Consider the following 57,671-nt stretch of genomic DNA (forward strand, 5'->3'; position numbering starts at 1 on the left):
CTCGCCACCCCGACGTCCTTGCCGCCCAACGCCGCGAACGCGCCCGCGTCCGCAGCGAACGCCAACAACGCTGGGGGCGTCCCCGAGCCGCCTGAACTCGGTGAACGTTCATGGTCAACGCACTAGCAACTAGACTTGCTCCCGCGGCCCCAGCAGGTTGCCGACCCGGCCTACTCGGTGACTCGGGCCGGCAGCTTGCCGGGTCGCGAGGGCGGTGACTCGATCATAGAGCTGTCAAGGGTCATGGCCAAGAATGAGGACCACGATCAGCCACCGGCCGGCGACCGCCCGGGAACACGGGGGAACGTGCTGCTGACATAGTTTGCAAGTCTCCGACACCCCCCGGCACGAACGCGCGGCTTAAGGGCAACGTGGCGGTACCCGGCGGCGGTCGATTGCACGGCCGGGGCAGGCTTCCCACCAGAGTGCTCCTGTCGGCGGACGCATGATCGATAGACTGTGGAGGTCTCGCTGCACCACCCTTCCCGCCATCGTGCTCTTCCGCACTTGGCTCGCCCTCCGTCGCGACGGCCGCCGGCTCCGCCTCTGGGCGGTTGCTCGCGGCTCGTCCTGAGATCGAGTGCCCGGGCACGCTGGGGGCACGGGAGCCTTCAACGGGCCCGGAGGGACCGAGACGGCAGAAGGTCGAAAGGCAGGTCGAGACCAGGACGAGCCGTGACGCCCCTGGTCGCTCCGGCCCCTGAAGACGCTCCGGCTTGCAGGCCGTCCGATGGGGTCGTGCCCTGCCGCGGCCACATGATCAACTCGATGACTGCGAATCTGGTGCGAGTCAGACGCGGCTGTGGACAGCACGAGCAGCATCGCCGTCGCGTAGGTCGGCGTGAGCAGCGACGACAACCGCAGTTGCCGGGGAGCCGCGCTCTCTAATCCATTGGTTGTGGGTTCGAGTCCCACGGGGCTCACTTGAGGAGCAGGTCCGGTGATCAGCCTGTACCCAGCTGCGCGGCTCGCGATGGTCAGCCCCGGCAGCCCTGTCTACCGTTGGGCGCAGCCCGAGCCGGGACCAGCCAGACAACGAGCGCCCCAACCTGCCGGGGAGCCTCAGGGCAACATTCGGTGCGGGAAGATGGGGCCACGACGGCGGAGGAGCGGACGTGGCTGACCGTATCGCGATCCTAGGAGCCGGTGCGGTTGGCGGCATGCTCGGCGTGCTGCTGGCACAGGCCGGCCATGACGTCGAATTGCTGGCCTCTGAACGCACCAGCACAGCAATCAACGTCGAGGGGTTGGCCCTGCGCAGCGCGCGCTACGGCGAGCTTCGTGTTCGGGTTCCAACGCGCCCTTGGCTCACCTCGCCTGTCGATGTCCTCTTCGTCGCGGTCAAGGCGCCGGACCTGCTGGCCGCTCTGACAAGGGTTCCGGCGCCGCTGCTGCACGGTGCTGTCGTCGTTCCGTTGCTCAACGGTGTCGATCACGTTCCGCTCCTGCGCGCATCTCTCCCACAAGCCCCGGTCGTCCCGATGACGGTCGCAGTGGAGGCGACCCGGATCGAGCCGGGCGTGATCGAGCACGTGTCGCCGTTCGCCGACTACGCGATGTCGTCGCAGCACCTGGGGATGGCCGTCGATCCAGGGGTGCTTCTGCGTAGCGCCGGGCTCGACGTCGACTCGTCCGCACCCGATGATGCCGTCCTGCTGTGGCGCAAGCTGTCCTTTCTTGCCCCTCTCGCATTGCTGACGACGCGAGCGCGCGCCGCGCTGGGTCCCGCGCGCGACGCCCGGCCCGACCTGCTGGAGGCTCTGGTCGAGGAGTCCGTTGCGGCCGCGGCGGCGCAGCAGGCCGCGATCGACCCGGCGTCGGTCCGGGAACGGCTGCTCAGCTTGCCGACTGGGATGCAGTCCTCGATGCTCAAGGACGCGCTGGCCGGCGTCACCCTCGAGCTCGAGGCCATCGCCGGCCCCGTCATGCGCGGTGCGCCGAACGGGGCGCCCGTCACTCGCGCAGTCGTCGCCGAGATCGCCGATGCATCCACATCGCGGTCCTGACCCACGCTCGCCGACACGCGATGCGCCGGTGTGTTCGAAGCGGGCCCGATAACCGGCTTCTATGTCGGCGTAGGCCCGGTCGGTGCGAGGGCTGGCACCCTCGCCGCAGTCCCCGGAGCGATATCCGCCTCGTTGAGACTCAGGAGATTGCGGCCGCAGCGCGTCGGCCAACAGGTCCCCCAGCCTGCAGCTCAGTTGAGCAGCAGGTTCAATCTAGGTTTCTCGCGGGGCAGTGGGCGACTCGTTGTCGAATAGGTGGTAAGCCCTTCGGTACGCGGCGCCTTCACGGCACAAATGCGCGCTCCAAAGGATCGCGGCGAGGCCGAGTACTACGTTGACCGCTAGAGCGCTCATCAGAAGTGTCGGGTTTGCCCACGGACTGCTAAGGAGTCGAACGTAGCCAGCAACTGTGAAGCCTAGAGCCAGCAAGCCGAAGACGGCGAGGATTGCCCAGCGGTTGTGCCGATCGACATCTCGCATACCGCTCCGAATGTCCCAGTGTTCCCAGGTCAGCATTACGCCTGCGTCTTGATTCACGCGGCATTCCAACCTATCGAGAAAGAGCCCCGCCCGCATTTGCCGAACTTGCTCACCGAGATAGACGGCAAGAGAGAGAAAGCAAACCACCGGGACGATCAGTATCAGGAGTGACGCCGCTAGGAAGTCGCTAGTGCTCCATAGCGTTGCGGCGGCTGCAACAAGGAGGCCGACTGTGGCCGTGCCGAAGCTGAGGATGGCCACCTGGTTCGCGAGCGCTACTTGAATGTCGCCCCTCACGCCGCTGTACTCCTGCTCGACTAAAGGTGTCAATTCTTTGGTAGTCAGTGGGAACCGAGACCTAGGTGGGGGCAGCCTTGTGGGGCCATCGTCGGAGCGATCTCTGTCGGTGTGCGCCGTGTGGCCATGAGCCCCCCCTACTGATATCTCGCGCTGCTTAAGCCAGTGTCGTGAGACCGTGCGCAGATCGCCACGATATTCACTCGCTCGGCCGAGCATGTCGACACGAGGCCGCGACCGCCTCGTCGACCTCCGCGCCGAACTCTGGCTCGGGTTCCGTCATCTCGCCCTCCTCAAGAGCGGCCAGCGCATCACTGTTTGTCGACCGTGGCAACGGTGTGAAGCGCGCCATCAGCGAGGCGCTCAGCCGCCACGTCAGCGGCCACCGGGACGTGAAAAGACCTCACCATCTGTGATAAGTCTACGTCGAGGCGAGTCGGTAGCTGGACCGCGATCGGTTGCTGCGCACCGACTCGATTCCAGGCGTGCGCCCAATACCCGGCTTGTATGTCGCCTGCTACAACTCGCCACGCTGGGTGCTGCGCAGGTGCGAGCTGGCCGCACGGCGCGGCCGCCCAAGATCAGCAGACCTCGCAGCCATCCGGAGGCAAGGCCGCTCGGGTGAGAAGCGCCGTTTGGTGTGTTGACGTAAACATCTTGGATGCATCTCGAAGGGGCAATGACCGCATGCCCTTTTAGAGGCCTCCGTACCTTACCCTGCAATATTCGTCGTGCATGCAGAGAAAGCGCACGAAGCCCGCCTTACGGCGGTAGCCTTCGATATCCTGTGCGCGCACTGTCGCCTCCAGCGTAGGTACGCGTCGAGCGAAACTAGCCTCGCAGGCGCAGAACGGACACCGCTGGATGGGTGACCCACCAGCTGACGGCAGGTCTGTACAGACCTAGGGCGTGTCTCTCAACTAGGTGAGCGCGGCCGGTCCACGATCATCGGGTGGGTCGTGGACCGGTGCTCTCCGAAGAGATGTGGGCTCAGGTTGAGCCGTTGCTGCCGGCGCAGTACGGCAAGGGCCGTCCATTTCGTGATCACCGGCAGGTGATCGAAGGAGTCGTCTACCACGCGCGCGAACGAAGAACCTGCAAGTTCGCGTCTTGAACAAGTCTACGCAAGGTAATCGAAGCGACGCCGACCGTCAAGTTGATCGCTTTCTCGGAATCCAAGCTTCGGCCATACGGGTGGCCGCCTTTGAAGATTAGGAGCTTGTACGCCAGCTATATGCTAGAACGGCCTTCCGCCACAACGGTTACTGTCGATCGGGGGAAGACATGGGTCATGGCGCACTCAAAGGCGGCCTTAACGCACCGAGGTCGACGTTCTATGACGAAGGCAAGTTCGGACGTCTCTTCCCCGCGTTGCCACCGTTCGCATCCGATACCGCAACCGTACGGGACGCCCTTATGGAGATTGGCGCACCAGAGGGGCCGATGGACCCTCGCGACGACCTTAGCGATCCGGTCCGCTTAGTCACAGAGGCGGAAGAGAGCGTCAACAATCCCGACAACCCGAGGCTCGCGGCGGGCTTTACCTTTCTTGGGCAGTTTCTCGACCACGACATGACGTTCGATCCAACCTCCAGCCTTGCGCGACGGCAGGACCCGGAGTCGATCCGCAACTTCCGGATCCCCGTGCTGGACCTGGACAGTGTCTACGGGAGCGGGCCCGGCAACGCGCCTCATCTCTACGACCAGTTGGTCGACGAGGGGCGCACTACAATGCTCATCGAGGAGATCCCTGCATCGGCTGCCAGGTCCATAGATGGCTCCAGCCGCTACGACCATCCTCGCAACTGGCAGTGCGTCAGTCTGATCGGCGACCCACGCAACGACGAGAACCTGATCGTCTCGCAACTGCACCTCGCGATGTTGCGTTTTCACAACAAGGTAGTGGCCGACGTGCGGGCCGACCTCGGAGCTGGCGCCGATGCCGATGACGTTTTCGCTGAGGCCCAGCGTATCGTGCGATGGCACTATCAATGGATAGTTCTTCACGAGTTCCTCCCCGCGACCGTCGGGACAGCAGTCGTCGAGGATGTACTGAACAATGGCCGCAGATACTATCGGTGGCGTAATAGCCCGTACATTCCTGTTGAGTTTGCCGTGGCCGCTTACCGCTTTGGCCACTCCCAAGTCAGGCCGAGCTACCGCGCCAACTTCGGGACCGACGCTACAGACCCTGCCAAGCAGTTTTTCCCGTTGATTTTCAAGCCAGGGCCTCATCCGGACCCGGCAGACCCCGATGACCTTCGCGGCGGAGTTCGAGCGGCACGCCGTTTCATTGATTGGCAAACGTTCTTCGATTTTGGAGACGGCCGAAGCCGAAGGAACAAAAAGATCGATACAAAACTGTCTACGGTGCTCTTCGATCTCCTGGGTCAGCCACAGGGAACACCGACTTCGCTTGCGACTCGCAACCTGCTACGCGGTCTCACTATGGGCGTCCCGTCCGGCCAACGCGTCGCCTCGGCCATGGGGCTGACGCGCCTGGCCACCGCGGACCTCCAGGACATGCAGGAGTACGGGCTGCACCACCGAACACCGCTATGGTTCTACATTCTACGAGAGGCCGATGTTCAAACTAACGGAGAACACCTTGGCGCAGTCGGTGGACGAATCGTCACCGAAGTCCTCGTCGGGCTCATGGAAGGCGACAACCACTCCTATCTGCGCCAAGATCCCGACTGGACCCCAACATACGGCACCAACGACGACTTCCGTATCACCGACCTTCTTAGCGCAGCAGGCGTCGTCGCAGAGATCCCATAGTGGCGACCACCTGAAAAGCGGGCCGCGGGTCGAGTCAGATGCCCAGCCTGCAATTCTGTTGATGGGTTGGCGCGTAGCTTTGCTGGTGAACGTTCCTGCGCAACGACGTGCCGACTGACGAGCGATGCGGCGGCCAGGGTCTCGCGAAACGCTTCGACGGCACCGCCGCCGATGCTGCTCTGGCTTCGTGCTGGGCGCGCCGACGGGTGTCGCGATCGCCCGCGCGCGGACCTCGAGCACGTGCGGGTCGATCTCGTCCGGCATCAGCCGGAGGGTGAGGTCGAGAGCGTCCGTGGCCTGCGAGTAGACGGTGAGCGGCGCGTCATCCATCCCGCCGACGCTAGAGCAGGGGGCCGACATCACCGGTCGACGTTCTCGGGCCCGAGCAACTCGGACGGCTCGCCGGGCGACGGGGGCAGGCCCGTGAGGTCGGACGCGAACGGCGGCTCGAGCACTCCCGTCGCCGGTCGCGGGCCGCGGTACCGGTTGCAGAACTCACCAACGGGGGAGAGGAAGCGGTGACCTTCCCCCGGTTCCGCGGACACCTACCCTGAGGCGACGGTGGTCGCCGGGAAGGATGTCCTCGTGCCTCCTGCGTACCCGCCGGAGTTCCGGCGCCGTGCTGTGGACCTGTTTCGCGAGCGCGAGAAGCCCGTCGCCCAGCTTGCCGCCGAGCTAGGCATCTCCGAGTCGTGCTTGCGTCGCTGGGCCTCCCAGGACGACGTCGATGCCAGGCTGGCTGTATTGCGCGGTCGTCCTCGACGTGTACTCGCGACGCGTCGTGGGCTGGTCGATCGCTGATCACCTGCGCGCCGAGATCGTCGTCGACGCCCTGGACATGGCCTGCTGGCGACGCAAACCCGCAGGCCAGAGCACCGTGGTGCACGCCGATCACGGCAGCCAGTACACCTCGTGGGCCTTCGGGCAACGCCTGCGCACCGCCGGGCTGCTGGGCTCGATGGGCAGCATCGGGGATTGCTTCGATAACGCCCTGGCCGAGAGCTTCTTCTCCAGCCTGCAGGTCGAACTGCTCGACCGACAGAGCTGGGCCACTCGCCAGCAGCTCGCGAACGCGATCTTCGGATGGATCGAAGCCTGGTACAACCCCCGACGCCGGCACTCCGCGCTGGGCTACCGCAGCCCGGTCGACTACGAGAACCTCCAACCCACCACTACCGCAGCGGCCTGACCCCCAACCGCACCCGTCCGCGGAACCGGGGGACGGTCAACCCGAATTTCGCTCGATCAGCAAAGTGATTGCCTCAGTGGGCGTTCGAGACGCCCGACCGCCGAGACGGATCATCTCCTAAGCCATGAGGCAGCTCGTGACACACGCGCTGGTCCGATTTGTTACCACTCGACCTGTCAACCGTTGTGCAAGTATTGATAGGCGCAGCTACGTTCATTGTGGTGATACTCGTTGCGTTACTTGTCGACGCCCGAGAGTAACGTGTGACCATCACGATTCGTGATCTATGGATCGAGTCGTTGTCAGGACAGTGCGCTGCGCCCCACCCGACCGCGGTCCGGTCGACCCGCGCACACCGACTGGGTTCGCCGTCAGCGGTTCGGTCGCCGCGGGGTGCAGCTGGGCGGACGTGTTGGTTTTAAAGGGCGCGGACGACGTCGTCAGTGGAGCAGCGTCGGGTCGGGGTCGTAGGAACGCTCCCGGTGCGGTTCCTCGGACGCTGAGTCCTCGCCGTCAGCTCAGACCCATCTCGATCGCGACCCGCGCGCCTCAACCGCGCTGGCGTCGACACGAGAATTTTCTCGTGTGGCGTTGGCTGAATCCCCGGCGGCGGCCGGCCTCTTGTGGTCGACCGAGCACGCAGCGGCGTCTGCCGTCCCTCGGTTGGCGGCACCGGTCGCCTCGCCTGGAGACGACGATTGCAGGCGTGAGGCCATTGGTCCAGGGGTTACGCCCTCTGGTGGTGGAGGGAAGGTGTCGCAGTGAACCAGCCTGTCCGTGGTCTTCTTACTAAGGGTCTCGTCCAGGACGCTGCTCAACTGCCATCAGATGGTCACGGAGACGACTACTCGTCGTCAAGCGGAGCGGGCCGACGTAGGCTCTGGCGGTGGGCCTGTGCTCGGCTTGGCCAAGATGATGCGCCTGCGGCGCTGATTGATGTCATAGCCGCCTACAAGCCACCTCGCACCCGCTCGCAGTTCGCCAATGTCAGGAAGGCCTACGCGAAGGACCAGCGCGGTCACATCTTGGACTCGTATATCGCTAAGGATACTGACGCCGCAGTGATACTGCTCGATATCTATGATCGCCGCCTTGGCCGGGGACCACGCAACCGCCTTGAGTACGAAGCCGGCAGGCTGCCGCCGTCTTTTGATAAAGCCATTCGTCGATGCCGCTCAGTCGAGAGGCGAGCGATGCCTCGTCTCGGTCGTCTGTCGCAGCTGGTCGTCGCTCAGGAGATGTTCACTGTCTTGGTCTACCTTCTGCGTATTGCTGACCACTGCCAGCAGGATCTGCAAAGGAGAGATAGCCGCCGCAAGGTGGAGGACGCGGCATGCGAGGCCGAACGTGAGGCGGAACAGATCGAGAAGTACGCGAGGGATGCGGCCGACCAGGAGCTTGTTGCTCGCTATCTGGTGGGGCTTCTGCCAGGCCTGCTGGCCACCGTAGCTTTGGTCGTGCTTACACGATGGCTTCCCGCCAACAGCCTCGTGATCGAGTCTCCTGGTTCATTGGTGCTGCAGTGCTGTCTAGTTGCGGGGGCCCTCGGCTCCGTGGTTAGTGTGCTCGCGCGGATGAGTAGTGACCGGACAACGATATCGGTCAAGGAACGCAGCAAGAAGATGGCTCTGGCCGCCGGCTCATTCAGGCCAATTGTGGGTGCCGTATTCGGGGTTGCGCTCTATCTCGTGTTCGCGGCTGGGCTGCTCCCGGTCCAACCGCTGACCGCGGCTCAGCCAGACGTGGGCGGCAATGTGCTCGCCTTCTACACGATCACCGCCTTCCTTGCGGGGTTCAACGAACGATGGGCCCAAGACACGCTGGTAAAGACCGTGCCGACAAGAGTGTCTGATGGCGATGGAATCGATAGCTACGGCGGATCGGCACCCGATGGCGCAACCACTCAACGGGAGACCAACCGGGGCCGGGGACGGACGTCACTCGAGCGCAGGTCCGCGTTGCCGAACGTCGCTTCGAAAGACGGGATGAGGGGGATCGCGGGCGACGTACGTCGTTGGCTCAGCCACCATTGACGCTAGTGCTACAGCTCATCGTGGTCGCTAACTCCGCGTTCGGAAGGCTTTGCGCCACCGAGTTTGTGTTGATGCACTTGAGGGGTGGCGTCCGCATCCCATCTAGCTCACTAGCGGTCTCTTCCATGAAGGGAGTGCCGGTGAGGGCGTGACCGTCCCGGGAGCTGGGGTCGTATCGCTGCGCTGAGGCGGGCCCCAGGCCGCCGATGAGGAAGGTTCCTACGCCAAGATCACTGAGCTCCCGGGACCCGATGTCGCACTTGGCCGACCATCTGGCCGAGTCTTGTGGATGGGTGCATGCTGCTCAATAATTATGCGAAGAGCGAACGAGGAGGCAGCATGAATGTGGATGATCGCTGCTACAGTGTGCAGCTGCACTTTGCAGAAGCACGATTGGTAGCCTCACTCACAATGATACCCGCTCAGAGCAAAGCTGGCCAGGGTAAAGACGGCCTAGTCGCATTGCTGAAGGAAACGGCTGGGCCGAGAGAGGCGGGTCAAGATCCTTCTATCGCTGTAGGTGCAAGAACCACGGACTTGCCTAATCATCAACTACGTGAGCTAATGTCATTCCTCGTACACGAGGTAGTTCAACCTGATAGGGGCGAGGTCCTAACAGATCTAGGCGGGGTTGTCGAGGCGATAGGTGGAACTTCGACGACATACTTTGCGACGCTCGAACCTGTGCATCAAGAGGTTGTAGACTACCTCTTAACGGCGCCAGTTCTGCCGACTGAGCAGTCGTGGGCTGTAGTGCGCAATATCGCTGCGACGATAATGACGGCTGGGGGCATCGGGGCGGCTGCGCTAGGAATTGTTAGCGATAGCGAGTCGCAGGCTGCGGCCGGGGCCGCTTTCACGGCGGCAGGCACGACTGTAGTGGCGATAAAGAAGGAGCAGCCAATGCAGCTCCCGTTCGTGATGTCGGCGGGTGCCGCCGCTCCGCCGCCGGATGATCACGACAACCTGCAGAGAAAGATTGCTGAGATTCAGATACTACCGTTAACGGATCCGCAGAAAAACCAGCTAATATATCAGATCTCCGAACGTCACTACGTCGGGCCGCAGTAGCTAAGTGGGATGGGGCGACCGCCCGGCCCTCGACTTTCATCATGTCCGTTGGCGCCGACGACGCCGCCTAAGGTCGGCTTCGGTCAGCCGCGGGCACCACCCGCCCAGTAGAGCGACTTTGCCGCCCACGCAGTACGGGAGGCCCTCACCTGCAGGCGGCGCCGGTACGCGAGGTGATACGTCGTGGGGTTCGAGCTGGTCAATGAGGGTGCTCGTCGGTCTCGATCATGTGTTCGACCCGATCGAGTCCAAGATCAGCTTCTTGGCGCCTCGATCGAGGCTGCGACGTCCTCGCCGACCGGCTCGACGACGTACACCTGCTAGAGGCAGGCCACCGTGCTCGTGACCTCGAGCGGCTCGTCTTCGGGGGAGGGGTTGCCGGTTGCGAGTTCCGCTAGAGGCGCATGGTGCGTCGGTAGGCAGCGGTGTCCGTCTGCAGCATCGCGATCTGGCGCCAGCGTTCGACGACCTCTACAACCCCAGCGAGTTCCAACGAGGCACGGGCGCCGTCCAGCGCCGCCTCGTACTCGACGACGAACCACTCGGCGTAGGTGGGGAAGCAACCACGCTTTTACCACCGCGGGAGGAGCACCGCGGGCAAGAGGGTGTGGTCCCGGGTTGGGACGGGCTGCGGCGGTCAAGGCTTGACGGTATCGGCACCCACCGATAGCCCGCGAGAGCCGCCGCGGCGGGGGTCGATGAAGGTGAAGCGCACCGGGTTGAGTGGAGGCTGTGGGGGTGCCCGCGAGAGGTGTACGTCGACACCCGCGCGCACGAGCAGCAGGTGCAGTCCGAGGCTCAACGGCAGCACGACCAGGCCGGTCGCGAGGAATCGCGCGCCACCGGCGACGAGACCCGGACCTCGCTCTGGCAGGCCGCGGGGTCCTCGTCGCACGGCGTCATCATCGCGCCTGGGCCCTCGTGCAGTGGACAGCGAGGCGCGCTCGATCCCGAAGGGCGGCCGACAATCGTCAACGTCTCGGTCACGTGGTCGTCGACGCGGACACAGCCGCCCCTCGGGGTTGCGCCTCCCGTTCCGTTTCCTGCGCAACGAGTGCACCAGCCCTTCCGGCCCTCCCGGTGGTCACCAAGTGCATCAGGGTGTCTCGACGGGAACGGGTCTGGCAATGCGTCTCCGGATTCTGGGACGCTGGACGAGGTGACTTGATGGTGGGCCGCCAGCACACGACGAGCCTCGAGGGGGAGAGATGTCCGATGTCGAGGTCGAGAATCTCCGGAAGGAGTACGGCGAGGTCGCGAGCAACTTCCGTGCCCTCACCGACATCCGGTTCAGGTTGTTGGCGTTCCTGCCGGTCGCGTCGGTGGCCGCGGTCGGACTCATCACGACGCAGCGACAGTCGGGCTACGCTTTCGCCTTTGCGCTCTGCGGCTTCGTCGTCACGCTCGGTCTGATGACGTACAACGCGAGGAACGACCAGCTCTACGACGCTCTTGTCGGCCGAGCGGCGATGATCGAACGACGCCTCGGTCTGGCCGATGGAGCATTCGCCCACCGGCCTCGCCCGTGGTTGAGCTACGTGGGCGGGCTGTGGACGGTGAACCACCGTGGACCGGTCGCGCTCGTCTACGTCGCGTCGGCCGGACTGTGGGCTTTCGCTGCCGCCGACGCCGTCGTGCTGTCGGTCTGGCCCGGACCGGCCGACGACGTGCGGTGGGCCGTGGTGGGTGGCGTCGTCGTCGTGGCAAGCGCCGTGGTCGGGCTCGCGGGCAAGCACAGGAGGGCCGTGCAAGCACGGCTCCGCATCGATGCGGCAGAGGCGGTCAACGCCCTGCCCGTGGACTGGCGGGGGTGGCCGGCCGATCGCGGCTCGACGGAGAAGGAACGGTTCGTGGAGACGTGCGATCGGCTCGCGGGCGTCAAGAAGCGCGAGACCGTCGCTCCGCGACTCGACTTCCTGATCAGCCAGGGCGATGATCTCTCGCACTACGTCACGCCCGGTTCCTGGCGTTGGGAGAACGCGCAGGTGGTCGCTCTCCTCACCGACCTTCCACCCGAGTGGCTCTTCGACTGCGCCGCCCGTCGTCGGGCGACCGGGAGGAAGCGGTCACCGGAGGCCGCCAGCCATCCCGGATGACCGACATGACGTTGGTGCGGACAGTGCCGGCAGCCTTCCCAGCCCATCTCCGGCCCGCCGCTCGCACCGTCCCGGCGCTGCCCGACGGGGGGCCGACCCGGACGCCCCGGCCGTCCTCGAGCTCCCGGATCTCGGCGGGGGGGGGCGCACGCTCGTCGTCGATCCGTCGCCTTGATCCCAGGTCAACGAACAACGGTGTGATCGGCCGCCGTCGCGAGTGATCCGCGGTGAAGTAGCCGACAGCGGCATGCCGAGCACTTTCGGTGACGGTAGGTCACACACGGCACGCCGCTCGACGCTCTTGGTGACCGAGGCGCGTTCGAGTGCGGCTCTTCGGGTTAAATTCGAGCAGAAATCTTCTGCACGATTTGATCCTCTGCTGTCATTGAGAGCGCGGAGGAAGTGAGGGTGCAACGGGCGAGATCCGCTGTTTGTGGATGCAGTCGCCGTGCTCGTTGGAGGACGCCCCACTCGTGCTTTTCGTCCTTCGTCAGTCCGCGCGCAGTGCGAGCGCCGAGAACATTCGACGTTGCAGGAAGGTGCCTGCTGATGCCGTGGCATTTGGAGCAGTCTCGTCAGGTGCAGGTCGCTGAAGGGGACGGGCCGATCGACACCCACATCCAGGTGCGGAAGGGCGACACCCTGATCTTCCATGCGTGGGGGACCATCTGGGCCGGCGTCTGGTTCACCGGGCTCAACGGGCCGCGCGGGTGGAACTGGATCGACAACGACCCGAAGTTCCCTCTGAAGGGTAGTCACCCTTTCTGTCTGTTCGGCCGGCTCGATACCGGCCCCTTCTTCATCGGTGACGACATGCGTCTCGACGAGACGCCCAACGCGGGTACTCTGTTCCTCGAGATCAACGACGACGTGCACGGGAACGGGTCGGGCGCGTTCCATTGCCACATCCAGCAGTACCGCAACGATTAGCGAATGGCGTGGTCACGCGCCACGCTCGACGGTGGGGGGACCTGGTGGCGTTCGTCCCGCTAGCGCAGCGGCTTGATGCCGGCGAGGTCCCCTCGATCCTCGCCGGCCCGATCCTGCGGCACGTCTCCGACGAGGAGGTCAACGTCTTCCTCGCCTGCCGAGCGGCCTCGACGGTCACCCTCACGGTGTTCGAGGGCAGCGGTGCGGGGCGTGCCGCGGTCCTCAGTGGCGCGCGCGCCACGGTGGCGCTGGGAGAACGCCTCCACGTCGTGGTCGTCACGGCCTCGGGCGACCCCGGCACGTTGACTCCGGGCGTCTCCTACACCTACGACGTCGACCTCGGCGCGGGACAGACCCTCGGCGTCGCCGGTGTGCTCCAGCGGGAGGCCACCACGCAGCCGCTCGCGTACGCGGGCGCTGGCCTGCCCGGCTTCTCGCTCCCGCCGACCGCGCTCGAGCAGGTCCGCCTCGTCCACGCCAGCTGCCGGAAGCCGCACGGCGAGGGGGTCGACGCCCTCACGGCCCTGCACGACATCATCGAGGGCGCCACGTCCGGCGCCGACCCGGCCGGCGCCCGCCCACACCAGCTCTTCCTCACCGGCGATCAGATCTACGCCGACGACGTGGCCGATCAGCTGCTGTACGTGCTCCGGGACGCCGCGACCGCCCTGCTGTCGTGGCCGGAGACGCTCCCCGGGACGACCCCCTCGGCGCTCGAACCGGGCGCGCGGGCCGCGCTCACCCTCGATGCTGGTCTCACGTCCGCCGTTCCGGACCCGGAGCACGCGAAGAGCCATCTGATGGCGTTCGGCGAGTTCGCGATGATGTACCTGTTCGCGTGGTCGCCGACCTTGTGGCCCGAGGCACTCCCGGCGCCCGACCCCCTCGTCCTGGGCTCACCGACCGACGATTCGACGCTGGCCACCGAGGACGTCCGGCTCACGGCGTTCCGGGACACGGTGGAGCTGGTCCGGCGCGCGCTGGCCAACGTTCCGGTCTACATGATCTGCGACGACCACGAGGTGACCGACGACTGGTTCATGAACCGTCGCTGGGTGGGCCCGCGGACGGCTGCCGACCCGCCGTGCGGCGTGCTCGAGCACCCCCTGGGACGCCGGATCCTGCAGAACGGTCTGCTCGCCTTCGCCCTGTTCCAGGCGTGGGGCAGCACGCCGGAGCGGTTCGCGCCGCAAGGACCGGCGGGGGAACCGGGGCGCGCGCTGCTCGCCGCGGCGGGGAGCTGGCGCGGGGCGGACGACGTCGACTCCCGGGCGATCGGCGCGCGGGTGGGGCTGCCGGCCACGCTGGCCGCCGGGTCGACCGAGCTCACGCGACCGGCGGGGGCGCTGACCTGGCACTACCGGGTCGCTCCCCGGGACGGGCAGTACGAGGTGCTCGTGCTCGACGGGCGTACCGCCCGGACCTACCCGGTGCGGCCCGACCTCGCGGCGCCCGGGCTGATGAGTCCCGCCGCGATCACCGGCCAGATCGTCGACGCCCCCGACGACGACGGCCGGCGCCTGAGCCTGGTCGTCACCCAGACCCCGTTCATCGGCCTCCCGTTCATCGAGGAGAAGCAGGCCGCCAAGCACGGAGAAGGCGTCTGGGACAGCGACGTCGAGGCGTGGAGCCTGAACACCGACGCCTTCGAGCGCCTCCTCGGGGCGCTGGCCGACCGGCGGCGCCGTGTCGTGGTCCTCGCCGGCGACGTGCACTACAGCTTCGCCGCGCGGATGACGTACTGGGCGCGCCGCCCGTACGGACGTCCCGAACCCCCCGAGCCGCTCGCCGCCGCCCTGGTGCAGATGAACGCCAGCTCGTGCAAGAACCAGACGACGGTGCGGTGGCCCGTCGACACCATCGACCCCCTCGAGGCCCAGCTGGACACCGACAGGCTCCACCAGAGCGGTTTCGGCGGCATGCTCTGGTTGGAGTTCGCGGAGGACTTCCGCCGGGCGGGTTGGCCCACCCCCCGGACGACGTCGTTGCAGTTCGACCAGAAGGTGCTCGGCCCGTTGCGACGGGCCCCCGGCTGGGACCGGACGCCGGCCGTCCTCGATCCCGAGAAGCTGCCAGCGGGCACCCAGTTCGGCTCGCAGCCGGACTGGCGGTACGAGGTCGTCTTCCGTCCCGGCACGAAGGGGCCCGATCCCGCCCGGCCCCACGTGAACGCGCTGCCGGTGGGCCCGCGCCCGCGGGTCGCCGAGATCCGCCGGTTCCAGATCGACTGCCAGGACCAGACGCGGGGCGCCGCCGGCCGGGACATCGTGGGACGCAACAACATCGGCGAGCTCCGCTTCGAGGTCGACGCGCAGGGAGACCCGGTCCAGGTCGTGCAACGCACGTGGTGGCGCGCCCGCGACGACGCCCAGCCCGTCGCCGCGACGACGTTCGCGGTCTCGCTCGACCCGACGACGCCCGCACCCCCGGCGCCGCTGCCGTGAACCGCAACGTGGGCGAGGTCCTGCTCGCCGAGCTGCGCGTCCTGCTCGAACCGCTGGCCGAGGCGACGCGGGACGAGTCGGCGCGGGAGGCGTTCTTCGCCGAGCTCGGCCTCGACCTCACCGGGCTCGTGGCCCTGCCCGTCGCCCAGCTCGAGGAGGTCGGCGCGGCGGTCACGGCCACCGTCGAGGCGCTGGCCGCGGTGCCCGTGCCCCCGGAGGACCTGGCCGATCTCCAGCCGTTGCTCGCGGCGACCGCTCGGGTGCCGGAGGCGATCGCGGCCCTGGCCGGGCTGGCCACGGGGTTCCCGGTGCTGACGCCGCCGCTCGACACCGAGCGCCTCGTCCGGGACGCCCTGGACGTGCTCGTGCTGCGCTACCTCGGGCAGCGTGCGCCGATCGTGCTCGTCGTGCTGCGCGTCCTCGGGCTGGTGCGCACGCGCCGGGCCGAGGAGCGGGCCCGCTACGCCACGGCGCCCGACACCGCCCGGGTCGTGCGCTTCCCGCAGGCCACCGAGGTCGTCGACCTCGCCGCGGTCGGGCCCCTCCTGCGCGACCCCGTCGCGGCGCTGCGCGCGCTCTACGTCCCCACCGAGCCGCCGACGGCGCGGGCGCTCGCGGCGAGCCTGTACCCCGCCCTCGACGCGCTGCTGGGCACCATCGGCGGCGCCGTGCTCGTCGTCGACCCACAGCGCAACGACGAGACCACGCTCGGGGCCGCCGGGGCGCTGCTGGCCTCGGCGACCGCCCTGCTCGCCCTGCCGCCGGCCCCTGGCGCGAGCCCCGACGACCCGCGCTCCGGCCTCGTGGTGACGGTCTCGCCGGCCGACGCCGGCGACCTCGGCGTGGTCGTGATGCCCGTCGGCCGGTTGTCCGGGGAGGTGGAGGCCGCCGGGTGGGTGGTGAAGAGCAGCATCGCCGCCTCCACCGCCTCGGTGGCGCTGTCCCCCGAGGGGGTGTACGTCTCCGACGACGGCGCGCAGATCACCGGCGGGGTGCGGGTGGGGCGTGGCGCGTCGGCCGACGTGCTGCGGCTCGGGGGGGAGAGCGGTACGCGGCTGGAGGTCGGGTCGGTGACGCTCGCCGTCGAGGTGCTCCTCGCCGCCGGCGCCCCCGGCGAGATCACCGTGCTCGCGGAGTTCGGGGCCGCCCGCCTCGCGATCGCCGCCGGTGACGGCGACGGGTTCGTCGCCCGGCTCCTACCCGGCGGCGGCGTGACGGTCGACGCCGACCTGGCGATCGGCTGGTCGAACCGCCGCGGGCTGTTCGTCCGCGGGTCCGCCGCGCTGGACGTGCACCTCCCCGTGCACGTCAGCTTCCTCGGCGTGCTCGACGTCGAGACGCTGGACCTGCGCGTGGCCGTCGCCACCCCGTCGACTCCGAGCGCACCGGTGGTCGACCTCCACGTCGGGGTCACCGCCCGCGCGCACCTCGGCCCGCTGGTCGCGAGCGTCGAGGAGATCGGTGCCCGCTTCGGCCTCGGCTTCCCGTCGGCGGGTGGCAACGCCGGTCCGGGGGAGCTGGTCCCGGCGTTCCAGCCACCACTCGGGGCCCTGCTCGATCTCGACGCCGGGGCCGTCCGCGGTGGCGGGTACGTCCGGGCCGACCACGCCGCCGGCCGCTACGCCGGGGTGCTGCACGTCGAGATCGTCGACACGCTCGCCGTGACGGCGATCGGGCTCGTGGCCACACGGATGCCCGACGGCCGCCCCGGCTTCTCGCTGCTGGTCATCCTCACCGCCGCCTTTCCCCCGCTGAACATCGGCTTCGGCTTCACCCTCAACGGCCTCGGCGGCTTGCTGGGGACCAACCGCGGGATGAACGTGGCCGCGCTGCGGGACGCCGCACGCACCGGCGCCCTCGACGGCGTGCTCTTCCCGCGTGACCCGGTGGCCGACGCCCCGCGGATCGTGCGCGACCTCGAGGCCATGTTCCCGGTCGCCGAGGGGCGCTTCCTGATCGGGCTGATGGCCGTTCTCGGATGGGGCACGCCCACGCTCGTGCGCGCCGAGCTGGGCGTCGTGCTCGAGGTCCCCGCCCCGGTGCGCATCGCCCTGCTCGGGCGGGCATCGATCACCCTGCCCGCACCCGACGCCGCGGTCGTCGAGCTGCACATCGACGTGGTCGGTGTCCTCGACCTCGGGGCGCGGGAGATCAGCGTCGACGCGAGCCTGCACGATTCGCGGATCGCGGCGTTCGCCGTGACCGGCGACTTCGCGCTCCGGGTCGGCTTCGGCGCGGCCCCGGCGTTCGCCCTCTCGTGCGGAGGCTTCCACCCGCGGGCCCTCACACCGCCCGGCTTCCCGCCGCTGCGGCGTGTCGCCATCGCCCTGGCGACGTCGGACAACCCCCGCATCCGGGTCGAGGCCTACTTCGCGGTGACCGCGACCAGCATCCAGGCCGGTGCGCGTCTCGACGTCTACGCCGCGAAGGACCTCGGCAAGCTCATCGGCCGGTGGTCGGCGAGCGCCTTCCTGTCGTTCGACGCGCTGGTGCTGCTCGAACCCCGCTTCTCGTTCGTCGTCGACCTCGCGGGCGGGACGAGCATCCGCCGCAACGGCAAGCCGGTGTTCAGTGCCGAGCTGTCGCTGACGCTCTCGGGGCCCCAGCCGTGGCGTGCTGCTGGACATGCGTCGTTCGAGTTCATGTGGGCGACCCGGCGCATCGCGTTCGCGGTGACCATCGGCGACGAGCCGCCCCCGCCGACCCTGCCCTTCGCCGACCCGGTCGCCGACCTCGTCGCCGCCCTGCGCGCCCCGGGCAACTGGTCGGCGCAGGTCGTCCGCGGGACCCCCGAGCCGGTCGTCCTGCGGGAGGTCGACGACACCGACCTGCTGCTGGTGCACCCGCAGGGCACCCTGGAGGTCCGCCAGCGCGTGGTGCCGCTGGGCGTGCGGATCGACCGGTACGCCGGTGGTCCGGTGCGCGAGCGGGACCGGCTCCTCGGGCTCACCGTCACCGTGGCCGGGGCCCCGACCGCCGGTACCGACGTCCGGGAGCCCTTCCCGGCCGGACAGTTCTTCGATCTGCCGGAGGACCAGAAGATCGCCGGCGAGGCGTTCCCGCGACTGGTCCACGGCCGGTCGCAGATCGCGCTACCGACCGCCGCCGGGCGCGTCCCGGCGGCGGTCGACGCGGGCGACGAGTACGAGACCGCCGTGGTCAACCCGACCACGGGCCACCTGACCCGGGAACGGCGGTACCGGGTGCCGGCCGACGTGCTGGACGCGCTGGTGGCCTCCGGCGCGGCAGCGGCGGCCCCGACGCGCACCACCGGGGACGCGGCGTACGCCGGGCCGTCGCGGGGGACCGGCGTGGTCGAACCGCGCTACGTGGTGGTCGGGAAGGCCGACCTCGCCGCTGCGCCCGGTGCGGCGGAGTTCGCCTCGGTGCGCGAGGCCGAGGAGTCCGGGCTCGGGCGTGGGCAACAGGTCGTGGCCCTGCACGAGGCGGTCCGCCCGTGACCCGCCGCTTCCTGCCGTGGTGGCGCACCGGTGCGGCGGCGCTCGTCACCCGCGCCGACGGCCCCGCCCTGCCCGCCCGGGCGGAGCTCCCCGTCGAGGCCACCGTGAACGCGCTGCACACGGCCACGGTCACCGCGCGCCTGTACGGGCCCGGAGAGGTCATCGGTCTCGATCCCCGGCAGGTGATCCGCACCGACCCGGTCGAGCACACCACCGACTTCGAGCCGAACCTCTTCCCGCTGATCGAGTTCGACGCCCCTGAGCTGCCCTGGGCGTTCACGCCGGCCACGGCCGACGCCGCCGACCAGCTCCGACCCTGGCTCGTGCTCGTGGTGGTGCCCCGGGCCGCGGCGCGCGGACCGGCGCACGACGGCCGGCCGCTGCCGGTCCTGGCGCTCGACGACGCGCGGAGCCAGCTCCCGGACCTCGCCCAGTCGTGGGCGTGGGCCCACCTCCAGGTCACCGGGACCGAGGCGACGCCGACGATCCTGACCGGCCCGGACCCGGCGCGGACCCTGAGCCGGCTGCTGTGCCCCCGGCGCTTGGCGGGTGACACCGCCTACGTCGCGGCCGTGGTGCCGGCCTTCGCGCAGGGGGTGGCGGCGGGCCTCGGGCAGCCCGTCGACGCCGGCGAGCTGCGTCCGGCGTGGGGGCCGACCACGACCGCGGTGGAGCTGCCCGTCCTGTTCTCCTGGGAGTTCGCGACCGGCCCGGTGGGCGACTTCGAGGAGCTGGCCGCGCGACTTCGCCCGCACCCGCTGGCGGCCGACGACCTCGCCGGGCTGCCGGTCACCGTCACCGACCAGCCCGCCGGCGTGCCCGACGCGGGCACGATCCACGTCCCCGGCGCGCTCGGTACCGGTGACGACCTGCCCCCGGACGTCGAGCCCGAGGTGCTCGAGAGCCTCGCGTCCCTGCTGGAGATCCCCGGGCCGGTCGCGATCCCGGCCGACCTCCCGCTGCCGTTGCCGGCGTACGGCCGGTGGCACGCGGGACAGCGCGTGGCGCCGACGCCGACCGGCACGAAGTGGTTCGACCAGCTCACGCTGCACCCCGCTGCCCGGGCGGTGGCCGCGCTGGGCACGCGGGCGGTGCAGGAGCGCCAGGAGCAGCTGATGGCCTCCGCGTGGGCGCAGGTCGGGGAGGTCGCGCGCCTCAACCGGCTGCTGCGCCACGGCCAGCTCGCCCGCGAGGCCACCCGTGTGCTGCACCGGCGCGTCGTCCCGCTGAACGGCTCGTCGCGCGACGCCGCCGAGGCGCTGGTGCTGGCCGGGCCCGCACGGCACCGTCTACTGGGGATCGACGGCGTCCGGACCGTCGCCGAGCACATCGCCACCAGCCGCGTCCCCGAGGCCCTGTTCACCGCGGCGGCGCGTCGCGTGCTCCGTGTCCGCGGGCCCCTCGGGCGGCGCGCCGGGGTCAGCGCCACCGACCTCGTCCTGCGGGCCGACGAGCGCGACGGACGCCCCGGGGCCGCCCTCGTCGGGCAGCCGCCGCGCCTCCCGCCCGGCACGATCACGATCGAACCGCTGGGGTCGGAGGACGAGCTGCCCCGGCTGTGCGGCCTCGGTCCCGGATGGTGGCTGGAACGACCGGGGCCGCGGGCGACACTGGGACCGGTCGCGGAGCTGTCGGCGTGGTTCGCGCCCTGCGACGGCCCCGGCCCGCCGCCGGCCCTGCTCCCGGACGAGCAGGTGTGGGCGGTCCGCGACGGCCTGGACCCCGAGCGAACCGTCACCACGAAGGTCCGCTCGCGTGTGCGGGTGCCGTCGACCTGGGTACCGCGCGACCCGCTCGAGCCGGTGCTGGTCGCGCCGGAGTTCCCGACCCCGATGTATCGGTGGGTGCGCGACCACGCCCCGGACCTGCTGCTGCCCGGGATCGGTGAGATCCCCGTCGACAGCGTCAGCCTCGTCGGCACCAACCCGTGGTTCAGCGCGGCCTTCCTCGCCGGGCTCAACCACGAGATGGCGCGCGAGCTGCTCTGGCGTGGGTACCCGACCGATCAGCGCGGTACCTGCTTCCGCCGGTTCTGGGACCGCTCGGTCGCGGTCCCCCCGTTGACGGGCGCCGACCTGGACGACATCCGCCCGCTGCCGGACTGGCCGCTGGAGGAGCCGCTCGAGCGGGCGGGGCTCCCGCCCGGTCCGCGACCGGCCTCCGAGCTGGTGCTGCTCCTGCGTGGTGAGCTGCCGCACCGCTACCCGCGCGCCACGATCTACGCGACGAAGGCCGTCTGGACCACGACGGCCGCCGGGGAGCGGGTGCACGCCCTGCCGGCCGCGCCGGTGGAGGAGCACGCGGTGTTCGGCGGGACGCTCGGGGCCGACGTCACGTTCCGCGGCTTCGCCATCAGCCCGAACCAGGCCCGCGGCGACGACGTGGAGCCGGGCTACTACATCGTGCTCCAGGAGCAGCCGACCGAGGCCCGCTTCGGGCTCGACGGCTCGGCGCCAACGGTCCCCACCGGGACCTGGGGCGACCTCTCCTGGGAAACCGTCACGGTGTCGGCGTCGGGCCACGTCGCGCTCGGCGGCACCGACCCGATCGTGGTGCCGCCCGGTGGCAACCCCCGGGGACTGCACTTCTCCACGGCCACCACGGCCGCCCACATCGCCGGCGTCGTCGAGCAACGTCCCTACCGCGTGGCCGTGCACGCCGCGGTGCTGCTGCCGAGGGAGGATACGTGAGCAGCGACGACGAGTTCGGGGCGCTGGACCCCGCCGTACCGTGCCTGCTGCTGCCGGTCCGGCTCGAGACCCGGATCCGCGCCCGGACCGACGGCGAGCCCGGCGACGAGCTGGTGGTCCGGATGTTCCCTGACGAGATCCACACCGACGACCACGACCCCGTCCTCACCGCGGCGGAGGCCGAGCTCGGACGACACTACTGGCGGCAACGGTGGGACCTCGAGAGCGCCGGCGAGCCGGACCCGGCGGACCCCGACGCCGTCCGAGAGCGGGCGCAGCGTCTCCTCGCGCTCTGGGACGCCCTCGCGGTCGCCGTCGAGCCGGCCCGCGCCACCTGGGTCCTGCGGGTGCTGACCCCGACCGATCTCCCGGCGACCCCCGCGCACCCCCCGACCTTCCCGGCGCTCCCGGCCGTCCCCGAGGACGCCGAACCGCACCGAGCCACGGCGGCCGCACTGCCCGACCGCTGGCTGGTGCGGGCGCACCTCGGCGACGTCGTCGTCGGCGAGGCGTGGGGCGCGCTGATCGCCCGGCCGCTGCGGATGGGCCCGGCGCCGGACCCGCTGCCCGATCCGCCTGACCCGCCTGATCCGCCCGACCCGACGGCGGGCGTCGAGGCGACTCGCTGGATGACCGATCTCCAGGTGGCGATCGACGTCGGGATGGCCGTCGTGGTGCGTCCCGGCGCCGGCGGACCGATCGACCGGGTGGACGTGGTGACCGCCGTCGGGGTGCTCGGCTCCGCCGACGCCGACGCCTCGTCCGGACTGCTGCGCGACCTGCTCGACGGTCACCAGTCCACCCCGGGCTCGGGCCTCGACCTCGTCCCGGTGGGCACGCCGACCAACAACACGCCGGCCGCGCGGACACCGCGGACCGGCGACCCGTCGAGCGAGCGCAGCGGCGCGCTCTGGGCCGAGGCGCCCGCCGCCGGTCGACGCAGCGAGCCCGGCGACGGCTCCGACGCCGACGTGCTGGCGGCGATGCTCGGCCTCCCGCCGCGCCTCGCGCGGAACGCGGCCGACGAGGACCGGTTCGTCCTGGCGCGCCTCGAGCACGCCGACGCCGCGGACCAGGCCGACGCACGGGACATGGCGACTCTGCTGTGGCCGGCGACCTGGGGCTATCACCTTCGCCAGTTCCTCCCGCCGCTCGGTGGGCTCACCGCCGATGCCGACCTCGGGACCTGGCGCCGGTTCGTGCTCGACACGGTGCGGGGCTGCGGCCCCCTACCGGCCCTCCGGGTGGGCGCGGTGCCCTACGGGGTGCTGCCGGTGCTCCCGGCCGACCGGTGGCGGGCCTGGCCCGACCGCCCCGACGCGCTGACGCTCGTGGCGGGGTGGGGGCCCCAGGGGCCGGCCGCGGAGTTCGCGGTCGGGTGGGACCTCGACACCGCCGGGGCGAGCGGGCGGTGGACCGGCCCCACCTCGGTGTCACTCGCCCTCCCGGCCGACGCCGCCGGAGCCGCGGTCGCCCTCCACGACGCCGACGGTGAGGGGACCCCCGAGCTCGCGGTGCTGACCACGAGTGCGGGCACCGCACTCGTCCACGTCGGCGCCGGCCCGGTGAGCGACGTCGTGGCGCTGCGGTGGCGCGGCCCCGTGGCGGTGCCGTCGGAGCCGGGGACCACGACCGGCCCGGGGGTGGGGCTCGGGGCGGCGCGGTTCGGCGACGAGCCGGTCCTGGTGGTGGTCACCGACCAAGTCCGGGGGGCGGGCGCCGCGGACGCCGTCGTCCGGGTCGGGCGGGACGTCGCCTCCGACGTCCGCCCCCCGTCCTGGTCGCCTGCGGTGGTGGTGCCGGGCCGCGAGCCCGGGACACGCCTCGCGGGGGCCGCCGTCGCCGAGCTGGGATCGGCGGGCTACCTCAGCCTGGTGGTCGCGTTCGTCCGCGCCACCCCGTGGCGCGACGAGATCGTCTACCGGGTCGGCCGGGGCCTGCGTCCCGACGGCACCGTGACGGCCTGGTCGCGGGCCCGCTCGGTACCTCTCGTGCCCGGACCTGGTGGTCGGGTCGACGCGGCGGACATCGCGGTGGCCGACCTCGACGGCGACGGGTCCGGTGGCGCCCTCGTGGTCGCGGCGGTGATCGACGGCGGCGAGATCGTCCGGGTGGTCGGGCGGGACCTGCAGCACTCCGGCGCCGTGACGGGCTGGCAGGCGGTCGCCGACGGCGCACCGCTCCGGACCCCCGGGGCGGTGCTCGGCGTCGGACTGGCCGTCGCCCCCGTCGGACGCGATCCGCGGCCGGGCCTGGGCACCCCGGCGGAGCTGGTGGGTCTGGCCGAGCGCGCGCGGCGCGAGTGGGCCCGCGGGGTGGCCTACGCGCCGTACCTGGGTCGCATCGACCCCAGCGGGCGCGACCCGCGCGACGACCTCCTCGACGTCTTCGCGAGCGACGCCGTGTCGCACCGGGTGCGCCTGCGCGGCGCCCTCGGCATGCCGCTGCTGTTGAACATGTGGCTCGCCGCGCAGGTCCCGCTCGTCCGGGACCGCTATGCGCAGCGGCTGTGGGCGTGGGCGGCGCCGTTGCTGTGGGACTGGGATCTGCTCGACCGGACGGCGCCCGACGCACTCGACCCGCGGGGCCGCCCGCGGCTGGGTCAGATGGCGTTCGACGAGGCCGTCGTGTTCGCCTCGCCGCTGGTGGGGGACGGGACCGACGCCCCCGACTCCCGGGAGGCGCTCCGGCTGGCGGCGGGCCTCGACGCCGACGGGCTCTACGTCGCTGCGCCCTCCGCCGATGCCCCGTTGCTCGACCACCTGGCCCGGCACTCCGCGCTCCAGGCCTGGGTGGACGCGGGGCTGGCCGTGCTGCCGCCCCACCCGGCGACCGCGGCACCGTGGGTCGAGCCGGAGCTGGTCGACCTGGAGGACCTCCGGCCCGAGGTGGAGGAGCGGACGCCGATCCCGACTCCCACCGGGTGGCGACACCTGCAGGACCGCTTCCCGGACGGGCACCCCGACTATCCGGGTCGACGGGTCGCGGAGGTCGTGGCCCACCTCCTCGCCCTGCTCGAGGCCGGCGAGCCGGTATCCGTCGAGGGCTCGGCCCGACGGCGGATCGAGGAGCTCGCCGAGCTGCGCCGGGCCTGCACCCGCCTGGCGCTGCGCCCCGTCGCTCCGCTCGACCGATCGCTGGGGGAGACGCTCGACGTCGCGAGTCACCGCGTCGACGCCTGGCTGACCGCGATCGCCACCGACCGCCTCCGCGAGCTGCGGCGGGACCGCCCGGAGGGCGTCCACCTGGGCGGCTTCGGTGTCGTGACCGACCTGGTCAAGGACCCCGGGCCGGCGACGGAGGGCTACCAGCACGCCCCGTCGGTCGGTCAGGCCGCCACGGTCGCGGTCCTGCGCTCGGGTCACCTCACCCACACCTCCGGGGGGATCGCCGATCGCCTCGCGCTCGACCTGCCGTCGGCCCGCATCCGCGCCGCGCTGCGGGTGGCGCGCGGGGTGGCGGCCGGCCACCCGCTGGGCGCCCTGCTCGGTGAGCGGTTCGAGGCGGCCCTGCATGCCGAGCCGGAGCGGGGTCTGGCCCAGTACCTGCCCGCACTGCGGCAGGTGGCCCCGCTCGCCGCCGGCAAGGCCACGCCCGTCCCGGCCGGCACGGCGGTCGACGCCGTGGCGGCGCCCGTGGTGGTCGACGGCCTCGCCCTGCTGCGCACCGAGGTCCCGTGGGGCTCGACCCCCGCGGGCGCGGACATCGGGCTGCCGCCGGCGGGCAGCCAGGACATGCAGTACGTGGCGGGCCTGCTGGAGGACCTGCGCGACACCCTCGACGCCGTCGGCGACCTGGGGGTCGCCGAGTCCGTGCACCAGGCCGTCCACGGCCGACCCGATGCGGGTGGGGGCGCGCTCGACCTGCTTGCCGGCGGCGAGGTGCCGCCCGCCGAGCCCGAGGTCGTCCGGACCCCCCGGGCGGGCACCGGGCTGACCCACCGGCTCATGGTGGCCCTGCCGGGCGCCGACGACCCGGTCGCGGTGGCCGCCCTGGCCCGGTGGCCGGGGGCCGGGACCCGGCCGCGGGCGCGGGCGTCGTCACGCGTGGACGCGTGGTGCGCGACCCTGCTCGGGGACCCGGCCCGCTGTGTGTGGCGGGCGCGCTGGGTGTCCGCACCGCCGGCGCCGGACGACCCCGACGTGCTCGTCACCCTCGCCGACGTCGGGTTCTGCCCGCTCGACGTGCTCGACCTCGCCCGGGCCCCGGCGGCCGGCGAGCACGGCGACCCGGCCCTGACCACGGCCCGCGGTGAGCTGGAACGCCTGCTGGCCCGCCACGCCGCGACCGTGGCGCCCGCCGGGACGGCGGGGCGCGAGCTGACCATCGACCTGGCACCCGCGGACCTCGGGGACGGCGGGGGCCGGACCGTCGTCGAGGTGCTCGCCGTGGCCGGCGCGGTGCGCGACCTGGTGTCCGCGTCCCGACCCGTGGCCGCCGGCGACCTGGCCGGCGCACGCGGGCTGCCCCTCGCCGCCGGGCACGACCTCGCCGAACTCGAGGTCGCCGCAGCCGTGGCGACCGACGGCCTCGCCGCCGCGTCCGGCGTGCTGCGGGCGCCGTTCCTGTTCGACGACCCCGCGCTCACCCGGGCCGCGCTCGTCGCGGCGTACCCGGCGGCGCCCCCGGGCACGTTCGACGCCGCTACGGGTCTGCTCGACCTGCCCGCGCACCTCGACCTCGCGCCCGCGCTGGCCACGACCGGCCTCCCCGCCGTCGCCGACCTCGACGCGGTCCGGGACGCGCTCGTCGGGCTCGCGGCCTACGGGATCGACGGCGCCGCACCCGTCAGCCCTGGGGGGCGGGGCGCTGCGAGTGCCGCGCAGGACGTCGGGGCGCTGGCTCGCCAGGCGCTTGTCGTGGCGGGCGAGGCGGGCCGGCGCGAGGCCGAGGCCCGGGCGCAGACGGACCCGGTCGTGGCCCTGACCTCGGTGTTCGGCCGCGGGTTACCCGTCGTCCCGCCGGTCGCGCTCCCCGCGCCCGACGCGTGGGCCGCGGCCCTCGCGCGGCGGGCGACGGCCGGTGATGCTCCCGACCCGGCCGTGGCGGACTGGGTGGAGGAGGCGGGCCAGGTGCGCGACGGCGCCTCGAGACTCGCCGACGTGCGTCTGCTCGGGGACGCGGTCGGGGGGTCGGGGTGCCGATTGCGGGTCGCCCAGTTCCCGGTCCACGACGACGACTGGTGGGCGGCAGCGCCCACCCCGGCGGGTCGGGAGGCGAGGAGCGGGGTCGTCGCGCTCGTCCTCGCCGGCACGTCCACCCCGCCCGGGCCCGACCCTGCGGACGGCACCGTCGCCGGTCTCCTCGTCGACGAGTGGGTCGAGGTGGTGCCCGCCGCGACGCAGGACACCGCCGTGGTCTTCCAACTGGATGCGCCGACCGCCCGTGCCCCGCAGACCCTCCTGCTCGCCTGCGCCCCGGACCCGAGCCGGGCGTGGACGCACGACGACCTCGAGCACGTCGTGCTGGACACCCTCGAGCTGGCCCGGATCCGGTCGCTCGACCCCGGGATGCTCAGTCCGGCGACCGGTCACTTCCTGCCGGCGACGCTCCTGGCGCGCAACGTCGGCGGCGACGATCCGCGCGGCGACACCGTGTCGACCCGCTTCCCCGAGGTGAGGTGACCGCCGTGCCGTCGGTGACCAGCTGGACGAGGATCGAGCCGATACCGCAGGACCCGTCGATGCCCGGGTTCGCCGCGCGTGTCGCCGATCCGCTGTGGCTGCTCGCTCGTCAGTGGCAGCTCGCCGAGCTCACCGCGCGCGACCGCGGGTCCCCGGTGCGGGTCGACCTGACCGTCGAGTCGGCGCCCCTGGAGCGTCACCACCCCGGGCCGCCCGACGCCTCCGGGGCTCCGCTCGACCGGGCCGTGCCCCTCGAGGCGACCGTCGAGGCGGAACCCCGGGCCGCGCCGGGCGTTCGCGGGAGCGCCCGCGACGCCGCGGTGACGGGCTCGCGACTGCTGGCCCTGCTCGGGCAACTCGCCGACGAGCTGCGCGAGGCGCTCGTCGCGACGTACGCGATCCCGGCACCGCCCACCGATGCCGATCCGGCGGCGGCCCGCCGCGTGGACCTGCTGCGCCGCAGCGTCCCCGACGGGCGCGCACTCGCGGACGCGATCGCCGCGGCGCAGGCCGCCGGTGACGTGACCACGGCCCTGCCAGGGCTGGATCGCACCGATCCGGCGGCGGTCACGCTGGCCGGCGAGGCGGCGACGGCGTGGCTCGGGTGGTACGTCGCCCGCCCGGTCCTCGGTGGGGCGCCGCCCGCGGGTTGGCGGGCGGAGCGGCTCGTCCACGAGGTCTCGATCGCCGCACCGGGGACGAGTGAGACGGTCCTCGTCGGGCGCGACCACGACGGCGGCGAGCTGGACTGGTGGTCGTTCGACGTCGCCCCGGGCGCGAGCCTGGGGGTCACGGGACCGGCTCCCGCGGCGAGGACGAGCACGACGTTGCCGACCGGGCTGGCCCTCGCCGGGCTCCCCGCGTCGCGCTTCTGGGTGATGGAGTCCGGCGACGTCAATCTCGACCGGATCTCCGCCGCACCCGAGGAGCTGGGCCGGCTCCTCTTCACCGAGTTCGCCGTCGCCTACGGCAACGACTTCTTCGTCGTCCCGGTCACAGTCGACGTCGCCTCCGTGACCCGCGTCCGCGGGCTGACGGTGCGCACGACCTTCGACGAGGACATCGCGGTGCCGTCGTCGGTCGCCGCCGACGTCGCGGCCGGTCGCCCTCCCCTCCGGCTGTTCGTGTCCAGCGAGGACGGTCACCGCGAGCGCGCCGAGGAGGTGCTGCTCGTCGCGCCCTCCGCCGTCGGCGCGATCGACGGCGCGGCCCTCGAGGACGTCCTGCTCGCCCGGGACGAGACCGCCAACCTCGCGTGGGCGGTCGAGCGCCGGGTGCCCGGCGTCGACGGGCGCGGCGCAGAGCGGGTCGAGGAGCTGCGCCGGGGAGCCCCGCCGGCCGCACCGGCGTTGGGCTCCCCACAGCCTCCCGTGGTGCGCTACGAGCTCGCGTCCGAGGTGCCGGCGAACTGGCGGGCCATGACCAGCAGCGCGCGGGATGCGCAGGGTGATGACCGACCCGTCCTGCGGCTGATCGGGGGCACAGGGCGCGGCGAGCTCCTCTTCGCCGGATGGGAGCTGCACGCCGAGCGCCTCTCCAGGACCGGGATGTGCTTGAGGCGACGGGCGCGGCGGGCGAGGAGCTCCGACGGCCGGACCATCACGTGGACTCGTCGGGAGACCGCGCCCGCCACCGGAGAGAGCACGAGTGGCCTGCGTTTCGACCAGCTCTCTGATCAGGGGATCCCGTGAGCGGGTGTCGGAGGTCGACGAGCACGGCGGCGGAGGTGTCCCTGTGGTCGAGCTGCGCGGGAGGGCCCCTCCCGTTGTCGAGCGCCGAGGCGGGCGATGTCGAGCGGCGGGATCTCCGGGGGTGAATGTGCCGCGGATCGAGTGCGGCGCGTGCGGACGAGCTCTCCGGAGCGAGTCCAGGTCCCGTCGAGCTAGTCGCCGGCTCCGGACGGCCCGGGGACCGCGGTGAGTTAGAACCGCGTCCAGTCGATGCCGCCGTCGCGCCCCGCCATGATCACCGGACTGCACATCCGTGCCTGCATGCCCCAGCGGGCCGACCATCTCCCACTCCGACCAGAGCTCCGACCCCGCCGCCGCACCTTGCACATCGAAAGGACAAGCGCAGCACCCGCTCCGATCGTCGTGTCGCTTGAAGAGTCACCAACGTTTTCCGACCTCCAAATCGTTCTCAGCTCCCCCCGTCGGCGCCCTATCTCCATGGCAGTTACCGGACTGCGGTCGTGGTCTGGCCGGGTGTCGGCGTGGAGTGACCTGATGCCAGAAGTCACGAGTTTGGGCATGCGTGGCTAGCGCAGGCTGGGAGCGTGAATGCGAAGCCGATCGTCGAGGAGGGTCTTTGCGAACTCTTCTCCTACGCTTGGCTGAAGCGGCAGAAGTCCCAGCTCGCGGCTAGCTTGTTAAGTCGCCTTCTAGCCAGTCCAGACCCGGTTTATGGTGCGGGTTTTCGGCTCGTCCGTGAATCTGTGGGAAGGTCAGGCATCAAGGCGGTGTTAACGTCGCTCGCGAGCACGGGAGACTTACCTATTCGTGACCTTGGCGGCCAGGCGTGAGGAGCTGGTTCGGCGAGGCTTTATGCGATGGTCGTTCGTGTAGTCATGGGGCACACGCAGGCAGCACCGTCTCTGTGTAGCGGCTCGAGGCGACAGGACCGGGAGGTCTTTCTCGACTACAGGGGAGACGAACGCCAGGGGATGAACCGACATGGGCGCCGCCGAGCTTTCCAATGAGCGGTAGGCGGCAGAGTATGCCCATCGTGCACGAACAAGACCGGTCGAGGGTTCCTCGCGCCTGACAGACAGCACAGCCCCGCGCAACTAGCCTCCACTTGAAGCTCTCGTGCTAGGCGCGTGAAACGGGTCCGCGAACTCCGAGCCCGTCCTTTGGGGCATCGCCGCGGCGAGGATGTGGCTGGCCTGTTCGATGGCCTCGTCGCCCCGGTGGGCGACCAGCGCCTTCTGAAGCTGAAGCGGGCGCCACGCGAAAACATCCTGCTTTGCTGATGCCCGCGGTCAGCGACGGTTGAAACTGTGGCTCCGGAAACCGGACGACAACCGCGATACGTGACGGGATCGACTGTAACGTCGCGTAGGTCACGGAGAGGTTACAGCGTCGCTTGGTCGCTTCCGTTCGCGTCTGCAGATGATGTTCCATCTCCCGGGCGGACCCGGGTCGGTGGTGCGGGACGTTCGGGGGTCGGACGAGGGTGCAGACGCGCGAGGACGTTCGTACTCAAGCACCAGAGGAGTTCGGCCGCTACCTTCTCGAACGCCTCATCGGCCGGGGTGGCGCCGGCGAGGTGTGGGAAGCGCTCGACCGCGTGACCATGCGCAAGGTCGCGCTCAAGCGTCTGAGCGCGGAGCGGGCCGACGACCAGGAGTACCGCGCGCGGTTCCAGCGTGAGGCCAAGCTGGCCGCGCGGCTGTCCGACCCGCACGTCATCCCCATCCACCAGTGGGGCGAGCTCGACGGCCGGCTCTACATCGACATGCGCCTGGTCGACGGTATGGACCTCGAGCAGATGCTCAACCGCCAGGGACCGCTGTCGGCGAACCGGGCGCTGGGCATCGTCACCCAGGTCGCCAGCGCGCTCACCGCCGCCCATGACGCGGGCCTGGTGCATCGTGACGTGAAGCCCTCGAACATCCTGGTGACCACGGGCCCGGACGGCCAGGACTTCGCCTACCTCGCCGACTTCGGGATCACCCGCACCACCGGCACCGACTCCACCGGGCTCACCACCGGGATGATCGTGGGCTCCGCGGACTACATGCCGCCCGAGCAGTTCCGCAGCGAGGCCGACTGGCGCTCGGACATCTACTCCCTCGGATGTGTCCTGTTCCGGTGTTTGACCGGCTCGGTGCCGTTCCCGAAGCCGGACCTGCCGGCTCTGATCATGGCGCACCTCAACGAGGCTCCGCCGAAGGTCTCGGATCGGGCGCCGTGGATTGGCAAGCAGCTTGACGCGATCGTTGCGCGGGCGATGGAGAAGAAGCCCGAGGACCGTTGGCGTACCGCTGTCGAGTTCGCCAATGCAGCAAACGTGATGGGTGGTCGGCTGACGTGCCCGCCGCCGAAGCGCTCGCTCGGTCAGACGATGCGGGCCAGGTTCCGGGAGTCCCGCAGCCGGTCAGCCGCTCCGGTGCCGAGTTCATGGCCCGGCCCACCGTGTCCTACAGCCGTCGACGCGCCATGTTCGCCGGCGTCGCGGTCGTGACTGCTGTGGTGCTGCTCCTCGGAATCGCGACCATCGCCCTCACTCTCGGCCGCGGTCAATCCGTCGCCACCCCGGGCGCCGCCATCGAGCCTGCCGCCCCACCGCCGGTGAGTACTGCGCTCCCGCGAGTCGCCAATGTCCTGCAGGTCCCAGGGCGGCCCGAGACCGTGGCGGTCAGCCGCGACGGTCGGCAAGCCCTATGACCACCAGCGATCCCGCCGCCCCGGCGCTGCACGTCATCGACACCGCCTCGAACACCGTGGTCAGCTCGGCGCCGATCCCCGGCATCCCGCGGTTCGTGGCCGTCTCCCCGGCCAACGGCAACGCCTACGTCACCTACAACGACGAGGCCGCCAACCAGCTCATGGTCGCGGTCTACGACGTCAACCAAGGCCACATCATGGCCACGATCCCCACCGGCCAGCCAGCTGACCGCAAGTACGGCCAGACCTGGCTGTTCGTCTTCGCCATCTCCCGCGACGGCACCCGCATCTACGTGCCCCACCACAACGCCTCGGTCGTCTCGGTCATCGACGCCGTCGCCGGCGCCCCGGTCGCACAAATACCGATGCCGAAAAACCCACACTCGGTGGCGTTGAGCCCGAACTCGCCCTTCGCCTACGTCGCCGCCCACGCCAGCGGCGAGGTCGACGTCTTCGACACCAGGACCAACGCCTTCGTCGGCGCCGTCCCGGTCGGCGCCGGCACCTCACCCCACGACGTCGCCGTCTCGCCTGACGGGCGGCGGGTCAACGTCGTGAACTTCGACGGCGGCACCGTCGGCGCCATCGACACCGCCACCAATCGGGTCGTGGCGACCATCCCGGTCGGCGGCAAGCCGCAGTCGGTGATCTTCGCGGCCGACGGGCGCCGTAGCTACATCGTCGACAACACCAACAGCACCATCAGCACCGTCGATGTTGGCACCAACCAGATCACCGGCACCGTCCCCGTCGCGCCAGGCGCTTCCATGATCGCCCTCGCCCCGGACGGGACCCGCGCCTACGTCGCCAGCCGCAACACCGGCACCATCACCACCCTGCTCACCGCCTCGTGAGCGCCGTGCCACCAGAGCGGCCACTACGGCTGATCAAGGGCGACTCCGAGGAGCCGACCAGGAGCCCTCGAGACGACGAGGCCGACGCGCTCGCGGCGCTGGCCGACGTGCTCGCCGGCCCGTCGGGGACGCACGACCCTTCTCGACTGGAGCAGGCGACCGAGGTCGCCCGCGAAGTCATGGGACCTACCAGTGCCAACAGCGCTCGACGGCCCAGAGCGGTCAACGATTCGCCGTCCGATCGTGAAGGCCACGCCTAGCAGACGTTAGGGGTCGACGAGCCCTCGCCGTAGGTGCGGGTTCTCGTAGCCCGCGGGCATGGGGCCGGGGAACTGTGGAGCGGGGTCGTGGTCAGGCCCGAGGACTCGGGCTGCGACGCGGGCTCCCGCTTCCCAAACACGGGGAGCGTGGGGTTTGTCGCGCCAGGTCGCGGCCAGGATCTCGAGCAGCTCGGACAGCGCAGCGGCGGAGGCCCGGTCGAGGCCAGCGTAGCCGCCGGGACCGCGCACGCGGACACGTTCGGCCGCTTCGGTCATCTGCGTGGCCTCGGCCTCGCGCTGGGCGCGGCGCTGCAGGTCGCGACGAGTCGCCATGGCTGGCTCTCCCTCCAAGCAGACGTCAGCAGTCCGCCATGGGGGAGCACGGCGCGACAACTCTGGCACAGGCCGGACCCCGTCAGCTCCACTGCGGACTAGAGCGTGGACGGGCTCGCCTCGCGCGGTGTTCTACGGGCACGGTCCGACACCGCGGACTGCAGTGGCGCCGGAGGGCGGGGAGTCGCCTGTTCGTGGCCGCTCCCACCGGTCGGGAGGCGGGCAGTGCGGCACGAGGTGAGACTGCGCGGGTGGAGGAGAAGGGCGCGGTGATGCTCTCGCGGTCAGTCGAGGCGCTGCCGACCACGAGCGGCTGGGCCTACGAGCCGAAGTTCGACGGGTTCCGGGCGCTGCTGACGGTGTCGGAGTTCGGCGATGTGCGGCTCGATTCGCGCCGCGGCAAGGCCCTTGACCGGTACTTCCCCGAGATCGTCTTGGCCGCTCGGGCGCTGCCGCGCGGCGTCGTCCTGGACGGGGAGCTCGTCGTTCCCGCCGGTGGCGGGGTCGACTTCGCCGCCCTCCAGCACCGCCTGCACGCCGGCGCCCGGCGCGTCGCTGAGCTCGCCCGGCAGGCCCCCGCGCATCTGGTGGTGTTCGACGTCCTGCACCACGAGGGGCGCGACCTGCGGGCCGCGTCCTACGACGCTCGGCGCCGGGTCCTCGAGGCGCTGCTCGCCGAGCCGCGATCGGGTCTGGGCCTGGCGCCGATGACGACCGACCCCGCCGCGGCAACAGCGTGGTTGCGAGACCAGCCGCCGGGCATCGAGGGAGTCGTGGCGAAGAAGCGCGATCAGCGCTACCGCCCCGGCGCCCGCGGCTGGCAGAAGCTCAAGGCACGGCGCACCACCGAGGCCGTCGTCGGCGGGGTCCTGGGCAGCATGGAGCAGCCCGGTGGGTTGGTGCTCGGCCGCTACCAGCAGGGGCGTTTGCGCGTCGCCGGACGCACCGGCCCCTCGCGCCTGCCGCGTGGGCGCAGGTCGCGCGCCTCCTGCGACCCGCGCCGCTCGGCCACCCACGGCCGACCCGGCTGCCTTCGAGCCGGTTCGGGCAGACCCCCGGCGACGAGATCGACTACGTGCAGGTCGTGCCCGAGCTCGTCGTCGAGATCGAGGCCGACACGGCCTTTGAGCAGGGCCGCTGGCGGCACGCCACGCGGTTCCTGCGCGTCCGACGCGACCTCTCGGTCGACGACCTCGCCGCCGAGACCGCGTAGCCGGGCGACGAACTTCGACACAGCCGCCTACCGGCGCGGGCGGCCGTGGCCCTTCCCGCCCAGGTCCGTCTTCACGCTCAAGGCCGCAGGCCGAGGGCCTTCGGCCCGAGCGGACGCCGCTGCGCGGCGCGGTCTGGTGTGCCCCGGCGAGACACCCTCTGTCCAGCTCCACCAGCGAAGATCTCTGTTAGAGCTGTTTCGGGCTGCTCAGGCGACGGCTGATAGGTGCCGTTGGCGGTTCGCTTGGTGGAGGGTCTCGTCGTACTTCACGTTCCTGGCCAGGCAGTGCCAGAGCACTTCGAGCCACCGGTTCCCGAGGGCTCGGAGTGCGGCATGATGGGATTTTCCGGCGGCGACTTTCGATTGGTAGAACTCTCTGGCCCAGCTGCTGAAGTGAAGGCTGCACCACGCCCATTGGTGGACGGCGTCGCCGAGGTAGCGGTTGTGGGCCAGGCGGCGGGTGACGACGAAGTCGCGTTTCCCGGAGCGGCGGGTGACCGGGGCGGCGCCGGCGTAGCACTGCAGGGCGTTGGGGGAGCCGTACTGGTCGGGGTGGTCGCCGATCTCGCCGGCGACGCGTGCGGCGAGACGGTCCCCGAGGCCGGGGAAGCTGAGGTAGATGTCCCCGCCGGGGAACGCCGCGGCACGGTCGGGATGCACCGGTGCCCGGTCCCGGATGCGGCGCCCGCCGAGCAGTAGCTCGCCCATGCGCTTCTCCCAGCTGCGGCGGGCCTCGTGGAGGGCCAGCAGTTGGTGGGCGGCCAGGCGGATGCTGGTGGCCTTGGCGCGGATCATGTACTCGCGGGCGGGCAGCGCCGGGCGGGCCACGGCCTCGATGACGCGGTCGGCGAAGCGCTGCGGCCCGGTGTGGCGCCCGGCGCGGGCGAACGCGATGAGCTCGACGCGGGTGGCTTTCGCCAGTTCAGGCTGGCTGGGCCAGCGTTCGAGCATGCGCAGGATGTTGGGTGCCCGCAGCTCGTCGATGGCGACGGCCAGCGCCGCTGGATAGGTGGCCGCGAGGTCAGCACGTAGCCGGTTGACCAGGCGAGTCTGGTCCCGGGAGGCGCGCTGGTCGTCGCGGGCGATCGCCCGGAGCTCGCCGGCGACCTCGCCGTGGGGGACCAGGGCGTGCAGATCGAGGTAGGGGTCGAGGGCGAGCCGACAGCAGATGCGGGCGTCCTCGGGGTCGTCCTTCTTCCGGGCCGGGCCACGGCGGCGGGCCACCAGGTCGGGGTTGACCGGCAGCACGGTGAACCCGGCGTCGACCAAGGCCTCGACCAGCAGCCCGTGGCGGGTCTCGAGCACCACCCGCACCTCGGCCGGGTCAGGCTCGAGGGCCAGGCAGCGCTGCACCAGCCCGGCGATGCCGGCGGGCTTGTGGTCGATGCGGAACTGCTCGACGACTCCTTTCTCCGGCGTTCCCAGAGCGATGTCGTGAAATTCTCCGGCCCAGTCGATCCCGACCGCCAGCACTCAAGCCCCTTCCGTCGCTGTGTTGGCCGACGGAATCGTGAAGGCGCGGCGTCGTGCTGATGGACAGTCCTCGTGGGACAACACCCTCCGGGGCGTCAGGCCTTCACCGATGGACGGACTGAGGCGCGGTCTCCATTGAGTCCTAGAAGGACCTGCTTAATTGAGCGCTCTCAGTCCGGCTCCGCCGGGCCAGGGAAGGTTAGCCCCATCAGCTTGATCGGGCCGCTCTCCCGGTAGTAAGTGGCCCACCTGCCGGAACGGCGCGTCGGGCGAGGCGGGGGACGTCCCCCTGATGCGGTGATCGGGCTTGGCTTCCCACGCATCGAGGAGGACGTCCGTGCCGAACGCTAGTGGCCTTTCACGGGGTGACCGCAACCGCAACCGCCGCCTCGATCGACTGCGTGCTCTGGTCCCAATGTCGAACGCGGTGCTGGGCATCGACCTGGCCGACCGGAAGCAGGCGGCGGCGCTGACCGATCACGATTCGCGGGTGCTGGCCCGTCGCCGCGTGGTGTACCGGGCTTGGCAGCTGGGCCCGCTGCTGGATTGGGCGCTCGAGCAGGCCCGCGCGGCGGGGTTCTCCTCGATCACGGTGGCGTGCGAGGCGACCGGGCACCGCTGGCAGGTGCTCGAGAAGCTCTCCGCCGAGCGTGGTCTGAACATGGTGTGCGTGCAGGGCCTGCTCGTCTGGCGGGCCCGCGAGGGCGAGGACCTGACCTGGGACAAGTCCGACCCGAAGGACGCGATGCTGATCGCGCGGCTGACCACCCAGCTGCGCTGCTACGAGCCCGAGACCAGCGACCACACGTGGTCGCGGCTGCGTCAGCTCGGCGCCCACCGCACTCGGCTTCTGACCGAGTCCACCGCCTGCGGTCAGCAGCTGCGCGACCTGCTCGAGTGCGTGTGGCCGGCGGTGCTGGAGGCCGCGACGCGGCCGTTGGAGTCCGCGTCGTGGTGCGCTTCGATCGCGGTCGTGCTGCGTCGCGCCCGGGACGGCGACCTCGCTCCGGTGCGTCGGATGGGTCTGGCCCGGTTCACGGCGGCGGTGTGCCGCGAGTTGCCCTCCTGGGGCGTGACGCGGGCGTGCGGGCGGATCGTCGGCGCGGTGTTCGCCGCGCTGGGCGACACCGTCGGGCTGGTCGGGCACCGCCACGGCGCGTTGGAGCGGGCCGGGTTCGTCGTCGAGGACTGGCGCCGGGTGCGCGCGACCCGCGAGGACGTCGAGTCCCGCATGGTGGCGGTCCTCGACCAGCTCGATCTGACCGAGCTGGTCGCCACGATTCCCGGCCTCTCGGCGGTCGGCGCGGCCGCGGTGCTCGCCGAGACCGGTGACCCGGCGCGGTTCACCAGCCCGCGCGCGTTGGTCAAGCACGCCGGACTGTGTCCCCGCGAGGACTCCAGTGGCGAGCACCGCGGCCACTCGCGGCTCTCGGGCCGCGGACGCCGCGAGCTGCGCAGTGCAGCGTGGCGGGCGGTGTGGGGTGCCCAGCACGCCAACCCGGTGCTCGCCGCTCGCTACGAGCACTTGACCACCCGCGAGCACAACCGGCTGGCCGGTCAGCAGGCCCGCGCCGCCTGCGCGGCGACCTTGCTGCGCTGGCTGCACGCCATCGTCGTGCGCCGCACCCCCTGGAGCGCCGAGATCGCCGCTGGCCGCCGGCCCGCGATGGCTCGCGACGTCGTTCGTCGGGGAGGCGCCGCTGCCTGACCCCGCGAGTCACCACCGAGACCGCGACCCGGTTGCGTCGGCCGGTGTCGCTGGGTGAGCGAGCTCCACCCTCCCAAGGAGGCCCTGCGGGGACCTCGCCCTTGATCATGAGCAGCTCGCCCGCCTGTTCAACGAAGCCCGATTCGCGCTGCTGAGGCCCAATAGCCTGGGACCTCGCTTTCGGCTATGCCGGGACGAACAGGTCGGCGAGTACCACCCGTCGTCCTCGGTGAGCTGCCCACGCCGCTCGGCTCCGCACGTCGCTGAGGCCGGGGTCGTCCCGGGCTGGCGGGCCTAGCGTCCGTAGATCGAGATGTGTTGGCGGCTGTCGGCGGTGAACGGCTCGCGCTGCCACCCGCCCCAGCGCTCGTGCAGTCGCAGCCCGGCCAGACGCGCCATGAGGTCGAGCTCGGCTGGCCAGGCATAGCGGGTGACCACCGGAAAGAACTGCACTCCGTTCCCGGTGAGGCGGACGTGGCTCTCGTCGAGGTGCTGGGCGACAGGGTCGTGGCGGGCGACGTCGAGCTGGACGTGATCGACACCGATGGCCTCGGCGTCGACGAGCTGGTTGTCGCGCAAGCGGTGCAGGAAGGCGGGCACGAAGGCTTCGACAAGGAACACGCCGTCGGGGTGGAGGTGGCGGGCGGCGTTGGTGAAACACCGGACCTGCTCGTCCTGGGTGAGCAGGTTGAACAGCGAGTTGAACACGACGAACACCAGCCGGTAGGTGCCCTCGAGCGTCACCTCGGCCATGTCGCCGGTAGTGACCGCGAGGTCCTGCCCGCCGGGCTTGCTGCGCAGCCTGGCGACCATGGCCGGCGAGAGCTCGATCCCGTCGACGCGGACGCCGTGGGCGGCCAGAGGTAGCGCTATTCGGCCGGTGCCGATCGCCAGCTCGAGGGCCGGTCCATCGACGGCCAGCTCGCGCAGCAGTGCCACGGCGTCGTCCTCGTCGCCGCGGGGGCTGTCGTCGTAGACCTCGGCGTTCTGCTCGCCGAAGCTGTCGATGGGTCGGTAGTCCTCCACCGCCCCAGCGACGCACCCCGACGACCTGCAGGGCAACCGGATTTGCCGGGCGCTCAGTTCGATCAGACGGCCCTGAGCAGGGGATCGCAGCGCTCAAGGCCGCGAGGCCCAGCGTCAAGGACGAGCCGCCTTCGGCGGCGCCCACCTCCACTCGGGCCCGGAAGCTTGATCCGCCCGTCCCTCACCAGCAAGGGCCGCAGAACATCTTCGGGCCGCGCCACATCGACGGCCCTGCGGGCCGGCTGCGGTTAATCGTCGAGCGCGGCCCGAGAGATCTTCTGCTCTCCGACCCTTGCTGGTGAGCCTCCACGGGCGGACGCGGCGCCCCCGGGGCGAAGGCACAGAACGCCTTCACCCGATGGGCACCGAGCCCGACGAGGCACCGCTTCGCGAGATCAACACTTGCGTTCGGCTTCTTACGTTGATCAAGGGCGCTCCGCTGCGCTACGCGTCGCTGCGCGACCGGACTGCGTCCGGCCCTTGACCGCGAGCCTCGGCGGCCCACTCGGCGCCCTTCGGGCGGTGGAGGCAGCAAGCGCCTCCACCCATCGCCCCGGGGCCCACCAGACCCCGGCCCTGGCCCGGGAGGCTCACGTGTCCGTCGACCCCAGCTCGCACACCTCGGTCATCCGCTCCGTCACCACCCGCGTGGCCGGACAGCTCACCACCGAGGCCTTCGCCCACCACTTCGGCACGCCATCCCAGCAGGTCGGGGTCCGCGCGGGCGACACGCTGACCTACGTCACCACGAGCAAGGCAGCGTCCGGCATCGCGCGAGCATTCACAGACGGCCTCGCCCTCGCCGAGCGCCAGCAACTGGTCTGGTCCGCCTCGCCGACCTGGCTCGGCATCGAGCCCGGCACCTACCCACCCACCCTGCTCCTCCGCTACGCCACGCCGGGCAGCAGCTCCGTCGGCTACCAACCTCGGCGTGAGATCAGCGGGCAGGTCGTGCCCGCCCACGTCTGGGTCCGCATCGGACCGGTGCTCTGGCAGATCTGTGATCGCCTGGCCGCGCGGCGACTCGCCGAGGTCTGGACCCACTGCGCCCGACTGCTCACCACCCCGATCTCGCCTCCTGCGCCGTTCCTCCGCCCTGATGACGTGGAGCCCGCGCCGCCGCTGTCCGCCCCGTCGCCCAGCACGGACCCCGTCCGGCCCGCAAGCAGCGAGCCGTCGCCGTCTGCCAGAGGTCCCTTCACCACGACCGCCGACGACGAGAGGGGAGATCGTGACCTGCTCACGGCCTACGCCGAGCACGGCGACCGGGCCGCCCTGTCGGTGCTCGCGACGCGGTACCACGACGTGATGAGCAGCGCGGCCCGCCGCGTGCTCGGTGCGCGCGGGGAGGTCGACGACGCGGTGCAGAACGCCTGGATCAACGTCGCCACCAAGGCCGGCACCTTCCGCGGGGATGCCACCGTCGGCACCTGGCTGTACCGGATCGCCCACAACGCCGCCATGGACGCCGTCCGCCGAGCCAGGTCCCGTCCATCTCAGCCCTTCGGCGACGCGACGCAGGCCCCCGACGAAGTGCGACGCGCCCTCGACGAGCCGGTGGAGGCCGTCGAGATCGTCGAGCAGATGGAAGCCAGCGCCATCGTCGACGACTTGCTGGCAGTCCTCACTCCCACTCAGCGCGTGGCGGTCGAGCTCGTCGACCTGCAGGGCCTTGACCTCGCCGCCGCCGCCGCTCGCCTCGAGATCGCCGAGGGCACCCTCAAGTCTCGTCGTGCCCGGGCTCGTGCCGCCATGAGCGCGGCCGCCGCACAGCGGGGCCTGCGGCTCCCGCTCTGACATGGGGAGGCGCCCTCACGACGAGGGCGCCTCCCCAAGGGTCCGTCCACAGGTTCGGGCGCTCACGGAACCAGGGCCCGACTACGTGCCTCCAACCGGCATGCACCCTGACCACGAGTTCTCGCCTGCTCACGCGACGACCACCACCCACCGTTCGAAACACGACGCGCCGTCGCCGCGGCGCGGCTACGTCGGACGGCTCTTTGCCGCCGCCCTCGACGGCGACCGGATCGCCGGCGAGGAGCTCGTCGACCTGGCGCCGTGGGACCCGGCCGCCGCCGACGCGTTCGAGGCCCTCGCTGTGGCGGAGTTCGTCCGTGATCACGATGGCATCGCTTGAGGGGCTCAAGGCCGCACGGCCGAGCGGCCCTGCCGGGCCGGCGGCGGAGCCGCTGCGCGGCGCTGTCCTCATTCCGTCGGGGGCCCGGCGGAGACACCCTCTGTCCAGCTCCACCAGCGAAGATCTCTGTTAGAGCTGTTTCGGGCTGCTCAGGCGACGGCTGATAGGTGCCGTTGGCGGTTCGCTTGGTGGAGGGTCTCGTCGTACTTCACGTTCCTGGCCAGGCAGTGCCAGAGCACTTCGAGCCACCGGTTCCCGAGGGCTCGGAGTGCGGCATGATGGGATTTTCCGGCGGCGACTTTCGATTGGTAGAACTCTCTGGCCCAGCTGCTGAAGTGAAGGCTGCACCACGCCCATTGGTGGACGGCGTCGCCGAGGTAGCGGTTGTGGGCCAGGCGGCGGGTGACGACGAAGTCGCGTTTCCCGGAGCGGCGGGTGACCGGGGCGGCGCCGGCGTAGCACTGCAGGGCGTTGGGGGAGCCGTACTGGTCGGGGTGGTCGCCGATCTCGCCGGCGACGCGTGCGGCGAGACGGTCCCCGAGGCCGGGGAAGCTGAGGTAGATGTCCCCGCCGGGGAACGCCGCGGCACGGTCGGGATGCACCGGTGCCCGGTCCCGGATGCGGCGCCCGCCGAGCAGTAGCTCGCCCATGCGCTTCTCCCAGCTGCGGCGGGCCTCGTGGAGGGCCAGCAGTTGGTGGGCGGCCAGGCGGATGCTGGTGGCCTTGGCGCGGATCATGTACTCGCGGGCGGGCAGCGCCGGGCGGGCCACGGCCTCGATGACGCGGTCGGCGAAGCGCTGCGGCCCGGTGTGGCGCCCGGCGCGGGCGAACGCGATGAGCTCGACGCGGGTGGCTTTCGCCAGTTCAGGCTGGCTGGGCCAGCGTTCGAGCATGCGCAGGATGTTGGGTGCCCGCAGCTCGTCGATGGCGACGGCCAGCGCCGCTGGATAGGTGGCCGCGAGGTCAGCACGTAGCCGGTTGACCAGGCGAGTCTGGTCCCGGGAGGCGCGCTGGTCGTCGCGGGCGATCGCCCGGAGCTCGCCGGCGACCTCGCCGTGGGGGACCAGGGCGTGCAGATCGAGGTAGGGGTCGAGGGCGAGCCGACAGCAGATGCGGGCGTCCTCGGGGTCGTCCTTCTTCCGGGCCGGGCCACGGCGGCGGGCCACCAGGTCGGGGTTGACCGGCAGCACGGTGAACCCGGCGTCGACCAAGGCCTCGACCAGCAGCCCGTGGCGGGTCTCGAGCACCACCCGCACCTCGGCCGGGTCAGGCTCGAGGGCCAGGCAGCGCTGCACCAGCCCGGCGATGCCGGCGGGCTTGTGGTCGATGCGGAACTGCTCGACGACTCCTTTCTCCGGCGTTCCCAGAGCGATGTCGTGAAATTCTCCGGCCCAGTCGATCCCGACCGCCAGCACTCAAGCCCCTTCCGTCGCTGTGTTGGCCGACGGAATCGTGAAGGCGCGGCGTCGTGCTGATGGACAGTCCTCGTGGGACAACACCCTCCGGGGCGTCAGGCCTTCACCGATGGACGGACTGAGGCGCGGTCTCCATTGAGTCCTAGAAGGACCTGCTTAATTGAGCGCTCTCAGTCCGGCTCCGCCGGGCCAGGGAAGGTTAGCCCCATCAGCTTGATCGGGCTGCCCTCGCGGTCAAGGGCGCTGCGCGTCGCTGCGCGACCGGACTGCGTCCGGCCCCTGGACCACGAGCCTCCGCAACCCGGAGCGCGCCCGCTGGGCGGTAGAGGCAGAGAACGCGCCTCCACCCACCGCCCCGAGCCCGCGTGGGGACCGCTCGCAAGGGAACCCGACCGACAAGTTCGAGGAGAACGTCATGACCGACACCGAGGCCTCCACCCCGAGCGTGGCGCGCCGCGTTCCCGTACAACGTGCAACTTCCGCCACCCCCACGTCCTTGCCTGAGCGCTGGCTCGGCGAGGTGCTCGCCGCGATGGGCTGCCGCCGGGCTGGTCGCAAGTGGCAGTGCCCCGCGCACGGACACACCGGACACCACTCCGCCTCCCTGGCGATCGGCCCCCGAGACGACGGCCGGGGCGCCTGGCTCCACTGTCACGCCGGGTGCTCCGTCACCGCCGTCCTGCGGGCTCTCGGGCTGCGCCCCAACCATCTGCAACGGCCTCCTCGCATCACCCCCAGCCGCTATGTCCACCTCCGCGGGTTGCGCCGGGAATGGCCGGAGCTCAAGGCCACCAGCTACCCGGAGACGGCTGGATACCGCCACGAGGCCTGGCACCTCTACGGGCCCGATCACGCCAAGCAGCGGTTGCGTCGTGCCGACGGGACGAAGACCTTGCGGTGGGAGTCCCGGAACGCGCGAGGGGAGTGGGTCCCGGGCCTGCTCGGGACGCGCGAAATCGATCTGCCCCTCTATCGCGAGGACGAGGTCCGCATGGCCGCCGCCGCCGGCGAGCCGGTCGTGCTGTGCGAGAGCGAGTCCTCCTGCGACGCCCTGCACGGCGTCTACGCGACCACTTGGGCCGGCGGTGCCGGCAGCCCACCCGTCGAGACCCTCACCCGGGTCCTCGAGGGCGCCGACGTCGTCATCCTCCCCGACCACGACGCCGCCGGGCTCGCCTGCCTCGACCGCCTCGTCGCCGCCCTGCCCCACGCCCGCGTGCTCTTCGGCGAGCCCGGAGAGGACGCCAAGGACCTCTACGACCGCGTCGGTCTCGGCCGCTTCCTCGAACAGCTTGCGTCAGCACCGACCGCTGAGCCGCGTGGAGGCCGAGAGGACGTCAGGAGTTACGCGGGGTAGAGGACGACGCGGCGGGGCGGCTCGGCCGGGCAGTCGACATCAATCACGGGCTCGCCATCGACCCGAGCACCGCCGGAGTGGATCCAGGTGCGCGCCCGTTCCTCCTCGATGCCGGCTCGCACGAGCCGCTCGAGCAGGGTGAGCGGGCGGGCGTCTTCTCCCTGCGGCGAGTCCTCGGGCACAGAGGAACGGTAGGAAGCACCACCGACATCGACGGGGAGACGACACCGGCATGTCGCGCGAGCGGGTGAGGCGGCGCTCAGCCACTTCCGCTGCGGGTCTCCCAGCCGGCGCGCCAACGGGAGCAACGCTCGAGGTAGGCCTGCATGTCGGCGCCCTCGAGCGAGCGCGTCGTCCAGCTGTCGGCCAGCACCTCGTCGGGCCAGACGTAGGCAAGGCTCGACCGTCCCGACCTCAGGCGCACGACTTCGACGGAGTACGTCGGGTCTTCGAAGGCGTCGAGGACGCTCCACTCGGTCTCGCTGAGGTCCGTGTACACCCGGCCTGTCGCCTCGGCCTCGGGGTCGCGGACGAGACCGGGGTACGGCAGGTCCGGCAGCCGCGCTGCCCGCCACCCCGGAGCGCTCGTCTGCTCGCTCGCCGGTACACGGTCGATCAACGTCCGCACCACGTCGTCGAGCGCGAGGGTGCCGTAGACGAACAGATCAGGCGTTCCCGCCGATCCGCGGTCCGGCGGGCCAGAGCTGCTCGAGCTCGCGCGGGACAAGCGGTCGCTGATAACCGGCATGCAGAACCTCCGCGAGGAGGCTACCGCCGTGATCGTGGAGGTTGAGGAACCAGTCGATGCCGGCTGGGTACGCCCAGAGGTAGGAGCGCAACTGAGGCTCGAGCGAGCGGTCGCGGAGAGCGGAGGCGACGTCGGCCGGCCGCCAGAACGGCAGCCTCGCCAGCGCATGGCCACGGCAGGCCGACGCGCTGGCGCCGGCGTTGACCATGAGGTGGAGCTCGGCGTTGACGAGCTGCACGTAGTGGTCGAGCCGGGTCCGCGCCCGCACGAGGGGGTCGTCCGGGCTCGCCGCGAGAGGAAGGACCTGCGCCAGGCCCTCGAAGAGGACCTGGTGCGGACAGTGGATGGCGAGCTGCCGGGGCCAGGGCGTTTCCGCGTGCTCGGAGACGTCGGTGAGGTTGGCGTACTGCAGCGCGTGCCCCAGCACCTCATGGAGCGCGAAGCGGTAGGCGTCGACCTGGGTGAAGGACGCGTTGCGCCGGTTGATCCGCAGCCGAGCTCGTCGGCCCTCGCCGTCCAGCCAGTAGGACCAGTACGCGTCGACCTCCACCGTCTCCACGTCGAGCTCGAAGGTGGTCTCCGCCCCCGTCAGACTCCTGACCTGCGCCTCGTACTCGCGCGCGTAATCGCGGATGACGTCGCCGGCGTCCTCCGCCGGCACGGTGGGGCTCAAGGCGTCGAAAGTAGTGCGCGTGTGCTCGTCCCACGCGACGTCGACGTCCGCGAGAGCGCGGCGCGCTTGCTCGCCGACCTTGGCGACGTAGGCGGGTGCCCAGCCTGTGGTGGGCGCGCCCTGAGTGAGCTCGACGTACTCGGCCAGGCCGACCCTCTCGCCCAGCAGGGCCCGGAGGTAGGCGAGGTGCGCATCAAGCACCGAGCTCACGTCGTCGTCAGAGTCCGCCTCGGATCGCAACGCGATCAGACCATCGAGGACGTCGAACCTGTCCTGCACGTCGTCCCCGACGACGTCGGGCGCGCAGTCGAAGTCGATGACCGCGCTCGAGCCCGTCTTCTTCTCGAGATCGTGCCACCCGCGAACGAGGCGTTCCAAGCGATCACGATCCGCCACGCGCCACCTCCCAACGAATAGTCACCGACTGGCCCGGCTGGAGATAATCGCGCGTCAACGTGATGAGTGCGCCGTCGTCGTCCTCCACGCAGAACAGGTCATCGATGGCGGAGACCTGCGCGCCATCCGGTTGGTCTTCTACGGCGGTGCAACCCACCAGCATGTTCACGCCGCGGTGACGAATCGTCAGCGTGAGGTGCCGGGTGTTCCGCGGAGTGGACTGTTGCCAATAGTGGTCGTGGACGAAGCGGCCACCGCGGGAAGTGTACGACACCGCTCCGATACCGCCCGGTTCGATCGGCGGCGAGAGCACGCAGGCAAACTTCGTCATGTTGCCGATGTCGTGCAGCCGTTGGATCGAGACCCGTCGCTCACCGTCGGGATGCGGTTCGATGCGGACTCCTTCGGTGTTCTCGAACCACTGCTCCCGGAGGAGGCGCTTGATCGGTGCGTTCGTCAGGTTGAGGAGCTCGAACCGGTAGGTGACCGAGGACCACCCGTCGGGCTCGATGTCGATGGTGCACTCCATCTCCAGGTCGACGAGGTGGCCGGCGAGGAGTGCCAGCTCCGCGATCTCCTCGTCGGGGATGCGCCGGCGCTTGCCCAGGAGCTGGAGCGCTCTCGCCAGGGATTCGGCCTGGTCGTGGGCGGGACCTCGAAGCGTGTTGGCCGGCAGCGGGCCGGAGGACTCGGGCACGGGACGGAGGGGCGTCGACCACGCCGAAGGAACCGGGGCCACGCCCTCGAGGCCGTCCCCGACGGCGGCCGCGAGGTCGGCGTCGCTGGGCGCGGCACTGCGCTGAGCGGGGACGAACATCTCGGCCGCCTTGCGGCCCGGGAACATCGCCTCGAGGACCTCGCAGTGCTGAGGATGGGGCAGGCCCTTCAGTTCACCGCACTGCCAACGGTGCAGCTGCGCACGACTCGGCGCCGTGCCCACGAGCGAGCTGTCGATGCTCGCCGCGGCCTTGTCGTACTCACGAAGAAACGTCTGGTACTTCTGCCAGTGCTTCTCGCGAAGTAGGTCGCGCAGGACAACGGGATCGGTCATTCCGACTCCCCAACTCGTTCCCGGAAGCGTCAATTGTACGACGAAACGAGACACGGACGCAACGTCGGGAGACGCTCACGGCGGAGATGCGACATCTGAGGCGTCGCGACGCGACGCCGCGTCGCAGCACCGTTCAGCACGTCAACGAGTGGTGGCCGTCAGGGCTGCAGCACGAGGGACGTGAGAGCGGGAGCGGACATGGAAGAGCGCAAGAAAGTGCCCGAGGTCATCGAGCGCGGCGACAGTGGACTACTGATCACCGTGGAGGAGGTGGCACGCCTATGGTTCGGTGAGGTGGGGAAGAACGGTTCGGCCAGCACGAATTGCCAACGCATTCGGCGGCTCATCCCTCACGTCCTCCCGGCCCGTCGTATCGGTAACCGCTGGTACGTGAACCGGGCTATCGCCGAGGCGTGGGCGGCCGGGTCCGACGCCGCGTCCGCGATGGCGCACCCCGACAACCAGATGCTGGGAGGCGCGTGATGCCCAGCGTCGGCCTTCTGATCCTCTTCGCGATCCTCGGCGCCTTCATCTGCGCCAAGACCCGCTCCGCCGCCGGCGCCGTCGTGTTCTCGCTGGTCGCCCTGGTGCTCTTCATCGGCACTCCCGCCGGACAGAGCCTGCCCGGAGCGATCTCCGCGCTCATGTCGGCGGTCGACCAGGCCACCACCCCGGCCCTCTCGGGCACGCGGGACGCCGATGCCGAGGGAGGGCCGCGATGAACCCCTCCAAGCCCCACGCCGAGGCGGGGGCAGCACGCGAGAACTGGCGAGCCTGGGCGGCCTGTCGCGGCGAGGGTCCTGAGCTCTTCTTCCCCGTGGCGTCGCTGGGCCCGGCCTACCAGGCCCAGGTCATGGCGGCCAAGGCGGTCTGTCGTCGCTGTCCCGTGCGGTCGAGCTGCCTCGCCGAAGCGCTGCGCCGCATGCCCTACGGGATCGCCGGCGGATTGACCGAGCAGGAACGCCGCCACCTGCGCCCCGCGACCGGCCTGGGCGCTCCGCGGTGGCGCGCGCTCCTCGAGGCCGGCCGGCCGCATCCCGAGGTGGCGCGGTTGTTCGGCGTGAGCGTGCGGACCGTCGAGCGCTGGGCGTCTCGACTGCGCCGTGATCAGCAGACCGGAGCCGAGGGAGGTGCCCGATGAGCGCGCTCGAGGTGAGCCGGCGTGAGCAGGCGGCGTGGAGGACCCGCGAGCTCGTGCGCGGCGTGGCGGTGACCGCGTTCGACGCGATCGAGCACCGGGAGCCCATCGAGGGGTTCCACGAGCTGTCACGTCCGGCGCTGGACGACCCGCTGGCCGGGGTGCGCGCGGGGCGCCTGGTGTCCGACGTCGCCGCGGGCCAGCTGCGGGAGTGGGCGCTGCGCGCCCGGGGTGCCGGTCGTACCTGGGACGACGTCGGCGAGGCGTTGGAGCTGCCCGCCGCCCTCGAGGGCGGGACGCGCGCTGAGGCGGCGTGGGAGTGGCTGGTCGAGCACCGCCCGCCCGCGCCGTCCCGCCAGCCCGGCTGCCCTGGGTCGGCGGTGTGGACGTGCACGACCTGCCGAGGGCGTGTGCGTGACACCGGCCCGTTCGCCTCACACCCGGACGACCGCGAGACCGGCCACGTCGATGGCTGCGCCCGACGGGCCGCCGCCCTGCAGGCGTGGCGCCGCGAGACGGAGGGAGGGTCCGATGTCGAGGAGTAGAGGTCGCAGGACGTCGGCGCCCAGCACAGCCCTGGGGCAGACCGCACCGCTGCTGCTGGGCACGGAGCTGGTCCGTGCCGATGTCGCGGCCACGGTGCTCGGGCTGCTGTTGGGGGAGGTCCCGGCCGGCGGGCCGGTGACGTGGGCGCTGTTCGTCGACGCGGTGCTGGTCGGCCGCACCGACGAGGTGATGACCGACGAGGCGGCCCAGGGGTGGGCACGGCGGATGCTCGGCGACGGCGTGCGCTTCCGGCTCGGCCATCGCGACGGTGGCTACTGGCTCGCCGACGGGGCTGATCGCGCCCCGTTCGGCCACGGCGGGTGGTCACGGTGATGGGCACTCTCGTGATCTTGGTGCTGCTGGTCGCGGCGACAGCGGTGTCGTTGACGCGGGGGGCGATCCGGCCGGCGATGGTGTGCGGGGCGCTGGCGGCGCTGCCGTTGACGACGCTGCTGCAGGCGCTGTCGTGGCCAGCGGTGCTGGTCGCGATCGCCGTGCTGGTGCTGGTGGGGTGGCATCGCTGGTCGCGGTCGCGGGCGACGATCACGCGGTGGTCGGCGCGGTCGCGACGCCGAGCGGGGGTCGCGTCCACGATCGACATCGCGCGGCACGCGGGCACGGTCGCGACCCGACGACGCGGGAGCACGGTGCGCCCGTCGTTGGGGCCGCTGCTACGCCGGGAGGGATGGGCGGTGCCGACCTCGGCGGTCGGGGTGGAGCTGTGCCGGGTGGGGGTGCAGCGGGTGTGGTCCTCGGTCGAGGACGTGACCCTGGTCTTCGGCGGCCCGCGGACCGGGAAGACCGGCTGGCTCGCCGGCCGCGTCCTCGACGCCCCCGGCGCCGCCGTGGTGACGTCCACCCGCACCGACTTGCTCGAGCTGTGCGCGCCCATCCGGCAGAAGAGCCGCGGGCCGGTGTTCGTGTTCAACCCGGTCGGGCTGGGCGGGCTGCGCTCCACGATCAGCTTCGACCCGCTGACCGGCTGCACCGACCCGGTGACCGCGATGGAGCGCGCCACCGACATGGTCTCCGCCACCTCCCGCGCCACCCACGGGGATGCGGAGCGATGGGACGCCCAAGCCCGCCGCGTGCTGGCGGCGTTGCTGCACGCGGCCGCGCTCGGGGGCGGGTCGATGCGCGACGTGCTCGGCTGGGTGGCCGACAACGCTCGTGCCTCGCGGGAGGTGCCGGCGTTGCTGCGGCGCTCGCAGGTGGAGTCGTTCGAGAAGGCCGCCGAGCAGTTCGTCGAGACGAACGACCGGACGCGCACCAGCATCACCAACTCGATCATGCCGGCGCTGGGGTGGCTGAACCATCCTGACGCCGCAGCCGCCGCGGCGCCCACGGATCAGCCCTTCGACGTGGAAGAGCTGCTCCGGTCGCGGGCGACGGTGTTCCTGCTCGGCGCGGAGGAGGCCGACACCGGGCCGCTGGTGTGCGCGCTGACCGGCCACATCGCCCGCGAGGCCCGCCGGCTCGCCGTGGCCAGGCCCTCGGGGCGGCTGGACCCGCCGCTGCTGCTGGCGCTGGACGAGGCGGCCCTGATCAGTCCGGTGCCGCTGGAGAACTGGACCGCGGACATGGGCGGGCGGGGGGTCACAATCATCGCCCCGTTCCAGTCCCGCGCCCAGCTCCTCGCCCGGTACGGGGAGCACAAGACCGCCACGATCTTGAACAACACCGGCTCGGTGCTGCTGTTCGGCGGCACCCGCGACCAGGATGACCTGCACTTCTGGTCCACCCTGGCCGGGGAGCGCGACGAGCGGATCAAGACCACCGACATGCGCGGGCGAGTCGCCTCTCGGACGGTGCGCAAGGTGCCGGTGCTCGCGCCGGCGCAGATCGCGAACCTGCCTGCGGGGAAGGTCGTGGTCTACCGGCGGGGGATCGCCCCGGTGATCGGGCGGGCGCGCATGGCCTGGACCCGCAGCGATGTGCGCGCCCAGCGTCAGCCGGTCGCGACCGGGTGGCGAGGCCGGTGGCAGCGCACCCGCGCGTGGGCCGAGGTCGGACTCGCCGTCCTGCGGCGTCGGGTCGCCGCCCCGCGGCGCCGCCGCACCGTCGGCACTGGCGCCTGGTGGCGGCGGCTGGTGAACGCCTGCCGGCGGACCACGAGCTCGGCGCCTCCTGCGCGATCGCAGGACAGGCCGCCGTTGGTGATCGATGTCGAGCCCGTCGCCCCTCCCGTGCTCGGCGAGCACGACCACGAGCACGGCGGTGATCGGACGTGGTTGCGATGACCACTCCCGACCTGCAGTCGCCCAGCAGGTCGAGCGCGCGGAGGCAGCCGCGTTGACGGCAGGCCCCGAGTTCGACCACGACCGCTACCGCCTCGATGCGAACGCGCCCCAGCACAACCTAGACCGCGTCGAGCGCGCCGCACTCGTACAGGAGTCCTTGATGAGCCAGCCCACCGACGATCAGACCCGCACCGTCGAGGCCGACCCCGCATGGCCGACGCCGGACCCGACCCTGCCACCGGAGCAACTCACCGACCGCGAGCTCATCGCCCGGGCCGCCTACTGCGACGAGATCGCCCACACCGGCAGCCCCGCCGACCAGGCCGCGGCGCTGCGCGACCTCGACGCTGCGTGGGACGAGGCCGAGCGTCGCGCCGCCGGGCAGCCTCCGGTCAGCGTGCCAGCGCAAGTTGCCGGTTACATCGGTCTGGTCCGCGAGGACTACGACCACGCGCTGGCCGCCGAGGCGGCCACCTGGCGCCAGCAGCTCGGCACAGCGCTGCCGCCCAGCGAACACGCCCTCGACCTCGCCGCCGACCGCGTCCCCGACACCGCTGCTGCCCGCGGTGCTGGCGGTGAGCTGACGGTGGGGGAGCGCGCGGACCGCGCGCAGAGCCTGGCCCAGGCCGCAGGGCTGGATGTCGCTGGCTACGACCCGGACACCGACGTCTACACCGACCCCGACACCGGGCAGGTCGTCCGCCTCGACGGCCTGCCCGCCGCGGGGACTCAGGGTGCGGTCGACTGGAAGGCCTCCTCCGCGATCGCCTTGCGCGACGGGTTCGTCCTGGTCGACCCGACCGCGCCCGGCGGGGTCCGCCCGCTCACCTCCGAGGAGCGCGCGACGCTGGTCGGGCAGGTCCTCAACGGCCAACCGACGCCGCCGGCGCGCTGGACTGCCGACGAGCACGAGGCCTACCTCGACAGCCGGCCCGACGAGACCTCGCCGTTCAACCCGGCCGCGGACTACGGCGACCCGGACTGGCGCGAGCCCGCCTCGGACGCCGAAGCCGCGGCGCGCATCGCGTGGCTCGAGGAGAACACCTCGCCCGCGCCGGGCTGGTCGCTGCCGCCGAGAACCGAGGTCGACGACGCCCTCGACGCCGCCCGCGAGCGGGCGATCCACTCCGACTGGGCCCACGACCACGACCCGTATGCGTGGGCGGAGTACCAGCGGCTCGAGGCCCTCGCCGAGCTCGCCCCGCTGCCCGAGCGCGACGCCCTCGACGACCTACCTCGCATCGACCGGGAGGAGCCGGACCGTGGATCGGTGCAGGACTCCCACGGCGAGGACCGCCGCGTCCGCGAGCACGTTGCCGACGAGGAAGGCTCCGACGACAGCAGGAGCGGCGGGTCGTCGACCGGTGCAGTGACCACCAAGGCTGCCGGTGCTGACGACCCCGTCACCGCAGACGACACGGCGCCACCTGACGACCCCGAGCGGTGGCGCCAGCGCGTCGACGACCTGCGGGCCACGATCGCCGCTCGGGAAGCGAGCGTTGAGGGTGAGCGCCGCGAACAGCTGATCCGCTGGCACGACGACGATCACCGCGCCACTGACGTGCAGCCGGACACGCGGGGCGACGGTGACGGCGAGCCGGAGGGGGCCCGGTGACCCGCCGCCCATCGGGACAGCCCGGCGGGACCGACGGTGACGAGTTCGCCCGGGTCGAGGCCCTCGCCGGCCTCGCCCGTGAGGTGGACGGGCTGCGTCGCGGCCTGGAGGCGCTCGTCGGCACCCCGACGCGGGTCGACGACCTGGCCCGCACCGTCGCCCAGCTCGCCGACGCCGTCGTCGCCGTGCCCGCACGGCCCGGCCCCACCGTGGCGCCGTCGTGGCTGGCCGCGCCGACCGACTCCGAAGCCCTCGTGGCGTTGCTCGACGAGCTGTGCCGGTGGCTGTACGCGGTCTTCCTGCGCTACCCCGACGGAGCCGCGGTGGTGCCTGAGTGCTGGCTCTGGCACCCCGACGTCGTCGAGGAGCTGCTCTGGCTCATGCACGCCTGGCGCGCGGCCTACGAGGGCCGGGGCGCGTCGGTCCAACTGGCCGGGGACTGGCACGACCGCCAGCGCCCCGGGGTCGTCCGTCGGCTCAAGACCTCGGTTGCGTCGTGCTCGCGGGAACGGCACCAGACCCGCCCCGGGTGGAACAGCGCCCCGCTCGGCGCCACGCCGGTCCCCGGAGCCGACGCGGCGACATCGATCGCCTGGTGGTGGGCCGCCGCTCGGGACGACGCGCCCCCGGAGCCAGCGGCCGAGGACACCAACCGGCCGAACGGGGCCGGCATCAGCACGGCCATGAACGGCACCGGCGGCCGCGAGGGATGGTCGCGATGACCGCTGCCGCCCAGTCCCAGAGTCGCGCGGAGCAGCGCGCACGCGAAGCCGCCGAGCGCGCCGAGTGGGACCGCCTCAGCGACATCTACTTCGCGCACATGAACGCGATCGCGCCGGACCAGTTCCACTGCTTCTGCGGCACCCTCGACGACCTCCGCGCCGCGGTCGCCGAGCTCGACCGCGAGGCAGCGCACGACCCCGCAAGGCGGCCCACCGCGGTCCGGGACGCGAACCGCGGGGCCGCCCACCAGGACGGCGCCCTCCAGGACCAGACCCGCCGCGAGCAACTCACCCGCTGGCACGGCGACGACCGCGAAGCCGCGCACGCTGCCGGCGACGCCGACGCGGAGTGATCGCGGTGGCCGAGAATCAGACCGACCCTGCGGGCGACGTCGACAACCAGGCGCCCCGAGCGGGCGCGAGGGGCGCGCTGCTCTGGCTCCCAGGTCTGGCAGTTGCGCTCGGCGCGGCCATCGCCACCGCTCACGGATTGTTCGAGGTCGCCGTAGCGGCGCGGGTGCCGACCGGGATCGCGTGGCTTTACCCACTGATCACCGACGGGCTCGCGCTGGTGGCCTACAGCGCCACCGCCCGTCTGCGCGACGGCGCGGCCCGCTACGCGTGGTCGGTCGTCGTCACGGCGGCCGGGCTCTCCGGGCTCGCCCAGGCCGCCTACCTCGCCGGCGGACCGGCGGTCGAGGTCGCGCCGGCGCTGCGGTTCGGGGTCGGCGCCTGGCCGGCGATCGCGGCTGCGGTCGTCGCGCACCTGCTCTACCTGCTCGCGACCGCGCACCCCGATCATGCCGTTCAGCCCCCGCTGCCGCGGGACCCAGCGTTCGACGTGGTGTCCGTTCAGCACCACGGCGTTCAACGGCCCCCGTTCACTCCGCCCCTCGTACACCCCGACGCGCTCCCCGGCGCGGTTCATCCGCCAGGAGACGCGGCCACCGAGGTTGCCGAGCCGGAGGACGCCGCCGGCGGTGCGGCGAGCACCTCGACGCCCCGCGCGGCGCCGTCACCGGCGCGCGACCGGGCCGAGGCGGCGGCGTCGCGCCATGCCCAGCGCCATGGCGCCTGGCCCACCGTCAGCGAGCTCGAGACCGCCGCCGGCGTCTCCCGCGGCACCGCCGCCGCCGCGCTGAAAGCGCTCCGCGACCGACCACTGCCCCTGCGCCTGATCAACATCGCCGACCCCGACACCACGAACGAGGCCCACCCATGACCACGAACCCACCGCTCACCACGACCAGCAGCACCGACCAGAACCACGAACCAGGACAAGAACAAGAGACAGGACCACGACCACTTCCCGACACCGATCACTACGCCGAACAGACGGTCAGACACGAGCAACAGGACCAAAGGACGAAAAGATCAAGGGAAAGATCAAGAGCCGCACACCTATGCATCACGATCCCCAGGCACCGGCCGGCCTCCGGCCGGCCCGGAAGCCGCTGCCGACGACCCGCGCACGCCGTTGATCTTGGCCCGGAGTCGGCATCGATCTTGAGCTGGTCGTTCGGATGCTGAGCGTCGCATCCGGCTACTCGCCGGACTACCTCCTCAACGAGGTCGCGGCCGGCCGAGAGAACTACTACACCGGCGCGGTCACCGACGGCGAGCCGCCGGGGCGCTGGTGGGGAAGCGGTGCGGAGAAGCTCGGCCTGACAGGAATGGTCGACCCGCAGGACATGCGCGCGGTCTACGAGCACTTCCTCGACCCGCGCCACGAAGCCTTCCGCGACCCGCAGCGGTGGGACGACGTGCCGACCCTCGGTCACCGCGGCCGCCGGTATGCCACTGAGGATGAGTTGTACGCCGCGGCGCTTGAACGCGAGCCGGATGCCTCGGCTGAACGTCGCGCTGAACTGCGCGTCGAGGCCGGAAAGCAGGCGCGGCACAACGTGGCGTTCCTCGACGCGACGTTCAGCGTTCAGAAGTCGGTGACGGTGCTGCACACCGCGTTCGACGCCCAAGAGGTCGCCGCCCGGACGGCGGGCGACGACGAGGCCGCGGCGGCATGGGGCGAATACCGCCGCGCCGTCGAGGACGCCATCTGGGCCGGCAACAACGCCGCCCTGTCCTACTTGTCCGAGCGCGCCGGCTACGCCCGCGTCGGACACCACGGGGGAGCGACCGGGCGCTACGTCGACGCCCACGACTGGGTGGTCACGTCATTCTTCCAGCACGACTCCCGCGACCACGACCCGCAACTGCACATCCACAACCCGATCCTCAACCGCATCGAGGGCCCGGACGGGCAGTGGCGCACCCTCGACGGGCGCAGCCTCTACCGCTTCCGCCCGGCCGCCGCCGCGGTCGGCGAGCGCACCACTGAGGAGCGCCTCACCCAGACCCTCGGGGTCCGTCTTGCGATGCGCCCCGACGGCAAGGCCCGCGAGGTCATCGGCGTCGACGAGACCGCCACCGACCTGCTCTCCTCGCGCCGGCGCGCTGTGACCGCGAAGGCGGCCGAGCTGATCGCCGAGTTCGAGGCCCGCCACGGCCGCGAGGCCAATGGGCTCGAGCGTGACCGGCTCTCCCGGCAGGCCACCATGGCCACCCGTCGCGCGAAGTCCCACGAGGGCGAGACCCGTGAGCAGCTGCTCGACCGCATCGAGCGCCAGCTGCGCGACGAGGTCGCCGGCGGGCTACGTGGCGTCGCCGAGGACGTCCTCACTGCCCGCCACGAAGGCCTGCCGGCGGCGCAGGCGTGGTCGCCGGGCGCGGTGCTCGAGACGGCGCTGGCCGAGGTGCAGGCCAAGAAGGCGGGGTGGACCCGCGCCGATCTCACCCGCGCGATCAACGACGCCCTGCCCGACACCCTCGGCGTCGCCGACGGCGACGACGTCACCACCCTGTTGGACCGCCTTACCGACCAGGGACTCGCCCTCGCGTCACCGCTGGACGCCGCTCGCCCTGGCGACGAGGCGTTGCCCGACGAGCTGCGCCTGGCCGACGGGTCATCGGCCTACCAAGCGCCCGGCGCTCGGCTCTACGCCACGCCCGACCACGTGCACACCGAGCGGGTCATGGTCGCCGCCGGCCGCCGCGGCGACGCGGCCGCGACACCGCGCGTCATCGCCGACCGCTTCCTGGCCCGGCTGCAGGGCGAGGGCATCGACCTCGGCGTCGACCAGGAGGCCGCCATCCGCGGCGTGCTCACCTCCGGGGCGAAGGTCGAGACCCTCATCGGGCCGGCCGGCACCGGCAAGAGCTTCGTCGTCGGCGTGATCGCGCGTGGCTGGTCCGACCCCGACTTACGCGGGGCTGGCGGCGGGCGGGTGTTCGGGCTGGCCACGAGCCAGGCCGCCACCGACATCCTCACTGACGAAGGCCTCACCGCCCGCAACGTCGCCCGCTGGCTCAAGACCCAGGACCGCCTCGAGCAGGATGACCAGCCGCACCCCGCCGACGCCCCGTGGGCCCTGCGCGCCGGGGACCTCGTCTTGGTCGACGAGTCTGCGATGACCGACACCGCCGCGCTGACCGCCATCCACGCCCGCGCCGAGGCCGCTGGCGCCAAGCTGCTGCTCGTCGGCGACCACCGCCAGCTCGCCGCCGTCGGCGCCGGCGGCGCCATGGACCTCGTCGCGCAGACCGGCACCCGCTACGAGCTCACCGAGGCCCGCCGCTTCCGGCACGAGTGGGAAGGCCCCGCGTCCTTAAGGCTGCGCGACGGCGACGAAACCGTCCTGCGCGACTACCACCGCCACGGCCGACTCCTCGACGCCGGCACCCTCGAGGCCGCCGAAGCCTCCGCCTACCGCGCCTGGCTCGCCGACACCCTCGCCGGGCTCCGCTCGATCCTCGTCGTCGACACCAACGACCAGGCCGACCGGCTCAACGCCGCCCTGCGCGGCGAGCTCGTCCGCCTCGGACGCGTCACCGAGCAGGGCGCCTGCCTCGGGCGCGACGGCACCTACGCCGGCGTCGGCGACCTCGTCGCCGCCCGCCGCAACGGCTGGGAACTCACCGGGCATGCCGGCAACCACCGCGGCCCGATCAACCGCGAGACCTACCGCGTCACCGCCATCGGCGACGACGGCTCCCTCACCGTTACTCCCACCGGCGCCTCCGACGACGGGGCGAACACGCGACGCCAGGAGATCGTGCTCCCGGCCGACTACGTCGCCGCCGACCTCTCCCTCGCCTATGCCGGCACTATCCACTCCGCCCAGGGCGCCACCGTCGACACCAGCCACCTCGTCGCCACCCCGGCCACCAGCCGCGCCGCCGCCTACGTCGGCCTCACCCGCGGCCGCGACGCCAACACCGCTCACGTCACCACCATCGCCGGACCCAGCGACCCCGCCCGCGGAACCGCCGCCGACCACTCCCTGCACCGCGACCCCGTCGCCGTCCTCGCCGCTGTCATGGCGAAGGACGACGGCCTCGACGCCCGCTCCGCGCTCGCCATCGCCACCAAGTCCGCCGCCGACAACGCCACCACGCGCACCGCGGGCGAACTATTCGCCGACGCCGCCGCCCTCGCGGCCACCGAACGCACCGGGCGCTGGCTCGACCGCCTCGCCGCCGACGGCGTCATCACCGGCGACGACCGCGGCCGCCTCGCCGCCGAGGACGGCGCCGCCTCCCTCACCCGCGTGCTGCGCCGCGCCGAGATCGCCGGGAAGGACGCCGAACAGGTGCTGCGCGAGGCCGTCACCGACCGACCCCTCGACGGCGCCCGCAACCTCACCAACGTCATCCACGCCCGCATCCGCGACGCCCACACCTTCGACCCGCAGGGCACGACCTGGCGCGAATGGAGCCCTGCCACCGGACGAGAGGACTGGGACCGCTACCTCGAGACCCTCGCCGACGCCGCCGACCAGCGGGCGGGTGAGCTCGCCGAGCAACTAGCGGAGGCACCCCCGTCCTGGCTGACACAGGCGCTCGGTCCCGTGCCCGACCAGGCTCAGGAACGAGAGGAGTGGCTCGACGCGGCCGGCACCGTCGCCAACTGGCGCGAGCTGCAGGGCTACGACGATCCCGACGACGCCCTCGGTCCCGCGCCCGCACCAGGCAAGGTCGAGGCGTACGCCTCCTACCGCGCGGCTTGGCAAGCGCTCGGCCGCCCCGACATCGACCGCGAGGAGCTCGAGCTCTCTGACGGGCAGCTCCGGGTCCGGGTCCGGGCACACGAACGCGAAGCGGCCTGGGCGCCGCGCTACGTCGCCAACGAGCTCGCCGGCACTAACCAGGCCGCCGATCGAGCACGCCAGGACACCGAGCTCCGCCGCGCCGAGGCTCAAACCGCCGCTGACGAAGCG

Annotated in this window: 40 protein-coding genes and 3 pseudogenes (1 of these 43 running past the window's edge); 34 read left to right on the top strand and 9 right to left on the bottom strand. The window is 71.6% G+C overall.

Annotation, left to right across the window (positions count from 1 at the left end):
- Positions 1-1,115 precede the first annotated feature (1,115 nt).
- The 7 genes from ACFPK1_RS27435 to ACFPK1_RS27465 all read left to right on the top strand — a co-directional run bounded on the left by ACFPK1_RS27435 (position 1,116) and on the right by ACFPK1_RS27465 (position 9,857).
- A complete protein-coding gene (locus ACFPK1_RS27435) occupies positions 1,116-2,006 on the top strand; it encodes a ketopantoate reductase family protein (protein WP_378024134.1) in 891 nt (296 codons plus the stop codon).
- A 1,759-nt stretch (positions 2,007-3,765) separates the two neighbouring features.
- On the top strand, positions 3,766-3,897 hold the full coding sequence (locus ACFPK1_RS27440) for a transposase (protein WP_378024231.1): 132 nt from the start codon (positions 3,766-3,768) through the stop codon (positions 3,895-3,897).
- A gap of 170 nt (positions 3,898-4,067) precedes the next feature.
- Positions 4,068-5,564, top strand: a complete 1,497-nt coding sequence (locus ACFPK1_RS27445) for a peroxidase family protein (RefSeq protein WP_378024135.1) — start codon at positions 4,068-4,070, stop codon at positions 5,562-5,564.
- A gap of 585 nt (positions 5,565-6,149) precedes the next feature.
- Positions 6,150-6,365 (top strand): transposase, encoded by a 216-nt coding sequence (locus ACFPK1_RS27450; RefSeq protein WP_378024232.1) that lies wholly within the window; start codon positions 6,150-6,152, stop codon positions 6,363-6,365.
- Positions 6,292-6,753: an IS3 family transposase gene (locus tag ACFPK1_RS27455; RefSeq protein ID WP_378024136.1), complete on the top strand. Its 462-nt coding sequence runs from the start codon at positions 6,292-6,294 to the stop codon at positions 6,751-6,753. Before ACFPK1_RS27450 ends, ACFPK1_RS27455 begins: the two co-directional genes overlap by 74 nt.
- Before the next feature lie 1,061 nt (positions 6,754-7,814).
- Complete coding sequence (locus ACFPK1_RS27460; protein WP_378024137.1) at positions 7,815-8,786, top strand: hypothetical protein; 972 nt, start codon at positions 7,815-7,817, stop codon at positions 8,784-8,786.
- A gap of 339 nt (positions 8,787-9,125) precedes the next feature.
- A complete protein-coding gene (locus ACFPK1_RS27465) occupies positions 9,126-9,857 on the top strand; it encodes a hypothetical protein (protein ID WP_378024138.1) in 732 nt (243 codons plus the stop codon).
- 394 nt (positions 9,858-10,251) lie between these two features.
- On the opposite strand, the pseudogene ACFPK1_RS27470 reads toward ACFPK1_RS27465, so the two are convergent.
- Positions 10,252-10,398 (bottom strand): annotated as a pseudogene (locus tag ACFPK1_RS27470) (DUF6247 family protein); the annotation flags it as partial.
- A 667-nt stretch (positions 10,399-11,065) separates the two neighbouring features.
- On the opposite strand from ACFPK1_RS27470, the gene ACFPK1_RS27475 reads away from it, so the two are divergent.
- From ACFPK1_RS27475 to ACFPK1_RS27520, 10 genes and pseudogenes are all read left to right on the top strand, one after another.
- Entirely contained in the window at positions 11,066-11,953 is an 888-nt protein-coding gene (locus ACFPK1_RS27475) for a hypothetical protein (protein WP_378024139.1), read from the top strand.
- A gap of 549 nt (positions 11,954-12,502) precedes the next feature.
- Positions 12,503-12,883, top strand: coding sequence for a hypothetical protein (locus ACFPK1_RS27480; protein WP_378024140.1), 381 nt, complete (start codon positions 12,503-12,505; stop codon positions 12,881-12,883).
- Between the two features lie 44 nt (positions 12,884-12,927).
- Positions 12,928-15,327 (top strand): hypothetical protein, encoded by a 2,400-nt coding sequence (locus ACFPK1_RS27485; RefSeq protein ID WP_378024141.1) that lies wholly within the window; start codon positions 12,928-12,930, stop codon positions 15,325-15,327.
- Positions 15,324-18,788, top strand: a complete 3,465-nt coding sequence (locus ACFPK1_RS27490; protein ID WP_378024142.1) for a DUF6603 domain-containing protein — start codon at positions 15,324-15,326, stop codon at positions 18,786-18,788. Before ACFPK1_RS27485 ends, ACFPK1_RS27490 begins: the two co-directional genes overlap by 4 nt.
- A complete protein-coding gene (locus ACFPK1_RS27495) occupies positions 18,785-21,478 on the top strand; it encodes a hypothetical protein (RefSeq protein WP_378024143.1) in 2,694 nt (897 codons plus the stop codon). Before ACFPK1_RS27490 ends, ACFPK1_RS27495 begins: the two co-directional genes overlap by 4 nt.
- Positions 21,475-27,102: a hypothetical protein gene (locus ACFPK1_RS27500; protein ID WP_378024144.1), complete on the top strand. Its 5,628-nt coding sequence runs from the start codon at positions 21,475-21,477 to the stop codon at positions 27,100-27,102. The genes ACFPK1_RS27495 and ACFPK1_RS27500 overlap by 4 nt, the downstream gene beginning before the upstream one ends.
- Positions 27,099-28,793, top strand: coding sequence for a hypothetical protein (locus ACFPK1_RS27505; protein ID WP_378024145.1), 1,695 nt, complete (start codon positions 27,099-27,101; stop codon positions 28,791-28,793). The genes ACFPK1_RS27500 and ACFPK1_RS27505 overlap by 4 nt, the downstream gene beginning before the upstream one ends.
- 554 nt (positions 28,794-29,347) lie before the next feature.
- Positions 29,348-29,623 (top strand): annotated as a pseudogene (locus tag ACFPK1_RS27510) (protein DA1); the annotation flags it as partial.
- 653 nt (positions 29,624-30,276) lie between these two features.
- A complete protein-coding gene (locus tag ACFPK1_RS27515) occupies positions 30,277-31,287 on the top strand; it encodes a serine/threonine-protein kinase (RefSeq protein ID WP_378024146.1) in 1,011 nt (336 codons plus the stop codon).
- Positions 31,288-31,486: 199 nt separating this feature from the next.
- Positions 31,487-32,344, top strand: a complete 858-nt coding sequence (locus ACFPK1_RS27520; protein WP_378024147.1) for a beta-propeller fold lactonase family protein — start codon at positions 31,487-31,489, stop codon at positions 32,342-32,344.
- A gap of 266 nt (positions 32,345-32,610) precedes the next feature.
- Here ACFPK1_RS27520 and ACFPK1_RS27525 read toward each other — a convergent pair whose 3' ends face one another.
- The gene (locus ACFPK1_RS27525; RefSeq protein ID WP_378024148.1) at positions 32,611-32,937 is read right to left on the bottom strand and encodes a hypothetical protein; all 327 of its coding nucleotides are present in this window, start codon (positions 32,935-32,937) and stop codon (positions 32,611-32,613) included.
- A 272-nt stretch (positions 32,938-33,209) separates the two neighbouring features.
- On the opposite strand from ACFPK1_RS27525, the pseudogene ACFPK1_RS27530 reads away from it, so the two are divergent.
- Together ACFPK1_RS27530 and ACFPK1_RS27535 are read left to right on the top strand one after the other, a co-directional pair.
- A pseudogene (locus ACFPK1_RS27530) lies at positions 33,210-33,710 on the top strand (ATP-dependent DNA ligase); the annotation flags it as partial.
- 302 nt (positions 33,711-34,012) lie between these two features.
- On the top strand, positions 34,013-34,150 hold the full coding sequence (locus ACFPK1_RS27535) for a hypothetical protein (protein WP_378024236.1): 138 nt from the start codon (positions 34,013-34,015) through the stop codon (positions 34,148-34,150).
- 207 nt (positions 34,151-34,357) lie between these two features.
- On the opposite strand, the gene ACFPK1_RS27540 is transcribed toward ACFPK1_RS27535, so the two are convergent.
- Positions 34,358-35,623, bottom strand: coding sequence for an IS110 family RNA-guided transposase (locus tag ACFPK1_RS27540; protein WP_378024149.1), 1,266 nt, complete (start codon positions 35,621-35,623; stop codon positions 34,358-34,360).
- Between the two features lie 415 nt (positions 35,624-36,038).
- Between ACFPK1_RS27540 and ACFPK1_RS27545 the strand changes: the two genes are divergently transcribed.
- The gene (locus ACFPK1_RS27545; protein ID WP_378024150.1) at positions 36,039-37,331 is read left to right on the top strand and encodes an IS110 family RNA-guided transposase; all 1,293 of its coding nucleotides are present in this window, start codon (positions 36,039-36,041) and stop codon (positions 37,329-37,331) included.
- Positions 37,332-37,625: 294 nt separating this feature from the next.
- On the opposite strand, the gene ACFPK1_RS27550 is transcribed toward ACFPK1_RS27545, so the two are convergent.
- Positions 37,626-38,357 carry a class I SAM-dependent DNA methyltransferase gene (locus ACFPK1_RS27550; protein WP_378024151.1) on the bottom strand — a complete coding sequence of 244 codons (732 nt, stop codon included), beginning with the start codon at positions 38,355-38,357 and terminating at the stop codon, positions 37,626-37,628.
- 594 nt (positions 38,358-38,951) lie between these two features.
- On the opposite strand from ACFPK1_RS27550, the gene ACFPK1_RS27555 reads away from it, so the two are divergent.
- Positions 38,952-40,154: a sigma-70 family RNA polymerase sigma factor gene (locus ACFPK1_RS27555; protein WP_378024152.1), complete on the top strand. Its 1,203-nt coding sequence runs from the start codon at positions 38,952-38,954 to the stop codon at positions 40,152-40,154.
- A 100-nt stretch (positions 40,155-40,254) separates the two neighbouring features.
- Complete coding sequence (locus ACFPK1_RS27560) at positions 40,255-40,494, top strand: hypothetical protein (RefSeq protein ID WP_378024153.1); 240 nt, start codon at positions 40,255-40,257, stop codon at positions 40,492-40,494.
- A 149-nt stretch (positions 40,495-40,643) separates the two neighbouring features.
- On the opposite strand, the gene ACFPK1_RS27565 is transcribed toward ACFPK1_RS27560, so the two are convergent.
- Complete coding sequence (locus tag ACFPK1_RS27565) at positions 40,644-41,909, bottom strand: IS110 family RNA-guided transposase (protein WP_378024149.1); 1,266 nt, start codon at positions 41,907-41,909, stop codon at positions 40,644-40,646.
- A gap of 760 nt (positions 41,910-42,669) precedes the next feature.
- On the opposite strand from ACFPK1_RS27565, the gene ACFPK1_RS27570 reads away from it, so the two are divergent.
- The gene (locus ACFPK1_RS27570; RefSeq protein ID WP_378024154.1) at positions 42,670-43,266 is read left to right on the top strand and encodes a hypothetical protein; all 597 of its coding nucleotides are present in this window, start codon (positions 42,670-42,672) and stop codon (positions 43,264-43,266) included.
- On the opposite strand, the gene ACFPK1_RS27575 is transcribed toward ACFPK1_RS27570, so the two are convergent.
- The 4 genes from ACFPK1_RS27575 to ACFPK1_RS27590 all read right to left on the bottom strand — a co-directional run bounded on the left by ACFPK1_RS27575 (position 43,254) and on the right by ACFPK1_RS27590 (position 46,134).
- Complete coding sequence (locus ACFPK1_RS27575; protein WP_378024155.1) at positions 43,254-43,448, bottom strand: hypothetical protein; 195 nt, start codon at positions 43,446-43,448, stop codon at positions 43,254-43,256. The two genes, ACFPK1_RS27570 and ACFPK1_RS27575, sit on opposite strands and share 13 nt — an antisense overlap.
- A 77-nt stretch (positions 43,449-43,525) precedes the next feature.
- Positions 43,526-44,014 carry a gamma-glutamylcyclotransferase family protein gene (locus ACFPK1_RS27580; RefSeq protein WP_378024156.1) on the bottom strand — a complete coding sequence of 163 codons (489 nt, stop codon included), beginning with the start codon at positions 44,012-44,014 and terminating at the stop codon, positions 43,526-43,528.
- Complete coding sequence (locus ACFPK1_RS27585; protein WP_378024157.1) at positions 43,932-45,083, bottom strand: hypothetical protein; 1,152 nt, start codon at positions 45,081-45,083, stop codon at positions 43,932-43,934. The genes ACFPK1_RS27580 and ACFPK1_RS27585 overlap by 83 nt, the downstream gene beginning before the upstream one ends.
- Positions 45,070-46,134, bottom strand: coding sequence for a hypothetical protein (locus tag ACFPK1_RS27590; protein WP_378024158.1), 1,065 nt, complete (start codon positions 46,132-46,134; stop codon positions 45,070-45,072). The genes ACFPK1_RS27585 and ACFPK1_RS27590 overlap by 14 nt, the downstream gene beginning before the upstream one ends.
- Before the next feature lie 198 nt (positions 46,135-46,332).
- On the opposite strand from ACFPK1_RS27590, the gene ACFPK1_RS27595 reads away from it, so the two are divergent.
- The 11 genes from ACFPK1_RS27595 to mobF form a co-directional block, all read left to right on the top strand.
- Complete coding sequence (locus ACFPK1_RS27595) at positions 46,333-46,617, top strand: hypothetical protein (RefSeq protein ID WP_378024159.1); 285 nt, start codon at positions 46,333-46,335, stop codon at positions 46,615-46,617.
- Positions 46,617-46,856, top strand: a complete 240-nt coding sequence (locus tag ACFPK1_RS27600) for a hypothetical protein (RefSeq protein WP_378024160.1) — start codon at positions 46,617-46,619, stop codon at positions 46,854-46,856. The genes ACFPK1_RS27595 and ACFPK1_RS27600 overlap by 1 nt, the downstream gene beginning before the upstream one ends.
- On the top strand, positions 46,853-47,275 hold the full coding sequence (locus ACFPK1_RS27605) for a WhiB family transcriptional regulator (protein WP_378024161.1): 423 nt from the start codon (positions 46,853-46,855) through the stop codon (positions 47,273-47,275). Before ACFPK1_RS27600 ends, ACFPK1_RS27605 begins: the two co-directional genes overlap by 4 nt.
- Entirely contained in the window at positions 47,272-47,817 is a 546-nt protein-coding gene (locus ACFPK1_RS27610; RefSeq protein ID WP_378024162.1) for a hypothetical protein, read from the top strand. The genes ACFPK1_RS27605 and ACFPK1_RS27610 overlap by 4 nt, the downstream gene beginning before the upstream one ends.
- Entirely contained in the window at positions 47,804-48,151 is a 348-nt protein-coding gene (locus ACFPK1_RS27615; protein WP_378024163.1) for a hypothetical protein, read from the top strand. Before ACFPK1_RS27610 ends, ACFPK1_RS27615 begins: the two co-directional genes overlap by 14 nt.
- Complete coding sequence (locus tag ACFPK1_RS27620) at positions 48,151-50,058, top strand: type IV secretory system conjugative DNA transfer family protein (RefSeq protein ID WP_378024164.1); 1,908 nt, start codon at positions 48,151-48,153, stop codon at positions 50,056-50,058. The genes ACFPK1_RS27615 and ACFPK1_RS27620 overlap by 1 nt, the downstream gene beginning before the upstream one ends.
- A 160-nt stretch (positions 50,059-50,218) precedes the next feature.
- Positions 50,219-51,673 carry a hypothetical protein gene (locus ACFPK1_RS27625; protein ID WP_378024165.1) on the top strand — a complete coding sequence of 485 codons (1,455 nt, stop codon included), beginning with the start codon at positions 50,219-50,221 and terminating at the stop codon, positions 51,671-51,673.
- The gene (locus tag ACFPK1_RS27630; RefSeq protein ID WP_378024166.1) at positions 51,670-52,395 is read left to right on the top strand and encodes a hypothetical protein; all 726 of its coding nucleotides are present in this window, start codon (positions 51,670-51,672) and stop codon (positions 52,393-52,395) included. The genes ACFPK1_RS27625 and ACFPK1_RS27630 overlap by 4 nt, the downstream gene beginning before the upstream one ends.
- Positions 52,392-52,748 carry a hypothetical protein gene (locus ACFPK1_RS27635; protein ID WP_378024167.1) on the top strand — a complete coding sequence of 119 codons (357 nt, stop codon included), beginning with the start codon at positions 52,392-52,394 and terminating at the stop codon, positions 52,746-52,748. The genes ACFPK1_RS27630 and ACFPK1_RS27635 overlap by 4 nt, the downstream gene beginning before the upstream one ends.
- Positions 52,745-53,617, top strand: a complete 873-nt coding sequence (locus tag ACFPK1_RS27640) for a hypothetical protein (protein ID WP_378024168.1) — start codon at positions 52,745-52,747, stop codon at positions 53,615-53,617. The genes ACFPK1_RS27635 and ACFPK1_RS27640 overlap by 4 nt, the downstream gene beginning before the upstream one ends.
- 301 nt (positions 53,618-53,918) lie before the next feature.
- On the top strand, positions 53,919-57,671 hold the 5' portion of the coding sequence (gene mobF, locus ACFPK1_RS27645; RefSeq protein ID WP_378024169.1) for a MobF family relaxase. Its footprint extends 702 nt past the window's final position; 3,753 of the gene's 4,455 nt are visible here — the first part of the coding sequence; the start codon lies at positions 53,919-53,921; the stop codon falls past the right edge of the window.

The sequence above is a fragment of the Actinomycetospora rhizophila genome (assembly GCF_042657905.1).
Lineage (GTDB): Bacteria > Actinomycetota > Actinomycetes > Mycobacteriales > Pseudonocardiaceae > Actinomycetospora > Actinomycetospora rhizophila.

Excerpts from the sequence above, each read along its gene's own strand:
- ACFPK1_RS27445 (WP_378024135.1), top strand. The coding sequence starts at position 4,068 with ATGGGTCATGGCGCACTCAAAGGCGGCCTTAACGCACCGAGGTCGACG.
- ACFPK1_RS27520 (WP_378024147.1), top strand. The coding sequence starts at position 31,487 with ATGACCACCAGCGATCCCGCCGCCCCGGCGCTGCACGTCATCGACACC.
- ACFPK1_RS27580 (WP_378024156.1), bottom strand. The coding sequence starts at position 44,014 with ATGCCGGTTATCAGCGACCGCTTGTCCCGCGCGAGCTCGAGCAGCTCT.
- ACFPK1_RS27480 (WP_378024140.1), top strand. The coding sequence starts at position 12,503 with ATGCCGTGGCATTTGGAGCAGTCTCGTCAGGTGCAGGTCGCTGAAGGG.
- ACFPK1_RS27455 (WP_378024136.1), top strand. The coding sequence starts at position 6,292 with ATGCCAGGCTGGCTGTATTGCGCGGTCGTCCTCGACGTGTACTCGCGA.
- ACFPK1_RS27635 (WP_378024167.1), top strand. The coding sequence starts at position 52,392 with ATGACCGCTGCCGCCCAGTCCCAGAGTCGCGCGGAGCAGCGCGCACGC.
- ACFPK1_RS27615 (WP_378024163.1), top strand. The coding sequence starts at position 47,804 with ATGTCGAGGAGTAGAGGTCGCAGGACGTCGGCGCCCAGCACAGCCCTG.
- ACFPK1_RS27605 (WP_378024161.1), top strand. The coding sequence starts at position 46,853 with ATGAACCCCTCCAAGCCCCACGCCGAGGCGGGGGCAGCACGCGAGAAC.
- ACFPK1_RS27475 (WP_378024139.1), top strand. The coding sequence starts at position 11,066 with ATGTCCGATGTCGAGGTCGAGAATCTCCGGAAGGAGTACGGCGAGGTC.
- ACFPK1_RS27440 (WP_378024231.1), top strand. The coding sequence starts at position 3,766 with ATGTGGGCTCAGGTTGAGCCGTTGCTGCCGGCGCAGTACGGCAAGGGC.
- ACFPK1_RS27525 (WP_378024148.1), bottom strand. The coding sequence starts at position 32,937 with ATGGCGACTCGTCGCGACCTGCAGCGCCGCGCCCAGCGCGAGGCCGAG.
- ACFPK1_RS27610 (WP_378024162.1), top strand. The coding sequence starts at position 47,272 with ATGAGCGCGCTCGAGGTGAGCCGGCGTGAGCAGGCGGCGTGGAGGACC.
- ACFPK1_RS27560 (WP_378024153.1), top strand. The coding sequence starts at position 40,255 with ATGCACCCTGACCACGAGTTCTCGCCTGCTCACGCGACGACCACCACC.
- ACFPK1_RS27595 (WP_378024159.1), top strand. The coding sequence starts at position 46,333 with ATGGAAGAGCGCAAGAAAGTGCCCGAGGTCATCGAGCGCGGCGACAGT.
- ACFPK1_RS27620 (WP_378024164.1), top strand. The coding sequence starts at position 48,151 with ATGGGCACTCTCGTGATCTTGGTGCTGCTGGTCGCGGCGACAGCGGTG.
- ACFPK1_RS27465 (WP_378024138.1), top strand. The coding sequence starts at position 9,126 with ATGAATGTGGATGATCGCTGCTACAGTGTGCAGCTGCACTTTGCAGAA.
- ACFPK1_RS27590 (WP_378024158.1), bottom strand. The coding sequence starts at position 46,134 with ATGACCGATCCCGTTGTCCTGCGCGACCTACTTCGCGAGAAGCACTGG.
- ACFPK1_RS27600 (WP_378024160.1), top strand. The coding sequence starts at position 46,617 with ATGCCCAGCGTCGGCCTTCTGATCCTCTTCGCGATCCTCGGCGCCTTC.
- ACFPK1_RS27545 (WP_378024150.1), top strand. The coding sequence starts at position 36,039 with ATGTCGAACGCGGTGCTGGGCATCGACCTGGCCGACCGGAAGCAGGCG.
- ACFPK1_RS27625 (WP_378024165.1), top strand. The coding sequence starts at position 50,219 with ATGAGCCAGCCCACCGACGATCAGACCCGCACCGTCGAGGCCGACCCC.